The 56214-nt window shown below is 72.7% G+C and carries 55 protein-coding genes and 1 pseudogene (1 of these 56 running past the window's edge); 37 read left to right on the top strand and 19 right to left on the bottom strand.

Annotated elements, in window-relative coordinates:
* Positions 1–57: 57 nt before the first annotated feature.
* Positions 58–702: a CGNR zinc finger domain-containing protein gene (locus AC230_RS16575; RefSeq protein WP_049716932.1), complete on the top strand. Its 645-nt coding sequence runs from the start codon at positions 58–60 to the stop codon at positions 700–702.
* On the opposite strand, the gene sodX is transcribed toward AC230_RS16575, so the two are convergent.
* Positions 594–1058, bottom strand: coding sequence for a nickel-type superoxide dismutase maturation protease (gene sodX / locus AC230_RS16570; protein WP_049716931.1), 465 nt, complete (start codon positions 1056–1058; stop codon positions 594–596). The two genes, AC230_RS16575 and sodX, sit on opposite strands and share 109 nt — an antisense overlap.
* Before the next feature lie 146 nt (positions 1059–1204).
* Between sodX and sodN the strand changes: the two genes are divergently transcribed.
* The gene (gene sodN / locus AC230_RS16565) at positions 1205–1600 is read left to right on the top strand and encodes a superoxide dismutase, Ni (protein WP_049716930.1); all 396 of its coding nucleotides are present in this window, start codon (positions 1205–1207) and stop codon (positions 1598–1600) included.
* Between the two features lie 7 nt (positions 1601–1607).
* Here sodN and AC230_RS16560 read toward each other — a convergent pair whose 3' ends face one another.
* Together AC230_RS16560 and AC230_RS16555 are read right to left on the bottom strand one after the other, a co-directional pair.
* Positions 1608–2762 carry a tyrosine-type recombinase/integrase gene (locus tag AC230_RS16560; RefSeq protein ID WP_049716929.1) on the bottom strand — a complete coding sequence of 385 codons (1155 nt, stop codon included), beginning with the start codon at positions 2760–2762 and terminating at the stop codon, positions 1608–1610.
* 20 nt (positions 2763–2782) lie between these two features.
* The gene (locus tag AC230_RS16555; protein ID WP_049716928.1) at positions 2783–3286 is read right to left on the bottom strand and encodes a helix-turn-helix transcriptional regulator; all 504 of its coding nucleotides are present in this window, start codon (positions 3284–3286) and stop codon (positions 2783–2785) included.
* A gap of 122 nt (positions 3287–3408) precedes the next feature.
* Here AC230_RS16555 and AC230_RS16550 point away from each other — a divergent pair, with 122 nt between their 5' ends.
* From AC230_RS16550 to AC230_RS16535, 4 genes are all read left to right on the top strand, one after another.
* Complete coding sequence (locus AC230_RS16550; RefSeq protein ID WP_049716927.1) at positions 3409–3603, top strand: helix-turn-helix transcriptional regulator; 195 nt, start codon at positions 3409–3411, stop codon at positions 3601–3603.
* 538 nt (positions 3604–4141) lie between these two features.
* Positions 4142–5308, top strand: coding sequence for a DUF3631 domain-containing protein (locus AC230_RS16545; RefSeq protein ID WP_049717069.1), 1167 nt, complete (start codon positions 4142–4144; stop codon positions 5306–5308).
* Positions 5309–5490: 182 nt separating this feature from the next.
* Positions 5491–6186: a hypothetical protein gene (locus tag AC230_RS16540; RefSeq protein ID WP_422125594.1), complete on the top strand. Its 696-nt coding sequence runs from the start codon at positions 5491–5493 to the stop codon at positions 6184–6186.
* Complete coding sequence (locus AC230_RS16535; protein WP_049716925.1) at positions 6176–7885, top strand: relaxase/mobilization nuclease domain-containing protein; 1710 nt, start codon at positions 6176–6178, stop codon at positions 7883–7885. The genes AC230_RS16540 and AC230_RS16535 overlap by 11 nt, the downstream gene beginning before the upstream one ends.
* Here the strand turns inward: AC230_RS16535 and AC230_RS16530 are convergent.
* Positions 7872–8906, bottom strand: a complete 1035-nt coding sequence (locus AC230_RS16530; RefSeq protein ID WP_078871289.1) for an NsdA family TPR-like regulatory protein — start codon at positions 8904–8906, stop codon at positions 7872–7874. The two genes, AC230_RS16535 and AC230_RS16530, sit on opposite strands and share 14 nt — an antisense overlap.
* Before the next feature lie 532 nt (positions 8907–9438).
* Between AC230_RS16530 and AC230_RS32050 the strand changes: the two genes are divergently transcribed.
* From AC230_RS32050 to AC230_RS33775, 6 genes and pseudogenes are all read left to right on the top strand, one after another.
* Entirely contained in the window at positions 9439–9585 is a 147-nt protein-coding gene (locus AC230_RS32050) for a lasso RiPP family leader peptide-containing protein (protein ID WP_157868587.1), read from the top strand.
* An 84-nt stretch (positions 9586–9669) separates the two neighbouring features.
* Entirely contained in the window at positions 9670–11496 is a 1827-nt protein-coding gene (locus AC230_RS16525) for an albusnodin/ikarugamycin family macrolactam cyclase (protein WP_107082145.1), read from the top strand.
* Positions 11480–11767, top strand: a complete 288-nt coding sequence (locus AC230_RS16520; protein ID WP_049716923.1) for a PqqD family peptide modification chaperone — start codon at positions 11480–11482, stop codon at positions 11765–11767. The genes AC230_RS16525 and AC230_RS16520 overlap by 17 nt, the downstream gene beginning before the upstream one ends.
* Before the next feature lie 5 nt (positions 11768–11772).
* Complete coding sequence (locus AC230_RS30350; RefSeq protein ID WP_078871316.1) at positions 11773–12186, top strand: lasso peptide biosynthesis B2 protein; 414 nt, start codon at positions 11773–11775, stop codon at positions 12184–12186.
* Positions 12187–12289: 103 nt separating this feature from the next.
* Positions 12290–13324 carry a protein-L-isoaspartate O-methyltransferase family protein gene (locus AC230_RS16510; RefSeq protein WP_049716922.1) on the top strand — a complete coding sequence of 345 codons (1035 nt, stop codon included), beginning with the start codon at positions 12290–12292 and terminating at the stop codon, positions 13322–13324.
* Between the two features lie 138 nt (positions 13325–13462).
* Positions 13463–13677 (top strand): annotated as a pseudogene (locus AC230_RS33775) (hypothetical protein); the annotation flags it as partial.
* Here the strand turns inward: AC230_RS33775 and AC230_RS32605 are convergent.
* The 3 genes from AC230_RS32605 to AC230_RS16490 form a co-directional block, all read right to left on the bottom strand.
* Complete coding sequence (locus tag AC230_RS32605) at positions 13666–14175, bottom strand: hypothetical protein (RefSeq protein WP_157868586.1); 510 nt, start codon at positions 14173–14175, stop codon at positions 13666–13668. The pseudogene AC230_RS33775 and the gene AC230_RS32605 sit on opposite strands and share 12 nt — an antisense overlap.
* A gap of 861 nt (positions 14176–15036) precedes the next feature.
* Positions 15037–15675 (bottom strand): hypothetical protein, encoded by a 639-nt coding sequence (locus AC230_RS16495; protein WP_049716919.1) that lies wholly within the window; start codon positions 15673–15675, stop codon positions 15037–15039.
* A 160-nt stretch (positions 15676–15835) separates the two neighbouring features.
* Positions 15836–16723: a LysR family transcriptional regulator gene (locus tag AC230_RS16490; RefSeq protein ID WP_053161201.1), complete on the bottom strand. Its 888-nt coding sequence runs from the start codon at positions 16721–16723 to the stop codon at positions 15836–15838.
* 99 nt (positions 16724–16822) lie between these two features.
* Here AC230_RS16490 and AC230_RS16485 point away from each other — a divergent pair, with 99 nt between their 5' ends.
* The 4 genes from AC230_RS16485 to AC230_RS16470 all read left to right on the top strand — a co-directional run bounded on the left by AC230_RS16485 (position 16823) and on the right by AC230_RS16470 (position 21663).
* Complete coding sequence (locus tag AC230_RS16485; RefSeq protein ID WP_198535539.1) at positions 16823–18058, top strand: MFS transporter; 1236 nt, start codon at positions 16823–16825, stop codon at positions 18056–18058.
* 97 nt (positions 18059–18155) lie between these two features.
* Complete coding sequence (locus AC230_RS32600) at positions 18156–18353, top strand: hypothetical protein (RefSeq protein ID WP_157868585.1); 198 nt, start codon at positions 18156–18158, stop codon at positions 18351–18353.
* A gap of 144 nt (positions 18354–18497) precedes the next feature.
* Positions 18498–18905 carry an ArsR/SmtB family transcription factor gene (locus AC230_RS16475; protein ID WP_049716916.1) on the top strand — a complete coding sequence of 136 codons (408 nt, stop codon included), beginning with the start codon at positions 18498–18500 and terminating at the stop codon, positions 18903–18905.
* A complete protein-coding gene (locus AC230_RS16470) occupies positions 18889–21663 on the top strand; it encodes an HAD-IC family P-type ATPase (protein ID WP_049716915.1) in 2775 nt (924 codons plus the stop codon). Before AC230_RS16475 ends, AC230_RS16470 begins: the two co-directional genes overlap by 17 nt.
* A 127-nt stretch (positions 21664–21790) precedes the next feature.
* Here the strand turns inward: AC230_RS16470 and AC230_RS16465 are convergent, their stop codons facing one another.
* The gene (locus AC230_RS16465) at positions 21791–23164 is read right to left on the bottom strand and encodes a hypothetical protein (RefSeq protein ID WP_049716914.1); all 1374 of its coding nucleotides are present in this window, start codon (positions 23162–23164) and stop codon (positions 21791–21793) included.
* A gap of 114 nt (positions 23165–23278) precedes the next feature.
* Positions 23279–24739: an LCP family protein gene (locus tag AC230_RS16460; protein WP_049716913.1), complete on the bottom strand. Its 1461-nt coding sequence runs from the start codon at positions 24737–24739 to the stop codon at positions 23279–23281.
* A gap of 184 nt (positions 24740–24923) precedes the next feature.
* Between AC230_RS16460 and tatA the strand changes: the two genes are divergently transcribed.
* The 4 genes from tatA to AC230_RS16440 all read left to right on the top strand — a co-directional run bounded on the left by tatA (position 24924) and on the right by AC230_RS16440 (position 28212).
* Positions 24924–25169 (top strand): Sec-independent protein translocase subunit TatA, encoded by a 246-nt coding sequence (tatA, locus tag AC230_RS16455; protein WP_049717065.1) that lies wholly within the window; start codon positions 24924–24926, stop codon positions 25167–25169.
* A 94-nt stretch (positions 25170–25263) separates the two neighbouring features.
* Positions 25264–26661 (top strand): alkaline phosphatase, encoded by a 1398-nt coding sequence (locus AC230_RS16450; protein ID WP_049716912.1) that lies wholly within the window; start codon positions 25264–25266, stop codon positions 26659–26661.
* A gap of 172 nt (positions 26662–26833) precedes the next feature.
* Positions 26834–27772 (top strand): beta-ketoacyl-ACP synthase III, encoded by a 939-nt coding sequence (locus AC230_RS16445; protein ID WP_049716911.1) that lies wholly within the window; start codon positions 26834–26836, stop codon positions 27770–27772.
* A gap of 62 nt (positions 27773–27834) precedes the next feature.
* A complete protein-coding gene (locus AC230_RS16440; RefSeq protein ID WP_049716910.1) occupies positions 27835–28212 on the top strand; it encodes a VOC family protein in 378 nt (125 codons plus the stop codon).
* A 31-nt stretch (positions 28213–28243) separates the two neighbouring features.
* Here AC230_RS16440 and AC230_RS16435 read toward each other — a convergent pair whose 3' ends face one another.
* The 3 genes from AC230_RS16435 to AC230_RS16425 all read right to left on the bottom strand — a co-directional run bounded on the left by AC230_RS16435 (position 28244) and on the right by AC230_RS16425 (position 30120).
* Entirely contained in the window at positions 28244–28918 is a 675-nt protein-coding gene (locus tag AC230_RS16435; RefSeq protein WP_049716909.1) for a helix-turn-helix transcriptional regulator, read from the bottom strand.
* Positions 28918–29139: a hypothetical protein gene (locus tag AC230_RS16430; RefSeq protein ID WP_049716908.1), complete on the bottom strand. Its 222-nt coding sequence runs from the start codon at positions 29137–29139 to the stop codon at positions 28918–28920. Before AC230_RS16430 ends, AC230_RS16435 begins: the two co-directional genes overlap by 1 nt.
* Positions 29140–29208: 69 nt before the next feature.
* On the bottom strand, positions 29209–30120 hold the full coding sequence (locus AC230_RS16425; RefSeq protein WP_049716907.1) for a glutaminase: 912 nt from the start codon (positions 30118–30120) through the stop codon (positions 29209–29211).
* Positions 30121–30300: 180 nt separating this feature from the next.
* On the opposite strand from AC230_RS16425, the gene AC230_RS16420 reads away from it, so the two are divergent.
* The gene (locus AC230_RS16420; protein WP_049716906.1) at positions 30301–30879 is read left to right on the top strand and encodes an N-acetylmuramoyl-L-alanine amidase; all 579 of its coding nucleotides are present in this window, start codon (positions 30301–30303) and stop codon (positions 30877–30879) included.
* Between the two features lie 27 nt (positions 30880–30906).
* Positions 30907–31812 (top strand): 1-aminocyclopropane-1-carboxylate deaminase/D-cysteine desulfhydrase, encoded by a 906-nt coding sequence (locus AC230_RS16415; RefSeq protein WP_049716905.1) that lies wholly within the window; start codon positions 30907–30909, stop codon positions 31810–31812.
* Between the two features lie 12 nt (positions 31813–31824).
* Here AC230_RS16415 and AC230_RS16410 read toward each other — a convergent pair whose 3' ends face one another.
* Entirely contained in the window at positions 31825–33405 is a 1581-nt protein-coding gene (locus AC230_RS16410) for a Na+/H+ antiporter (RefSeq protein ID WP_049716904.1), read from the bottom strand.
* 141 nt (positions 33406–33546) lie between these two features.
* Here AC230_RS16410 and AC230_RS16405 point away from each other — a divergent pair, with 141 nt between their 5' ends.
* The 3 genes from AC230_RS16405 to AC230_RS16395 all read left to right on the top strand — a co-directional run bounded on the left by AC230_RS16405 (position 33547) and on the right by AC230_RS16395 (position 35624).
* Positions 33547–34071, top strand: coding sequence for a GNAT family N-acetyltransferase (locus tag AC230_RS16405; protein ID WP_049716903.1), 525 nt, complete (start codon positions 33547–33549; stop codon positions 34069–34071).
* Between the two features lie 199 nt (positions 34072–34270).
* The gene (locus AC230_RS16400; RefSeq protein ID WP_049716902.1) at positions 34271–34687 is read left to right on the top strand and encodes an ATP-binding protein; all 417 of its coding nucleotides are present in this window, start codon (positions 34271–34273) and stop codon (positions 34685–34687) included.
* 16 nt (positions 34688–34703) lie between these two features.
* Positions 34704–35624, top strand: a complete 921-nt coding sequence (locus AC230_RS16395; RefSeq protein ID WP_241833240.1) for an RNA polymerase sigma factor SigF — start codon at positions 34704–34706, stop codon at positions 35622–35624.
* A 28-nt stretch (positions 35625–35652) separates the two neighbouring features.
* Here the strand turns inward: AC230_RS16395 and AC230_RS16390 are convergent, their stop codons facing one another.
* Positions 35653–36168, bottom strand: a complete 516-nt coding sequence (locus tag AC230_RS16390; RefSeq protein WP_049716900.1) for a hypothetical protein — start codon at positions 36166–36168, stop codon at positions 35653–35655.
* Positions 36169–36313: 145 nt separating this feature from the next.
* Here AC230_RS16390 and AC230_RS16385 point away from each other — a divergent pair, with 145 nt between their 5' ends.
* Positions 36314–37282: a diacylglycerol/lipid kinase family protein gene (locus tag AC230_RS16385; protein ID WP_049716899.1), complete on the top strand. Its 969-nt coding sequence runs from the start codon at positions 36314–36316 to the stop codon at positions 37280–37282.
* A gap of 322 nt (positions 37283–37604) precedes the next feature.
* The gene (locus AC230_RS16380; protein WP_004937597.1) at positions 37605–37862 is read left to right on the top strand and encodes a WhiB family transcriptional regulator; all 258 of its coding nucleotides are present in this window, start codon (positions 37605–37607) and stop codon (positions 37860–37862) included.
* A 160-nt stretch (positions 37863–38022) separates the two neighbouring features.
* Here AC230_RS16380 and AC230_RS16375 read toward each other — a convergent pair whose 3' ends face one another.
* The 4 genes from AC230_RS16375 to AC230_RS16360 form a co-directional block, all read right to left on the bottom strand.
* Positions 38023–39489 carry a sensor histidine kinase gene (locus AC230_RS16375; RefSeq protein WP_049716898.1) on the bottom strand — a complete coding sequence of 489 codons (1467 nt, stop codon included), beginning with the start codon at positions 39487–39489 and terminating at the stop codon, positions 38023–38025.
* 116 nt (positions 39490–39605) lie between these two features.
* The gene (locus AC230_RS16370) at positions 39606–41231 is read right to left on the bottom strand and encodes a flavin-containing monooxygenase (protein WP_049716897.1); all 1626 of its coding nucleotides are present in this window, start codon (positions 41229–41231) and stop codon (positions 39606–39608) included.
* A gap of 48 nt (positions 41232–41279) precedes the next feature.
* A complete protein-coding gene (locus AC230_RS16365; RefSeq protein WP_049717064.1) occupies positions 41280–42464 on the bottom strand; it encodes a 3-deoxy-7-phosphoheptulonate synthase in 1185 nt (394 codons plus the stop codon).
* Positions 42465–43164: 700 nt separating this feature from the next.
* The gene (locus AC230_RS16360) at positions 43165–44283 is read right to left on the bottom strand and encodes a ParB/RepB/Spo0J family partition protein (protein ID WP_198535537.1); all 1119 of its coding nucleotides are present in this window, start codon (positions 44281–44283) and stop codon (positions 43165–43167) included.
* A 580-nt stretch (positions 44284–44863) separates the two neighbouring features.
* Here AC230_RS16360 and AC230_RS16355 point away from each other — a divergent pair.
* From AC230_RS16355 to AC230_RS16315, 9 genes are all read left to right on the top strand, one after another.
* Complete coding sequence (locus AC230_RS16355) at positions 44864–45253, top strand: ArsR/SmtB family transcription factor (protein WP_049716896.1); 390 nt, start codon at positions 44864–44866, stop codon at positions 45251–45253.
* A complete protein-coding gene (locus tag AC230_RS16350) occupies positions 45250–45906 on the top strand; it encodes an SRPBCC domain-containing protein (RefSeq protein WP_049716895.1) in 657 nt (218 codons plus the stop codon). Before AC230_RS16355 ends, AC230_RS16350 begins: the two co-directional genes overlap by 4 nt.
* Before the next feature lie 473 nt (positions 45907–46379).
* Positions 46380–46706, top strand: a complete 327-nt coding sequence (locus tag AC230_RS16345; protein ID WP_049716894.1) for an antibiotic biosynthesis monooxygenase family protein — start codon at positions 46380–46382, stop codon at positions 46704–46706.
* A gap of 102 nt (positions 46707–46808) precedes the next feature.
* A complete protein-coding gene (locus tag AC230_RS16340) occupies positions 46809–48026 on the top strand; it encodes an FAD-dependent monooxygenase (RefSeq protein WP_049716893.1) in 1218 nt (405 codons plus the stop codon).
* A gap of 256 nt (positions 48027–48282) precedes the next feature.
* Complete coding sequence (qcrC, locus tag AC230_RS16335) at positions 48283–49092, top strand: cytochrome bc1 complex diheme cytochrome c subunit (RefSeq protein ID WP_049716892.1); 810 nt, start codon at positions 48283–48285, stop codon at positions 49090–49092.
* Positions 49089–50147, top strand: a complete 1059-nt coding sequence (qcrA, locus tag AC230_RS16330; protein ID WP_049716891.1) for a cytochrome bc1 complex Rieske iron-sulfur subunit — start codon at positions 49089–49091, stop codon at positions 50145–50147. The genes qcrC and qcrA overlap by 4 nt, the downstream gene beginning before the upstream one ends.
* Positions 50144–51778, top strand: coding sequence for a cytochrome bc1 complex cytochrome b subunit (gene qcrB / locus AC230_RS16325; RefSeq protein ID WP_049716890.1), 1635 nt, complete (start codon positions 50144–50146; stop codon positions 51776–51778). The genes qcrA and qcrB overlap by 4 nt, the downstream gene beginning before the upstream one ends.
* A 349-nt stretch (positions 51779–52127) precedes the next feature.
* A complete protein-coding gene (locus tag AC230_RS16320) occupies positions 52128–53633 on the top strand; it encodes an NAD(P)/FAD-dependent oxidoreductase (protein WP_049716889.1) in 1506 nt (501 codons plus the stop codon).
* 105 nt (positions 53634–53738) lie between these two features.
* Positions 53739–54134 (top strand): VOC family protein, encoded by a 396-nt coding sequence (locus AC230_RS16315; RefSeq protein ID WP_049716888.1) that lies wholly within the window; start codon positions 53739–53741, stop codon positions 54132–54134.
* A 118-nt stretch (positions 54135–54252) separates the two neighbouring features.
* Here AC230_RS16315 and AC230_RS16310 read toward each other — a convergent pair whose 3' ends face one another.
* Entirely contained in the window at positions 54253–55383 is a 1131-nt protein-coding gene (locus tag AC230_RS16310) for an alkene reductase (RefSeq protein WP_049716887.1), read from the bottom strand.
* 516 nt (positions 55384–55899) lie between these two features.
* On the opposite strand from AC230_RS16310, the gene nagB reads away from it, so the two are divergent.
* Positions 55900–56214, top strand: partial view of a glucosamine-6-phosphate deaminase gene (gene nagB, locus AC230_RS16305; protein ID WP_049716886.1) — the 5' end (the start) only. The gene runs 468 nt beyond the window's last position; 315 of the gene's 783 nt are visible here — the first part of the coding sequence; its start codon is at positions 55900–55902; its stop codon lies beyond the right edge, outside the window.

Below are 56214 nucleotides of genomic sequence, written 5' to 3'. Positions count from 1 at the left end.
CATCCATTACCGCTCGCGCGCCCGGCACCCCAGGGCCGACCTCAGAAAGACCCCATCGTGGAACTGTCCTCCTACTCGGACCACGCCGTCCGCCTGGTCAACAGCGAGGATCCGGTACGCGGCACCGACTCCCTGACCTCGGTGGAGGCGGCCCGGACGGCGCTGTTCGCCCCCGGCTCGCAGCTGGCCCGCCGGCTCACCGACGGCGACGTCGGCCGGCTGCGCGGTGTCCGCACCCGGCTGCGCGCCGTCTTCGAGGCCGCGGCCGAGGGCGACGAGGTGCGGGCCGTGGACCTGCTCAACGCGCTGCTGATGGAGTACCCGGTCAGCCCGCAGATCTCCGGCCACCGCCACCGCGACGAGGACGGCCGCCCCCTGTGGCACATGCACATCGCCGACCACGCCGCCAACTCGGCGGCCGGCTACACGGCGACGGCCTGCATGGGCCTGGCCGTGCACCTCACCGAGCTGGGCGTGGACCGGCTGGGCATCTGCCAGGCCGCGCCGTGCCGCAACGCCTACCTCGACACCTCGACCAACCGCTCGCGCCGCTACTGCTCCGACCGCTGCGCCACCCGGGCCAACGTCGCCGCCTACCGGGCCCGCAAGCGGCGCGAGAGCGCCGGCCCCAGCAGCCCCGGGGAGCGCACCGGCCGCACGGCCGACGCCAGCCAGGACAGCACCGCGGCCGCCGAGCGCTGACCGGCCTGCGGCGGCGGCCGCAGCCGCGCCCAGGCCCGCGCCACGACGAGCTCGTCGGGCACCGCGCCGAACTCCCGGCTGTCGTTCTCGACCAGCGGGTTGTCACCCGTCACCCACCAGCCGCCGTCCCGCCGTTCCACGGCGCGCTTGACGATCAGCAGGTCCTGCCGGAAGGGGTGCCGCAGCACCACCACGTCCCCCGGCCGGACGCTCGCGCCGTACTGGACGACGAGCTGGTCGCCCGGGTTCAAGGTCGGGACCATCGACGGGTTGTAGACCTCGGCCAGCCCGATCCGCAGCAGTCCGCGACGCTCGCGGTCCAGCCCCGTCCCGCGGTCGTCCAGTCGCTCCTGCACCTCGGCACCTCACTCCCGGTCCGTGTTCCCTCTCCAGAGTGACACCCGTCTTTTGTCCTAGGCCCCCCGGGGCGCCCGGGAAAAGCCTTCCCGCACCGAGTAATCTCGCACCTGAGAAGACGATCACGAGGAAGGACAGCACCACTATGCTTTCCCGCCTGTTCGCCCCCAAGGTGAAGGTCAGCGCCCACTGCGACCTCCCCTGCGGCGTGTACGACCCGGCCCAGGCACGCGTCGAGGCCGAGTCGGTCAAGGCCATCCAGGAGAAGTACCAGGCCAACGAGGACCCCCACTTCCGCGCCCGCGCCACCGTCATCAAGGAGCAGCGCGCGGAGCTGGCCAAGCACCACGTCTCGGTGCTGTGGAGCGACTACTTCAAGCCCCCGCACTTCGAGAAGTACCCCCAGCTGCACCAGCTGGTCAATGACACCCTGAAGGCCCTGAGCGCCGCCAAGGCGTCGACCGACCCGAAGACGGGCGAGAAGGCGCTGGAGCTCATCGCCGAGATCGACCGCATCTTCTGGGAGACGAAGAAGGCCTGACCTTGGCTTAAGCCATGTGACCTGCGGTTTCTTTCTCCGCAGGGTCAGCCGGTCCGCACCCGGTCCGCAGGACTCCGAGCACGGAGTCCATGACGGACCGGGTGCGGTCGTCTTCGCCGGGCCACAAGTGCGCATAGATCCGCAGGGTGATGACCGCGGAGGCGTGGCCGAGGACCACCTGCACCTGCTTGACGCTGGCGCCTCCGGCGATGACCGCCGAGGCGAAGAAGTGCCGCAGGTCGTGGGTCACCAGGTGCGGCAGTTCGACGCGTTCGCGCCTCTCCTGCTCGGCCGCCTTGTTCTCGGCCTCTTGGAGCGCCTTCCGTGCGCAGTTCCACTCGTTCTTCCAGCGGCGGTAGGTAAGTGGAGCCCCCTCCTCCATCGTGAAGAGCCACCCCTTGGAGGGCCGCTTGGCCAGGTGGTCGATCAGAGCGTCCGTCACCACCTCACCGATGGGCACGGTACGGCGGGACTTGGCCGTCTTGGGCGGGCAGATTGCCCCGGCCTGGTTGCGCTGCCGCTCCACGCGCACGGTCCCGCGCTTGAAGTCGATGTCGGAGACCTTGAGACCGAGCACCTCCCCGATACGGAGACCGGATCCGGCCAGCAGCACGACGGCCGCCGACAGATACGACGGCATCGTGTCCACCATCTGCTGCACCTGCGCGACCGTGGGCGGCACGATCTCCTCGTCCGGCATTGGCGGCAGCGTGATGCGGCGACAGGGGCTGGCCGGTATGACCTTGTCCTCGACGGCGGCGGTCATCAGCCGCACGAGGACGTCGTAGACGTTGCGGACGCTTCCCGGGCCGAGCTGCTCGGCCAGCTTCTTGAACATCACCTGGATGTCGTGGCGCCGGATCGCCGCCATCGGCCGGGAGCCCAGCGCCGGGATGATGTGGACACGGAGGGCGTTGTCGGTGATCCGCGTGACCGCCTCGCCTGCGATCGCCGCCCCCTGCCACTTCGCGGCGAAGGCTTCGAGGGTTATTCGGCCAGCGCGGGGGTCGACGTACTGGCCGGTGACCATGCTCGTGGTGACCTCGTCGAGCCAGCGCTGGGCATCGAGCTTGCGGTCGAAGTGACGGGCGTGCTCCTTGCCGTCGAGGTCGCGGTAGCGGGCACGCCATTTGCCGTTGGGGCGCTTCTGGATGTTGGCCAAGTGGGGTTCCTCCCGGAGGATCAGTGGTGATAGCCGCCGGCCTCGATGTGCTCGGTGAGGCTGCGGGCGTCGTGCTCGTCGCCCATGAGGCGAAGGCACTGTTCGTGCATGGCCCGTGAACTGTCGGGCTGGGCCTGGATGTGCTCGGCGACTGCGACGACGGCGTGGTGCAGGCGGTCTTCAGCGTCGCGTGTCTCGTAGTACGCCTCGACGGCTTCCTGCACGAGCCGCCGACCATTGACGTCCAGCCCCTCCAGGGGCGGGGACATGAGCTCTTCGAGAGGCAGCTCGAAGACGCGCGCGAAGGCGAGCGCCTCGTCGACGTTGATGCGGCGGCGTGGGGTGCCGTTCTCGATCCGCCAGACAGCGGTCTGGTTCAGCTTGACGCCGGCCTTGGTCACCCGCTCCGCAAGTTCCGTCGTGCTCCACCCTCGGACCTCGCGCTCCAGCGCTACCCGCGCCGCGATGTTGCCCTCGCTGTAGAGCAGCGGCACTTCGCCGCCGCCTGCCTTGTCGTCTGTCATCGCGCTCCCTCATCGACCGTCGCTATCCGGATTGAAACATGACCTACCCGATTTGGCTAACCGGCGATCGCCGAGTACATCTATGCATACCGAAACGTCGTCTAGTCGATTGGGAAGGCCGCATGGGATATCTGACCACCGCTGAGGTTGCCGAGCGCTACCGCACAGCGGAGAGCACGGTCCGCTACTGGCGCCAGGCGGGGAAGGGGCCGCGCGGCGTCAAGATCGGGAAGTGTGTGCTGTACGCCGAAGCCGAGCTGCTGCGCTATGAGCAGACCCTGGCTCAGGGCCAGGACGAGTGGGGCCTTGCCGTATGAGACGCCGACAGCCCCGGACATGGCATCGGCCCCCGGCGCGCCAACGCCGAGGGCCGAGGATTCCTCAACCCATCGCCCTTACCTGAACGATCGAACCGCTGAGGGACGGGACCTTGCCCGTCCTGCCCCTCACCAGAGAGGAACATCTATGGAGGACTCTATGTCCCCGATCCCATCGAACACCTCCCCCGGAGTCGTATGGCCGGAGGTCGCGGTCCCCGGCCAGGGCATCCCTTGGCGCAACGCGGACCAAGCGGGGTCGCGGTCCCCTGCCACACGCGCTACGGACCAGGCGCCGGAGGGGACGGGCCAGCCTGTCGGCGATGCTCGGACGGGGATTCCGGTCGAGGACCAGGCGGAGAGTTCCGGTCAGCCCGTCCCCGGATCCGGTCCCCGAATTCCGGACGCGCCGGCCACGCTCCAAGCAGGTGGCGGGGACCACGGTCCCCACGACTCTGCGGAGACCGCCGCCCCCGGCAGCGGATCGGGGACCGGGGACCGCACCGACGAGAGCGGCGAGGCGGCCGACAAAGGAGCCGTGCTGCTGGACGAGCTACGTGCGGCGATAGGTCGGTACATAGTGCTGCCGAGCGAAGAGGCGTTGACTGCGGTCACGTTGTGGGTGACGGCCAGCCACATCCAGCCTGCCCTCCAGCACGCACCCCGCCTGGCGGTGGTCGGGCCGACCAAGGGGTGCGGAAAGTCCCGTGTCCTGGACGTACTTCACGAGACCGTGTACCAGCCGATGATGACGGTGAACACGTCCCCGGCGGTGGTCTTCCGCGTCATCGGCAAGAACCCGCCGACGCTGCTGGTGGACGAGGCCGACACCATCTTCGGCCCCAAGGCGGGTGAGAAAGAGGACCTGCGCGGGCTGCTGAATGCCGGGCACCAGCGCAACCGGCCCGCCTGGCGGATCTCGGGGCCGGAACACAAGCCGACCGCATTTCCCACCTTCGCGATGGCCGCGCTCGCCGGGATCGGCGACCTGCCGGACACGATCATGGACAGGGCGGTCGTGATCCGCATGCAGAAGCGCAAGCCCGGCGAGCGGATCATCCCGTCTCGCTCGCGGTACTCCGTGCCCGAGTTGAACGCGCTGCGCGACCGGCTGACCGCATGGCTGGGCCCGCTCCGTGGCACCGCCGCTCGCCTGGTGCCCAGGATGCCGGTCGAGGACCGCGCCGCGGACACCTGGGAGCCCCTGATCATCGTCGCCGACCTGGCCGGCGGTCACTGGCCCGCCCAGGCCCGTGCCGCCTGCTTGGCGATGACCCGGCACGAGGTCGTCCAGGACGAGCAGACCACCTTGAAGACGCGGCTGCTGCGCGACATACGCCGCATCTTCGAACAGGAGGGCAACAAAGAGGCCCTGCGTACCCAGGACCTGCTGGCGGCTCTCATCACGGATACCGAATCCCCGTGGCCGGAGTACGGCACCAAGGGCCTGAACGCCTACCACTTGGCCAACCTCCTGCGGGACTTCGACATCAGCCCGGCCAACTACCGCTTCGAAAACGGCAAGCAGGCCAAAGCGTACATGCGCAACAGGTTCCTCGATGTCTGGGCGCGTTATTGCCCCGAACCGTCGCAGGAGGCTCCCGCGCCCGTATGCCCGGCCCGGGGCACGCCGCCCACCACACCGGCAGGGTCGCTTCCCATCGGCCCGCCCGGCGGCACCGCTGGCCCCAAGCGCGCCCGCTGACCCACCCCGGGTCCGTCTCAGTCCGTCGCGTCCGTCCCCGCGCAGGTCAGCGCGGGGACGGACCTCTTGGCCAAGACGGATCTCTCCGTACCCACAGCCGAGTCCGTACCTGCCCTGACCAGCCCTGCGACGGACGCGACGGACGCAACAAAGCCCTGCACGCACCCCGCTGGAGCACCACCATGCACGACAACGACACCTTGTCCCACCGCCGCAGGGGACTGTTCGGCCTGGTCCGTCGATCAGCAGCAAGCTGGAGCGAACGAGCCTCTAACGAGGTTTCGTCCGCGCTTGCCCCCGCCCCAGGGGTGGCGGAGGAGGCCGGGCGCCAGGGGGCGCCCGAGCCGGAAGAGGGCACGGCTGAGGCCGACATCACGCCCATCGTCGACTCCGCCCCGCGCGCCGATCCGCACTCCGACAACCCCGCGTACGCCGAGCAGCCGTCCTGGCGCGACGTCGACGCCCCGACGCTGCCCGCATTGATGAACCGCAAGCGCACCGTCGAGAAACGCGATCAGGAGAAGACCATCCGCTTCACCCCGACCGCGGTCCGCCTGATCACCGCCGCCGCCCAGCAGCGTGGCCAGAAGTTCCCCGGGTTCGTCGGCGACGCCGCGCTCGCCGTAGCCCTCGGCCGTACAAGCCTGCACGGCAGCCCGGAGGACGATCCCATCCGTCCGCTGATCGAGGCCATCGAGGCGCACACCGTCGCGCTGAACCGCATAGGCAACAACCTCAACCAGGTCACCGGAGCCATCCACCGAGGCACTGTTCCCGAGCACGCCGACGCCGTATTGGCCCGCGTCGAGCAGACGACCGAGAGCAGTTACCGGCTGATAGACCAGCTCTTGGCGGAGGGCATCGCGCATGGTGCCTGACGTCTCCACCGGATCCGACACCCGCGGACTGATCGTCTACCTCTTCGGCAAGGGACGACGCGACGAACACACCGACCCTCACATCGTCGCCGCCTGGGACATGGCCGGCGCCCCCGATCCCGGTCGTGACCCCGACGCCACCTACACCCAGCTCGCCCAGCGCCTCGACCACCACGTCGACCTGCGCGCCCGTGAACTGGGAGGCCGGAAACCACCGAAGCACGTGTGGCACTGCCCGGTCCGCACTGCGCCCGGCGACCGCTACCTCACCGACGCCGAGTGGGCCGAGGTCGCCCGCCGCGTCGTGGCCGCCACGGGCATCGCGCCCGAAGGAGACGAGAAGGCATGCCGGTGGATCGCGGTGCGGCACGCGGACGACCACATCCACATCCTCGCCACCACCGTCCGCGCCGACGGCCGCCGCCCCCGCACCCACCGCGACGGGTGGCGGGCCCAGCAGGAATGCCGCAAGATCGAGGCCGAGTTCGGGCTGCGCCGCCTCAAGTCCGGCGACCTCACGGCACCTCGCACACCCACCGGCGCCGAGCGGGCCAAAGCCGACCGCCAAGGCCAGAGCGTCACCGCGCGGCAGTGGCTACGCGAGCAGGCGTACGCGGTCGCTGCCGCGGTACGCACGGAGACCGACTACTTCACCGTGCTGCAGTCTCTCGGCATCAAGGTCAAAACCCGCCTCGGCCCTGAGACCGGCGACGTGATCGGCTACAGCCTGGCCGCCCCAGGCGACACCAACGCGAGCGGCGAACCAGTCTGGTACGGCGGCTCCAAACTCGCCCCCGACCTGTCCATCAACCGCCTCCGCGAACGCCTCGCCACCCAGCATGTGGCCAACCGGCCACAGCACATGGCGGACCCCAACACGTCCTGGCGCCGCGTCGAAAGCGCCGTGCGCGCGGCCCATACGGTTCTCGACTCGGATGATGACGCCGGGGCCCAGGGACATCTGGAAGCCTTCGGCGACGCCCTGCACAACCTGGCCCGCGTCACGCACGGGCCGCACCAATCCGAACTGCAAGCAGCAGCCGCAGCGTTCAACCGGGCCCGCCGTTCAGCGATCCGTGCCGACCACCAAGCCGCCTCCGCCCTGCGCGAAGCCGCCAAGGAACTCGCCTACGCCACCCACGAACCGGGAGGACTCGCCGTCGCCCTGATATTCGCCGCTCTCCAACTGGCCCGCGCAGCCGCCAAGTGGCACGAGCAGCGCGGCCACGAGCAACAGGCCGCAGCGGCCGAGCAGTCCTTCCGTCACCTGGAAGCGGGCTACCGCCAAGCAGCCGAGCCAGTCCTGGCGGACCTCGCCCGACGCGCTCCGCGCGCCACGACTGCCCATCGTTTCGAACAGGACCTTCGCGCCGCTCTCCCCGACCACGCCGACCGTGTCCTGGCCGATCCCGCCTGGGCCGCCCTCACCACCACCCTGGCCCGCGCCGAGACAGCCGGCCACAACCCCCGCCGCCTCCTGGCCGAAGTCGGTTCCCACCGAGAACTCGGCACCGCCGAGCGTCCTGCCGAAGTGCTCAACTGGCGCATCACCACTCGGCCGAGCAGACGCAGTCAGGCAGCGCGTAGGCGAAGCGCTGTCGGCGGCATACCGGCCATGTCCACCGTGCCGCCGCGATCTACGGCCGCAACGGTGGATACAAGGCCCGACGGCCGCGGGCGAACGGTCACCCGCCGGTAAGGTGTGCGGCCCGCTGCCGTAGCTGCTCCGCCTCGGCGACACTCTTGTACCGCTCCAGCCGGACCTGCATGTTCTGGGCGGCGTCGAGGACCTTCACGGAGCGGACGCCTTCCGCGCAGTCGAGGAATTCGGTCCAGGTGGCCAGGGCTCCGTCGAGGTCGCCTTGGCGGAGGTGGATCTCGCCGAGGTGGCCGAGGACGCTGGCGCGGGACCGGCGGCGGTCGAGGCCGTGGATCTCCAGGGCCTGGCGGAGGTGTTCCTCGGCGCCGTCGAGGTCGCCCATCTTGGCGTGGATCATCCCGGCTGTGTAGGCCCACCGGCCGTGGCTGAAGTGCGAGGCCCACGACTCGCCGGGCCCGCTCGTCGCGCGTTCGATGGCGGTCTGGGACGTGGTGAGGGAGCGGGTGGCCAGGCGGCGGTCGCCGTCGAGGGCGGCGGCGTCGGCGAGCGTGATCTCGTAGTAGGCGACCACCCGCGGGTCCGAGATGTCCTTGGCGTACTCCACACATTTCTCGGACAGCCGCAGGGCGACCGCGCGGTGCTTGGGGCCGAGGTCCATGGTCTGAACGGCCAGGCCGCGCAAGGCGGTAGCGGCCAGCTCGGGGTCCTTGGCTTCGGCGGCGAGGCGGTAGGCGTGCGCGTAGTACTGCTGGGCCCGGCCCTGGTGTTCGGGGTCGTTGCCTTCGTCCTGGGCCATCCAGCCGGCGAGGTGGACGAGCTGGGAGGTGGCGGCGAACAGCTCGCGGCCGGTGGCCTCGGTGTACTTCCCGTTCAGCCACGGGGCCACGTCGTCGGTGAGGTACCGGACGGCCAGGTGACGGGCGTGTCCGCCACCGAGCTCCGCGGCGGCGTCGCCGAGGGCCTGGACCATCTGCTTGACGGCCGCGACTTCACCCTTGCCGACCCGTACGGCTCCGGCCGGGGCCGAGCGGACGCGCCGGGTGATGGCGTCGAGGTCGGGCAGCGCGAGCGCGCTGAGAGCGTATCCGCTGGTCGCGGCCAGGAACCTCCGGCGTTGCACGTCTCGCACCCCCAACTGGATGAGTGATCCCACGGTATCCGCGGGTTGTGGGCCTGGGTGATCTGATTCCGTCACTCCGGCCTGGTCTAACCCCAGTTCGAGAAGGCGATCGATGTACGGCAGCCAGTACTCCGGTCGTCGCTTGGCTTCCATCCAGCGCCAAGCGGACTTGCGGTCGAGCCCTTTGGGACCGCGTCCTTCGAGAATGCCCAGTCGGCGGGCCAGCTGAGACGGCCCCCAGCCGCGTTCCTCGCACGCCAGGCGGATGCGTGCGGCCAGTTCCGTGTCACTGAGCGTCAGTGTCCTCACCGTGCCCCTCCTGCCCCGGGCCGGGCCCACACGGGCCCACACAGGGCCCACGCTGGCCCACATCCTGCCCCCTCCCAACGCGCGGTGACTAGCCGTTCACTGTCGATGCACCCACAAGGGGCGGCCTCTTGAAGGGCCCTCATGCCGGGTGCGGCACGGTCCGTCGGCGTGGGCCCATTCGGGCGCCCACGAGGCGGTGATGCAGATGAAGGAGGTGGGCACCATGGAGACGATCAAGGCCCCGGCCTACATCGCGCCGGTGGTTCTGGACGCCGGTTCCGTCGCCAAGGTGACGCTCGGTACCGCGAACTTCGACACCGACGACGACACCCAGTACAAGACGAGCACCAACGCGGGCGGCGGTAGCTGACCGGGTCCCAGGAGCCGGGTGCGGCACCTCGTGCCGCACCCGGCTTCGCCATTTGCACAGCCGAACTTCGGAAAGGGGTGTGTGATGCGGTGGAGTGCGGGATGGGAAGGCGGCCCGACCAGTTGGAGGCCCCGGGCCGGGCGCCTCGTGCCAGGGCTGGGCGAGGCTTGGTCTGCCGGGTGGCCCGGGAGCCAGGTCCGTACGGCCGGGAACGGGGCGGTCGCTCTCGCTGTCATCGGAGCGTGCGGGGCGAGTGGAAACCAGCTGGAAAGCGCGCTGCCGCTGGTGCGGGATCGCCGGTGGCGGGCGCTGACCGAGTGGCCGGGCTCGTACCTGGTGGTGGCCCGCAGCGGCCCCGTGCTCGCGGTCATCGGGGACCTGTCCGGGCAGCACCCGGTGTTCTACCGACGCGAGACGGCCGGCACCCGGTGGGCGACCTCGGCCACGGCCCTGGCCCGGCTCGACGGGGCCCCGGTCGATCCCGTCGCCCTCGCCGCCCACCTGGCACTCGGCCAGCCCGACGTCCTCGCGGACCGCAGCCTGTTCCGCACAGTCCGCCGCGTCCCCACCGGGCACCTGCTGGAGATCAGCCCCGACGGCGCCCGCACAGTCCGCTACGAGAGCGCCGCCTACGAACCCGCAGATCTGCGCGAAGCGGCCCCCATCGTGCGGACCGTGCTGGCCGAGGCCGTCGAAGTCCGCCTCGACGCCCGGCCGGTCAGCTCCGACCTGGCGGGCCTGGACTCCACCACCCTCGCCTGTCTGGCCGCCCGCCGGGGCCCGGTGACGGCCGTGACGTTCGCCGACCAGCGGCTGAAGGACGACGACTTCGCCTATGCGACCCGGACGGCCGCCGCCGTCCCGGGTCTCAGCCACCACGCGGCCCCGGGCAGCCCGGGGACGGTCTACTACGCGGCCGTGGGCGACATCTGCGGCCTGCCGCTGACGGACGCGCCGAACGCCTACACCGTGACCGCCACCATCAAGCGGGCCGTCCTCGAAACCGTCCTCCACCACCAGGGTCCCGGCGTGCACTTCACCGGCTCCGCCGGGGACGGCCTGTTGTCCGCCCCGCCCGTCTACATCGCCGACCTGCTGCGGCGCCGCCAGCACCGCCGGACCTGGCAGCACGCCCAGGGACACGCGCGGCTGCGGAACACCTCCGTGCGGGCCGTCCTCGCCCAGCACCGGCCAGCCGCCCGCATCACGCTCGCCGACGAATGGCGGAACACGGCCGCCGTCCTGCAGGACGCCCCGAGGCCGTGGGTGCCGCAGGCCCAGCGGCCGGTCGCCTGGACGCCGCTGCTGGCCACCGGTGACTGGATGACCGCCGACGCCCGCCACCAGCTCGCCGCCGCCCTCACAGAAGCGGCCGACCGGCTCACCGACGCGCCCACGAGCATCGCGGCCTGGACAGAGGGGCAGGACCTGGCCCGGGTCGGGGCCGATGTCAACGGCTGGCGGGAACTGGCCCTGTCCGAGTACGGCATCGAGCTGGCCGCCCCGTACCTCGACAACGAGGTCCGAAGGGCCTGCCTCACCGTGCCAGCCGAGGTGCGCGGAGCCCCAGGACGGTTCAAGGCCCTGCTTTCCGAAGCCTTCACCGGCACTGGAGTGGTGCCCGGCTTCGTGCTGGACCGGCGGACCAAGGGCGGCTTCAGTGGTGTCTCCTACGCCGGGCTCGTCGAGCACGCTCCAGTCCTCCGCCGCCTGCTCGGCCCCTCCTCGAGGCTGGGGGCCATGGGGCTGATCACCGAGGAGCCGGTGGACGGGATGCTCACACGGGCGGCAGCCGGGCTCCCGCTCGCCAAGGGCGCCCTGCACCTGGCCGTGGCCGCCGAGGTCTGGCTGCGGCAGCTCGAACAGCCCGTGGCCTGGTGGGAGGAGGCACGGCATGTGGCAGCTGCGTGAAGGCGCCCACGCCGTGCTGACAGACGAGGGCGGGGCCATCCTCAGCGAACGCACCGGCCGGTGGACCTACCTCACGCCCACCGCCTCGGCGGCGGTGCTGTTGCTGCTGGCCAACGACGACGAGGACCGGGCCGCCGGGCAGTACGCGGGCCTGTACGAACTGCCCGCGGAGCGGGCGGCGGGCGACGTCCGGGCGGTGTGCGACGCGCTGGCTGGCCAGGGCTTGGTGAGGACGGGCACGGCCCGCCGCCGACGGGGGTGGTGGCGGTGACCACGATGGAGTCGTTCTCCACCGTCCGCACCGGACCGTTCCGCGACCGCCTCGCCGCCGCCTTGGGCCTCGCGCTGGCCCTGGTCCTGCTCGGCCTGCCGTTCCGGCACACCGTCCGCGCGGCCCGGTGGGCCCGCCGGGCCGGGCGGCGCCCCCTCGGCCCGGAGCGGGCCGAGGCCCTGGTCTCGGCGGTGCGGCACACCGGCCGCATGTGGCCCGTCCGGGCCGCCTGCATGGAGACCAGCCTCGGCGCCATGCTCGCCGCCGCCCTCCTCGGCCGCCGCCTCGACTGGTGCCTGGGCGTGCGGTTCTCCCCGCCTCCCACCGCGTACCACGCCTGGGCCGCCCTCTCCGGTCACGGCCCCGTCGGCGAGTACGCCGAGGCCGGATGGCACCACTACGTGGCCCTCACGATCTGAACGCGTCAACCCAAACGTCAACGCAGCGATTCGCGTGTCCCCCAAACACGGCGCCCCGTTGAGGAACGCGTCTTGTCCCCGACTCCCAAGGAGCCAGCCCCCAATGACCATCACCGTCGCCCCCGCTGTCGCTCACGCGGCCAAGCAAGTCCCCGAGCGGCACTACACCCACAACGAGACCAGGGGACAGACGATCCACCGCACGAACCCGACGTTCGTGCACCGCGACCTGAGCTTCCTCGACGTCGAGCCGGGCATGAACGTCCTGGAGATCGGCACCGGCTCCGGCCTGACCGGCGGCCTGCTCGCCGAACTCGTCGGCCGTACCGGCTCCGTCGTCTCCCTCGACATCGACCCGTTCCTGACCCGCTGGGCCAACCACATCCACACCGGACGCGGACTGCACAACATCCGTTGTCACGCGGTTAACGGGATCGCCGGATTCCCCGAGAAGTCGCCCTACCACCGCCTCGGGGCCTGGTGCACGCCGCCCCGGCTGCCGAAGACGTGGGTCGAGCAGGTGATCGACGGCGGACTGATCGTCGCCACCCTGCCGATCGCCCCCGTGCCGAACCTCGTGGTCGAAGCAAAGATCCGCATCACCGACGGCCGCCCCTACGTCGAGGAGGTCTTCCCCGGCGCCTACGTCGAGACCGTTACCTCCCCGCGCAACACCTTCTCCGTGCCGCCCCGGTGGGTGGACTGGGAGAACCGCGTCCCGGCCACCTCGTGGATCTCACTCGCCTGGCGTGACCAGGACGACTGGAAGAACTCCGCCGCCCACGCCACCCTTGGCCGGCTCCTGGACTCCAGTCACACCGAGCAGTACCAGGGCGAGGCCATCGACTGGTCTAGCCTGCGGCTGTGGCTGGCCTCCACTGGGGCACGGCTGACCATGACCGAGCTGGCCGAAGACGTTCCCGCCCTGGGGCACTCCACCCGCCACTCGGTCGCCGTGGTCCAAGAGGACGGCACGATCCTCGCCGACTCCGCCGACTCCGGCTCCCTGACCGTCCTGCGGGGCTGGCTCGCCGCCTGGGACGACGCCGGACGCCCCGGCCTCGACGCCTACACCCCCACCCTCGTACCCGACATGGACACCGACGTCCCCGGCTGGGACCTCCGCCTCAGCCGATAGCAGCCGGCCAGCCCAGAACACCTTCGGCAGCCAGAGAGAAGACCGCGGGTCGCGCCTCCTCACCGCAGATGAGGAGGCGCGACCCGCATTGTCCGCCACCACAAGCCCCGTCCCACTCACCCACGGGCAACTCACTGGATACAGCAATCGGTTGTCGTACCCCCGCTGCGGCATAGCCGGAACCTCTCCCGGGCGGTCGGGGCGGAGGGCGTTGGCGTGGTCCGCCAGATCACCACCGCGTTTCAGCACGGCCGACGAACACCTGGGCGGTGGTCAGGGTTAACCACCGTCACCGCCTACCTCGCCGACACCGCCGCCCCCTGCTCCGCGCCCGCTTCCCCTCAGCCGTCCTGGGGGTGCCCGCTTCGCGGGAGGAAGCGTCCGTCAGGCGCCCGGGCCGGAACGTCATGAGCAGGTTTCATGCCTGCGTCCTCCTGTTCCTCGAAGGTGACGATCTCAACGGTCCGGTTTGCCTTCCACCACTGGTCGAGGGCTTCCTGAGTCCAGTAGTTGCGGCCGCGCCAGCGGTCCGGCTGGGGGAAGTCCTTCACCGATGAGACGGAGTTGGGCTTCATCCTCAGCTGGGCGGCCACCTGCTCGGTGGTGAACCACGGCTGTCCGTCCGGAGACGTCAGCACGTCGTCCACGGCTGTTGGGTCGATCGTGTCGCGCATCACACGCCGTTTCTTCTTCTCCTCCTCCTTCCTCTTCTCTGCTTCCTCCAGTTGAGGCGGTAAGTCGTCACACGCCGGGCAGAAGAGCTGCGCCGCTCGTCCGCAGTGCGAGCACTGCATGACTCGTTGCTCGTGGCAGCGTGAGCATCGCTGGTGCTCGTCCTTGCGCTTGCTCACTGGGCGGCTCCAGCAGTCCGGGAGAGCCGCGGAGTCTGAGCCGCGAGCAGGGCGACGAGCGTCGCCAGTGCGCCCAGGAGCTCAGTGATCGGCCGAGCGCCGTCCCTGAAGCAGAGGATCAGCACAACGACGACGATGAGAGGGCGGACGTTGGGGAACGCGAGCCCAGTGCCGCACGTGCGCGTTGACCTGGGGCTGAGAGCCATGGAGACCTCCACGAATAGGGCTTTGCGGGCTGCGTTCGCGGCCCGTAGGAGATTCCTATCGGCCTTCGTGTCAAGAGGAAAAGGGGCGACCAAGTCCCAGGTTCACTCCCCGATTTCCCGACTTTTTGCGTGGTAAAGGGCATTCTGATTCCGGGGTCCACGAGCACTCGTCGGACCGGTCGTCGATGAACGGTCAGTGATGAGTGCCCGGGACCGAATGACTGCCGCGGTGAGGATCTGCATCGCGTTTGCCGGGATCAGCGACCAGCTGGCCGTGCGTCTTCCATGACACGGAGGACCTCCCGGAGTTCCGTCCGCCGTTGGCTGTCGCCAGTGCTCATGATCCGCTGACAGCGCTCACCGGATTGCGGACCCTACATCGGCCTCGAGATCATCCGCCGATCTACAGGGGCGGGGAGGTGACCCAGAGCAGTCCGCACACAGTCCGCAAGACACCCGATCAAGACCGTCGCACCCCATCGCCAGCAATCAGCAAAAGACCAGGTCAGCGACCCGCAGCACCCATCGCCGCAGGTCGCCGCCTCCGCCCATTACTAGGAGACGAAGAAGGCCTGACGCCTCCGTCCCCAGGAACGGGTGAGGGCCCGCCGGAGTGCCGGCGGGCCCTCACCCGTTGCCGGTCACCCGTTGCCGGTCACTTCTCCAGCGCCCACTTCAGCGGCTCCTTGGAGAAGCCGCGCATGAAGGTGATGTGAGTGACCTTCTTGCCCTGGGGGACGACGAAGGGCTGGCAGAGGGTGCGTTCCTCGCCCTTGTTCCAGGGCTTGGTGTAGTCCTCGTCCCGGCAGTCGGACGGGGTGCCGGGGAGGCTGCCGATGACCATGAGGCGGGTGGCGGGCTGGTCGCCCTCGGTCAGGGCGCCGATGTCCGTGACGATCATCGGCGGCTTCATGGGGGCGGCGCCGCCGGTCAGTCTGGCGCTGAGGTAGACGTAGGCGACGGTCTTGCCCTTGTACTTCTTCTCGTCCTCCTCGGAGCCCTTGAGGTCCTCGGGCCTGCCCATGACGACGCGCTGCCCGGTGACGGTGAACTTGCCCGTCTTCTTGTCCGATTCCAGCTCCTGCTCCTCGGCGGCGGGCCGTCCGGCCCGGAGCGTCTCGGACGTGGTGCCGTCCGCCTTCTCCGCCGGCTTCGCGCTCGCGCCGGACTTCTTCCCGTCCGACGGCTTCGCCGCGTCCGCCGCGTCCGACGAGCCGGACCCGCCGCATGCCGTCAGCGCCAGGGCCGCGACCGCGGCGACGACGCCGAGCGCGGTCTTCTTGGTGGTGCGCAAGGTCTTCCCCCGTACGTTCGGTGGTGCTCTTCCCGCCGTCCTGGCCGGAAGCGGCCATCGAGTGTACGCGGCGGTGTTCATGACAGGCCCACCTGCCCTGCCGGGGGGGCGGGGAGCGGCGGCCGTCCGGCCGCCGAAGTCCGCGCGGGCGGGCCGGAGTTCAGGTGTCTTTCGCGGCTTCCGCCAGGACGTCCGCGAACGCCCGCAGGCGGGCCGTCTCCGTGTTGCGGGGCCAGGTCAGGGCGAGGGCGGAGGGCGGCAGGCCGGAGACGGGGAGGTGGGCGATGTCGTGGCGGCCGTGGTAGTCGGCGGTGGGGCGGCACAGGAGCATGGCGGCGCGGCCGGTGGCGGTGAGGGTGAGGCCCTCCTGGAGGGTGGTGACGGCCGGGCCGGGAGGGATGGGGCGGCCGGCGGGGGTGCTGGAGGGGGACTGGGCCTCGCGCCAGTAGGCGGGGGCGGGGCCGGCGACGGTGACGAGGGGGCAGTCGGCCAGGTCCTCGGCCGGGAGGGAGGCCCGTCGGGCGAAGGGGTGGCGGACGGAGACGGCGAGGGTCTGGGGCCGGCGGGAGAAGACCGGGCCGAGAACGAGGTCCGGCTCGCGGACGGGGAGGAGGACGATCGCCGCGTCGCAACCGCCCCGGCGGAGCGCGCCGAAGGGGTCGGAGAGGGGGAGCTCCACGAGTTCGATGGCGCAGTCCGGGTGGCTGTTCCGGAAGGTGCGGACGGCCCCGGTCACGTACGCGTCCGCCGTGCCCTGGAAGCCGACGCGCAGGACGCCCCGGATGCCGCGCGCCGCGTCGCGGGCGTCCTCGACGGCGGCGCCGAGCGCGGCGTAGGCGGGGCGGAGCCGGGCGAGGAAGCGTTCGCCGAGGGGGGTGAGGGCGACGCGGCGGCTGGTGCGGTCGACGAGGCGGGCGCCGACGCGGCCTTCGAGCCGGCGCAGGAGCTGGCTGACCCGGCTCTGCGACACGTACAGGCGCTCGCCGGCGCGGCCGAAGTGGAGTTCCTCGGCGAGGGCGAGGAAGCATTCCAGTTCTCGCAGGTCCACGGTGCTGCTCGCCCTCCGGCGTCGATCGATGAGCCTCGCTCATAGCAACGTGAGGGATCGGGCGTTGTTCCCGGCCGGGGCGGCGCCGAGGCTGGGCGCATGGTGAAGATCAGAAACGCGGGCGGATGGCCGGCCGTGGTGGCCGTGGCCGGCGGGACGTTCTCGGTGGTGACGACCGAGATGCTGCCGGTCGGGCTGCTGAGTCCGGTCGGGACGGACCTCGGCGTCTCGGACGGGACGGCCGGGCTGACGATGACCGTGCCCGGACTGGTGGCGGCCGCGGCGGCGCCGCTCGTCACGGGGGCGGCGGGCCGGCTGGACCGGCGGTGGCTGCTGGTGGCGCTGATGGGGCTGCTGGCCGCGGCCAACTTCCTTGCGGCGGCGGCCCCTTCGATCGCCGTCCTGGTGGGGCTGCGGGTGCTGGTGGGGGTCTCCATCGGCGGGGTGTGGGCGGTCGCGGCCGGGCTGGGCGCCCGGCTGGTGCCGGCGCGCTCGGCGGGGGCCGCGACGTCGGTGGTGTTCAGCGGGATCGCGGTGGCGTCGGTGCTCGGTGTGCCGGCCGGAACCCTGGTGGGCGGCTGGGGCGGCTGGCGGGCGGCGTTCGCGGTCATGGGGGCGGTGGCGTCGGTGGTGACGGTGGTACTGGCGGTGCTGCTGCCGCCGTTGCCGGCCGGTGAGGCGGCCTCGTTCCGGGCGCTGCCCCGGCTGCTGCGCGGACGGCGGGTGCGGCTGGGGCTCTTGATCGTCCTGCTGCTGGTGAGCGGTCACTTCGCGGGCTACACCTTCGTCCGGCCGGTGCTGGAGCGGCTTCCGGGGGCGGACTCCGGGACGATCGGCGCCCTGATGCTGGCCTATGGAGTGGCCGGGGTGGGCGGCAACTTCCTTGCGGGGACGGCGGTGACGCACCGTCCCCGGGTGGTGCTGGTGACGATCGCGGTGGTGCTGGGGGCGGTGGTGCCGACGGTGTCGTGGGTGTCGTCGGTGTCATCGGTGTCGTCGGTGCGGAACGGCACGGCGGTGGCCGCCGGGCTGCTGGTGGTCTGGGGACTGGCCTACGGGGGCGTGTCGGTGAGCACCCAGACGTGGCTGACGGCGGCGGCCCCGGAGGCCCGCGAGGCGGCCTCGGCGCTGTTCGTCGCGGTGTTCAACGTGGCGATCTCGGTGGGGGCGTTGCTGGGCGGACGGGCGGTGGACGCGGTGTCGCTGTCGGGGGCGCTGTGGCTGGGAGGGCTGCTCGCGCTGGCCGCGGTGGTGCCGCTGGGGCTGGCGGGGCGCGGGCGAGCGAACGGGCGCGCCGCCGAGCGACGACGAGACCCGTCACCTGCCAGGCCGTGAGCATCTGGTCCATGGCCACCACGCCGAGGACGGCCGCGACCGGCGGGCCGACCAGGCCGAGGAGGGAGACGGGGGTCGGGGCGAGGCGGCCGATGCCATGGAGGACGAGCGCCACGGCCGTCACCGAGGCGGCGACGCCGAGCGGGCCGAGGGCGGCGTCGCCGCTGAGCGTCAAGAGGGCCACTCCCCCGGCGCCGGCGAGCGCCGCCAGCAGCACGGGCGGTGCGGTGCACGCCCGCAGGACGAGCAGCGAGAACCCGGCGACGAGCGGCGGCTGGACGGCGCCGGGCGATAAGCCCATCGGATGAGTCCCGCGGGCGCCCCCCGCGGGCGCCCCCCGCGGGCGCCCCCCGCGGCACGCCCCGGGACTTCGCCGCGAGCTTGCCTAGACTGGTCCCCGCGCGGGCACGGTGACGCCCGCCGGGACGGGAGAACGACAGTGGCGGCAGGCGTCGGCAGATTCGAGGGCATCGTCGAACAGGGCGCCGACCCGTCGGCGGACGTGCTCCACGAGGCCGCCGCGGCGTTCGGCCTGCTCGCCTCGCCCGCCCGGCTGCACCTCGTCTGGGCGCTGGCCCAGGGCGAGAGCGACGTGAGCGGGCTGGCCGAGCGGGTCGGCGGCGCGCTGCCCGCGATCAGCCAGCACCTCGCGAAGCTGAAGCTCGCGGGGCTGGTGCGGTCGCGGCGCGAGGGCCGCCGGGTCGTCTACCTCGTGGACGACCCGCACGTGGTGACCATCGTCCGCCTCATGGTCGGCCAGCTCTCCGACCGCCAGGCCGACTCCGTGCCCCGGTCCCGGACCGGTTCCGGTTCCGGTTCCGGACGCCTCCGTGGTCTGGGCGCCTGAGGGCGGCCCGGCCGGCTCCACCCTTCAAACGCTGCGGGAGCTGGGGAGCGGCCCGCGCGGACTGACCGAGGACGAGGCGGAGCGCCGGCTCGTACGACACGGCGCGAACACCCTCCCCGGCCGGCGCCCGGCGGGCCGGCTGCGCCGCTTCGGCCGGGGGCTGCGCGACCCGTTCACCGCCGTGCTGCTGTGCCTGGGGCTCGTCTCGGCGGCCCTGGCGTCCTGGGGCACGGCCTGCGTCATCACCGTCCTCGTCACGGTCAGCTGCGCGCTGCGGACCGCGGGCGAGCACCGCGCCGACCGCGCCGCGGCCGCGCTGCGCGAACTGATCGCGACGACGGCGACGGTCCGCCGCCGCCCCGCGCCGGACGCGCCCGCCGTCCACCGCGAACTCCCCGTGGACGAGCTCGTCCCCGGCGACGTCGTCCTCCTCGGCCCCGGCGACCTCGTCCCCGCGGACCTGCGCCTGCTGCGCGCGACGGGCCTGACCGTCCACGAGGCCGCCCTGACGGGCGAGTCGGCGCCGGTGGACAAGCGGGTGCCCGACCTGGCGGCCGGCGCGGGGGCGCTCCGCGCGGCCGGGGGGACGGGCGGCGCGCCCGCCCTGCGGGTGCTGCCGGGCGGCGGCGGGGACGTCGCCCCCGCGCTCGCGTCCGCCACGCCCACCGCTTCCGCTGTCCCTTCCGGCTCCGGCTCCTACTCCGGTTCCGGTTCCGGTTCCGATTCCGCCTCCACATCGACATCCAGATCCGCACCCGCCTCCGCGCCCGGGCCCGCGCACCTCTGCTACCAGGGCAGCAGCGTCGTCTCCGGCACCGCCACCGGTGTCGTCGTCGCCACCGGCGGCGCCACCCGGCTCTCCGGCGCGCTCCCCGGCGCGGGCCGCGGCGGGCGGGAGCGGCGGACGTCGCCGTTCGACCGCTCGGTCAACGGCATCGCCTGGACGCTCGTCCGCTTCATGCTGCTCACCGCGCCGCTCGTGCTGCTCGCCGGCGCGCTGCTGCGCGGGCGCGGGATGGAGACGCTGCCGTTCGCGGTGGCCGTGGCGGTCGGGCTGACGCCCGAGATGCTGCCCGTCGTCGTCACCGCCGCGCTGGCCCGCGGCGCCGCCGCCCTCGCCCGCGGCGGCGAGGTCATCGTGCGGCGCCTGCCGGCCCTGCACGACCTCGGCGCCGTCGACGTCCTGTGCGTCGACAAGACGGGCACGCTCACCCAGGACCGGCCGGTCCTCGACCGGGCCGTCGACGGCGACGGCGCGGACGCCCCGGACGTCCTGCACTGGGCCGCCGTCAACGCCCTGTGGACGCTCCAGCTCGCCGAACCGCCCGTTCCCGACGCCCTCGACGAGGCGGTGCTCGACGCGGCGGGGGACGCCGTCCTGGACGCCTCCGAGGAGTACGAGGGCGTGGCCGCGCTCCCCTGCGCCCCCGGCCGACCGTTGTCGACCGCCGTCGTCCGGCGGGCCGGGGATCCGCGCTTCGCCCTCGCGGGAACGCACCTCCTCGTCGTCAAGGGCGCGCCCGAGGAGGTGCTGGAGCGCTGCGCACTCGACGCGCCGGAGCGCGAACGGCTGCTCCGGCGCGCGGGGGCCCTCGCGGCGGACGGGCTGCGCGTCCTCGCCGTGGCGCGCGCCGAGCGCCCGGCGCGCGCCCACGGCACGTACGGCCCGGCCGACGAACACGGCCTGGAATTCACCGGCTTCGTGGCGCTCCGCGACGCCGTCGCCCCCACCGCGGCGGAGGCGCTGGCGGTCCTCGCCGACCGGGGCGTCGAGGTGAAGGTGCTCACCGGCGACCACCCGGGCACGGCCGCCCGGGTCTGCCGCGAACTCGGCCTCTCCCCCGGCGAGGTGGTCACCGGCGAGCGCCTCGACGCCCTCGCCGACGAGGAGTTGGCGCCGCTCGCCGCCCGGACGACGGTCTTCGCCCGCTGCGCCCCCGAGCACAAGGCCCGGGTGGTACGGGCGTTGCGGGCCGGCGGCCGCACGGCCGGGTTCCTCGGCGACGGCGTCAACGACCTGGCCGCGCTGCGGGAGGCGGACGTCGGCGTGTGCCCGCTCGCCGGGGTCGATGTCGCGCGCGAGGCGGCGGACGTCGTGCTCGCGTCGAAGGACCTCACCGCCCTGGACCGGGCGGTGGTCGCCGGCCGGCGCAGCACCGGCAACATCTCCGCCTACCTGCGGATCACCCTGTCCTCGAACCTCGGCAACGTCGTCGCCATGCTCGTGGCCGGGCTGCTGCTGCCGTTCCTGCCGATGCTGCCGGCGCAGGTGCTGGTGCAGAACCTCTTCTTCGACGCGGCCCAGCTGGCCCTGGCCTTCGACCGGCCGGCGGACGCGGTGCTGCGGCGCCCGGCGCGGCTGCGGCCGCGCGATCTGCTGCGCTTCGTGACGGTGTTCGGCGTGCTGAACGCGGCGGCGGACGTGGCGACGTTCGCCGTCCTGACGTTGAGCCACGGCGGGGCCGAAGAGGCGTTCCACGCCGGGTGGTTCACGGAGAACCTGCTGACGCAGGCGATGGTGATGCTGCTGTTGCGGGCGCAGGGGCGGCGGGGGGTGCCGGGGCCCGTCCGGCTGGCGACGACGGCCCTCGCGGTCGTCGGCCTGTTGCTGCCGCTGTCGCCGCTGGGGCCGGTGCTGTCGATGGCCGGTCTGCCGGCGCTCTCGTACGGGCTGCTGGCGGGGGTGCTGGCGCTGTACGGGGTGGGGTTGGCGGTGGCGCGGCGGTGTTACGAGGCGAGTGCGGCGGCGGCTGCGTGAGCCGCTCTTCCGGTTGCCCCCGCCCCGCTCTTTCACCGTTTCTTCCGGGGCTCCGCCCCTGGGCCCGGGCCGCGCGGGGCGCGGCACCGCGCCCCGCGCGGAAGGCGGGGCTCCGCCCCCGCCCCCCTCACCAGTCCCCGCCCCCGAAGCCACCCCCGTCCCCGCCGCCGAAGCCGCCACCGTCGTCCCATCCGCCCCCGAAGTCGCCGGAGTTGAAGTCGGAGCCCGAGTAGTCGCCGCCCTCGGGGCCGGAGTCGCCGCCGAAGGAGGAGTGGTCGGCCGCGTAGGCGGGCCCGCTCATCATGCTGCCGAGCATCGTGCCGACGAGCATCGCGGGCAGGATGCCGCCCCCGAAGTAGCCGCCCGCCCACGGCCCGTAGGCCGGGCCGGCGTTCCAGTACGGCTGCGGGCCGGCGTCCGTCTGCACCGTGCGGGACATCGGCTCCAGCCCGTCCGCGATCCGCGTCGCGTCCGCCTGGCACGCGGGCACGGTGCGGACCGCGCCGCCGGGCGGCGCCCACTGCACGTCCGCGACGGACAGCCCGTGCCGCGGGTCGAAGAAGCAGGGCAGCCGGCGCTCGGGCAGCGGCGCGCCGCTGCGCCGGGCGGCCAGGGTGGCCAGCGCGAAGCGGCCGTTGTCGAGCGACTCGGTCACGGCCGTGACGTCCTGCGGCCGCCGGGCCGCCGCGATGCGGGACTTGGCCTCCTCGTACGCGTCGAGCGCCTGCTCGTAGTCCTTGCGCATGGCATCGGTCGCGCCTGGCTCGGCCGGGGAGAAGTCGAGCCGGTCGAGCTCCTCGCCGAAGGCGGTGATGTCCTCGTCCACGACGACGCGCAGCGCGTCCAGCTCGGCGCGCTCGCGCTCCTCGCGCTTCTTCTTGCCGCGCCGGTAGAGCGCGTAGGCACCGCCCGCGCCCGCGACGACGACCGCACCGCCGACGATCAGCCCGGTGGAACCGGGGCCGGAGTCCGAACCGCCGCCCCACGAGCCGGGCGCGTGCCCCTTGGCGTCCTTGATCGCGCCGTCCACGAAGGCGTTCAGCTCGGTCTTGGCGTCGGCGTCGGCGTTGCGCCGGACGTCGTCCACAAGATTGCGGACGGCACTCTTCCGCATGACCCGGCCGTCCGCGCCCGCGTTGAACTTGTCCCCGAGGCGGATGGCGTAGAGGCCGGTGATGCCCACCTCGCGGCGCAGGTCGCGCAGCACCGTGCCCTGCGGGAACTCCGGCGCGTTCGGCAGCACCGCCACGAACACCGGCTTCCCGGCGTCCTTGATCTTCTTCGCCAGTGCGTCCGCGTCCGCCGCCGGCAGCTGGGAGGCGGCCCGGGGATCGACGTAGACCGGGCTCTTCTTCAGCCCCTCGGCCACCGCGTTCAGGCCGGAGGCGGCGTGGGCGGCGGGGGCGAGGGCCGCCGTGCCCGCCAGGGCGAGCAGGGCCGCGAAGAGCGCGGCGAGCAGGGCCGGCAGCGGCCTGGGCAGCGCCCGTGGGATGGCGGACATGGGGGTGCTCCTCGGGGAGGTACGGGCGGTGTCACTCGTCAAGATCATGTACTTACTCTGTGTTTACTACGACAACGGACCATTCGGGCACTCGGTTCCCCGCAAAACCACCTCTCACCCATAGGAGAGGCCGGAACAGGGATTGTCGTCCGCCGCTCGCGTCCCGTCACGCGCGGCATCCCCGCCGCCCCCGCCACCCGCGCCGCTCGCGGCTCCCGCCGGCTCCATGCGCGGGCCCGGTGCCGAGGCGGCGTCCCGGCCCAGTGTGACGGACACCCCCTCGGTGGCGGTGCCCCGGACGAACGCGTCGGGGAAGAGCGCGGCCAGGGCCCGCGCCTGCCGGGCGCGCCCGGGACCGAACTCGATCACGGTGGTGTCCTCGGCGCGCCCCTGCTCGGTACGGACCGCGGCGACGCTCCAGCCCCGCTCCTTCAGCCGGGCGGCCACCCGGCCGGCCAGCCCCGGGACGCCGGAGGCGTCGGTGACGGCGACCCGCCCGCGGCCGCCCCTGGCGTCGGCCAGGGCCGAGGCGGAGGCCGAGGCCGCGGGACGGCCGGGCGGCCGGTCCGCCCGCAGCGCCGCCCACAGCTCGTCCGCGTCCGGCTGGACGACGGCGACGCGGTCGCCCTCGTACCGCCAGGGCATCGTGACGAACGTGATGTCGTGAAGGTCGATGTCCTTGAACGACAGGGCGAACGACAGCAGCTTGTCCACCGAGCCGAGCCCCGGGTCCACGGTCAGCGACCTGGTCGCGGCGTCGGCCAGCGGGAGCAGCGCGGTGGGGTTCAGGCCCTGTGAGCGCACCTTCCTGACCAGGGAGGCGAGGAACGCCTGCTGGCGCCGTATGCGCCCTATGTCGGAGCCGTCCCCGATGCCGTGCCGCACCCGGACGTAGTCCAGCGCCTTCTTCCCGGAGACCGTCTGCCGCCCCTTGTGGAAGATCACCTCGCCCGGGGAGCCGCGGTGCGGGTCGAGGTCGCCCTGGCGGACCTCGTGGGGGAGGCAGACCTCGACGCCGCCCACCGCGTCCGTCATGGAGGCGAAGCCGGCGAAGTCGACGACGACGGTGTGGTCGACGCGCAGCCCGGTGAGCCGCTCCACGGTGTTCTGGGTGCAGGCGGGGTTGCCCCCGGCCGTCCCGCCCACGGTGAAGGCCGAGTTGAACATCGCCCGGCTCCGCGTGCTCGTCCAGCTCCCGTCGGGGAGCCGGCACGGGGGGATCTCCACGAGCGTGTCGCGGGGGATGGAGACGGCGGTGGCGTGCGCGCCGTCCTCGTGGACGTGCAGCAGGAAGGCCGTGTCGGAGCGGCCGACGGCGCCCGTCCCGCCGCCGAGCGAACGGTTGCCGCCCGCGCGCGAGTCGGAGCCGATGACGAGGACGTTCTGTCCGGCGGCGGAGCCCGGGCGGTTACGGGAGAGGCCGCCGGAGTCGAACGTGCTGATGTTGCCGTTGAGTTCGAGGACGGCCCAGCCGGCGACGAGCACGAGCAGCAGCAGGAGCGCGAGGGCCGCGGTGCCGGCCGGCCGCCGGCGCGCCGCCCGCCCGCCCTCCCCCGGGCCGCGCGGGCCGGTCATGCGCGAGCCCCCGTCGTGTACGAGCCCATAAGGCCACCCCGCCCCGTCGACTGCTTCCTTTCTCATCCCCCAAGACGTCAGGACCTCACCCCGGGTTGTCCGGTTGCGCAAATCGGCAAGTATGGTGAGGGGAACGCCGCGGCACGCCGCCGCGGGCACAAGGCAGAGAAAGCAGGTGGACGCCGTGCTGCGCAACGCCCTGGAACCCTGGCACCTCCTCGTCGTCGTGCTCGTCCTGGTGGTCCTCTTCGGGTCGAAGAAGCTGCCGGACATGGCGCGCGCCCTCGGCAAGTCGGCGCGGATCCTCAAGAGCGAGGCCAAGGCGATGAAGGAGGACCCGGCGCCGGCCGCGCCCGCCCCGGCCCCCGGCGCGCAGGCTCCGGGCGCACAGACCCCCCTCGGCCCCACCGCTGTCGAAAGCCCCCGCTGACCCTGCCGTCACCCGGGATTGGCCTTCCGTACACCCTCGCTTGGTGAGCTTCCTCCGGCCGGGCTCCGCCGGCCCACGAGGAAGGAAATCCACCATGGCTTCTCGTCCGTACGGACGTCGCGGGCGCCGTCTCGCCCGGGGCGCCGCCGCCCTGCTCGTCGCCGGGGCCGCGGTGCCGGCCGCGGCCGCCGCCTCCGACGGCGGCGGGGGCACGGACGGCGGCGCCCGGGCGTCCGTCGTCCGGCAGCTGCACGGCCCGGCGAAGGCGAAGAACGTCATCCTGCTCATCGGCGACGGCATGGGCGACTCGGAGATCACCCTGGCCCGCGACTACACCGTGGGCGCCGCCGGCCGGCTGAACATGGACAAGTTCCCGATGACCGGCGCCTACACCACGTACTCCGTGGACAGGAACGGCAAGCCGGACTACGTCACCGACTCCGCGGCCAGCGGCACCGGCTGGGCGACCGGCCGCAAGACGGTCAACGGCCGCATATCGAAGACCCCCGGCACCGACCAGCCGATGACGACGATCCTGGAGCTGGCCCGGCGCAACGGGCTGGCCACCGGCAGCGTCACCACCGCCGAGCTGACCGACGCCACCCCGGCCGTCCTCGCCTCGCACGCCACCGACCGCAGCTGCCAGGGCCCGGCCGACATGAAGGCCTGCCCGAACGACACGATCGGCAGGGGCGGGCCGGGCTCGATCGCCGAGCAGAGCGTGAACCACAAGGTGGACGTGCTGCTGGGCGGCGGGAAGCAGCGCTTCGACCAGAAGATCACCGAGGGCCGGTACAAGGGCCTGACCGTCACCGAGCAGGCCCGCGAGCTGGGGTACGAGGTGGTGACCGACGCCAAGGGCCTCGGCAGGGCGCGCGCCGGCAAGCCCGTCCTCGGCCTCTTCGCCGCCGGGAACATCCCGGTCGAGTGGACCGGGAAGCCCGCCGCCGTCGGCGGCACCGCCCCGCAGCGCTGCACGACGGACAACCCCGAGCGCACGGCCGGCACCCCGAGCCTGGAGGAGCAGACCCGCGCGGCGCTGCGTCTGCTGGAGGGCAAGCAGAAGGCCGCGAAGTCGAAGGCCGGCTTCTTCCTCCAGGTCGAGGGCGCCTCGATCGACAAGCGCGACCACGCCGCCGACCCCTGCGGGCAGATCGGCGAGACCGCGGCCCTGGACCGGGCCGTGAAGGTCGCCCGCGACTACGCCGCGAAGCACCCGGACACCCTGGTCGTCACCACCGCCGACCACGGCCACAGCAGCCAGATCGTGCCGCTGGAGGCCACCCCGCCCGGGCTGTCCTCGACGCTGGTGACCGACGAGGGGCAGCAGCTCAAGGTCAACTACTCGACCAACACCCCGGGCAAGTCCCAGGAGCACACGGGCACCGAGGTGCGCATCGCGGCCCAGGGCCCGCAGGCCGAGCGCGTCCTCGGGGTGACGGACCAGACCGAGCTGTTCACCACCCTGCGGAAGGCGCTCGCCCTGCGCTGATCCCCGCCGAACCGCGCAAGGGCCCGGAGCCGTGGATTCCGTTCCACGGGCCGGGCCCTGTGGGTTGCGCCAGTTATCGCGCCCGAAGATTGGCGGATCTCGCACCGATGATCAGGTGGGGCGGCATCGACACTGGGGGTTCCGGACCGCCCGCTCAGCAGGAGGAACCACCATGTCCGGGTCCCGCGTACTGGCCATGGGCCACTACCAGCCCGCCAGGGTGCTGACCAACGACGAGCTGGCCGGAATGGTCGACACCAGCGACGAGTGGATCCGCTCGCGGGTGGGCATCCGCACGCGGCGCGTGGCCGACGCCGCCGAGACCGTCGACGTCATGGCCGCCGAGGCCGCCACCAAGGCCCTCGCCACCAGCGGGCTGGCCCCCGACGAGATCGACCTCGTCCTCGTCGCCACCTGCACCGCCGTCGACCGCAGCCCCAACACGGCCGCCCGCGTCGCCGCCCGGCTCGGGCTCGGCGCCCCCGCCGTGATGGACGTCAACGTCGTCTGCGCCGGCTTCACCCACGCCCTCGCGACCGCCGACCACGCCATCCGGGCCGGGGCCGCGCGGAACGCCCTGGTCGTCGGCGTCGAGAAGTTCACGGACGTCGTCGACTGGACGGACCGCTCCACCTGCGTGCTCGTCGGCGACGGCGCCGGCGCCGCCGTCGTCACCGCCTCCCCCGAGCCCGGCATCGGCCCGGTCGTCTGGGGCTCGGTGCCGACGATGGGCCACGCCGTCCGCATCGAGGGCACGCCGTCCCGCTTCGCCCAGGAGGGCCAGGCCGTCTACCGCTGGGCCACCACCCAGCTGCCGCCGATCGCCCGCCAGGTATGCGAACGGGCCGGCGTCGCGCCGGAGGAACTGGCGGCGGTCGTCCTCCACCAGGCGAACCTGCGCATCATCGAGCCCGTGGCGCGGCGCATCGGCGCCGTCAACGCGGTGATCGCCACCGATGTGACGGAATCCGGCAACACGTCCGCGGCCAGCATCCCGCTGGCCCTCTCCAAGCTCGTCGAGCGCCGCGAGGTGGCGCCCGGGGCGCCGGTCCTGCTCTTCGGCTTCGGCGGGAACCTGTCGTACGGCGGGCAGGTCATCCGCTGCCCGTAGGCGTCCTCCGGCGTCCGATTCCTTCAAGACCCGGTGATCACCGGCCTCCTACGGTGTCCGGCATGACACCACGCTTCGACTGCATCGGCCTCGTCGTCGCCGACATGCCCGCGTCACTCGCCTTCTACCGCCGGCTGGGTCTCCGACTCCCCGCCTCCGCCGACCGGTCGCCGCACGTGGAACACGTCCTGCCCGGCGGCCTGCGGCTCTTGTGGGACGCCGCCCCCTCCCCCGGCCCGGCGGCGGGACGCGTCGCCCTCGGCTTCGCCTGCGCCACGACGGAGGAAGTGGACCGGGTGTACGGGGAGTTGGTGGCGGCGGGCCACACGGGAAGGTCCGCACCATGGGACGCGGTGTGGGGACAGCGCTACGCCGTCGTCCTCGACCCGGACGGGAACGCGGTGGATCTCTTCGCGCCGCTCGGCGGTACGGCGCGGTAGCTGCCTCCCCCCGCCCCCAGAGGGGGCACGCTCAGCGCGTCAGCGCACCCAGCGGTACCCCCGCCAACGCCCGCACCTCCCGCGCGAGGTGCGCCTGGTCCGCGTAGCCGCACACCGCCGCGACCTCCGCGAACGCGAGCCCGCGGCGGGCCAGCCGTACGGCCCGTCGCATGCGCAGCACGCGCGCGAGGGTCTTCGGGCCGTAGCCGAAGGAGCGCAGGGCCCGGCGGTGGAGCTGGCGTTCGCTGATGGCCAGGCGGGCGGCGAGGGCGGAGACGGGCTCGCCGCGCCCGGCGGAGGCGACGACCTCGGCGGTCCAGGGGTCGGGGGGAGCCGCGCCCACCGCCTCCTCCAGCACCCGCCCCGGAGCACCCGCTTCCGCCATCCGCCGCGCCACCGCCCGCGCACGTCTCCCCGGCCACAGGTCCTCCAGCGGCACCCGCAGATCACGCAGTTCGTGCGCGGGCACGCCGAGCAGCCCCGGGCCGGTGCCGGGCGCGAAGCGCAGGCCGGTGTGGCGCGCGCCGGGGACGGCCGCCGGCACGAGATGGGCCCGGGTGTCCGGGCCGGCGACGACGAGGCGGCCGTCCGTCCAGATCAGGTCGACGCAGCCGTCGGGCAGGACGCGCACGGGATCGCCCCCGTCCGCGCGCGTCCAGACGACGGCCCCGGCGACGGCGCCGGAGGCCCGCTCCCGGTAGGTCACTACGGCGACTCCCGCAGGTAGAGCGCCCCGCAGGAGTGACAGATGGGCACCTTGCCGGTGCCCCAGAGGTCCACGGACCGCACCGCCGAGGCGGGGTCGAGGTCACGGCCGCACATGGCGGTGGAACCGGTGCCGCGGACGACGTGCCAGGTCTTGACCGAGGGGTCGTCGTCCCCGGGTGAGCTGCCGTCCGCGTACTCCGCGCGCAACTCGTGCTCCATTCGGCACACCTCCTCCTCGTCGGTCCGTCCCGACCAACGATGCTCCGGACGGGGCCGGGGCGCCACCGGTCAGAAGACGGACCAGCCGGTCAGCGTGGTGAAGTGGTCCAGCGCCGCGACGCCGGCGACGGAGTTGCCCCGCGAGTCGAGCCCGGGGCTCCAGACGCACAGCGTGCAGCGTCCCGGTATGACGGCGACGATGCCGCCGCCGACCCCGCTTTTGCCCGGCAGGCCCACCCGGTATGCGAAGTCGCCGGCGGCGTCGTAGGTGCCGCAGGTCAGCATGACCGCGTTGACCTGCTTCGCCTCGCGCCGCGGGAGCAGCCGGGTGCCGTCGGCGCGCAGCCCGTGCCGGGCCAGGAAGCCGCCGGCGACGGCCAGGTCGCGGCAGCTCATCTCGACGGAGCACTGCCAGAAGTAGTGCTCCAGGACGGTGGAGACGGGGTTGTCGAGGTTGCCGTAGCTGGCCATGAAGTGGGCGAGGGCCGCGTTGCGGTCGCCGTGCTCGGCCTCGGACTTGGCGACGACCGGGTCGAAGGCGACGTCCGGGTTGCCGCTCTCGGCGCGCAGGAACTCCAGCATCGTCGTGCTGGCGTCACCGGTCAGCGTCTGGAGCCGGTCGGTGACGACGAGCGCGCCGGCGTTGATGAACGGATTGCGCGGAATGCCGTTCTCGTATTCGAGCTGCACCAGGGAGTTGAAGGCGTTTCCGGACGGTTCGGTGCCCACCCGCTCCCAGATCTTGTTGCCGCCCTCGGCGAGGACGAGCGCCAGGGCGAAGGCCTTGGAGATCGACTGGACGGAGAACGGCCGCCGCCAGTCCCCCACGCCGTACACCCCGCCGTCGACGTCGGCGACCGCCATGCCGAACTGCGCGGGATCCACGTCCGCGAGGGCCGGGATGTACTGCGCCGCCTGCCCGCGGCCGACCAGCGGGCGGGCGAACGCGGCGACCTCTTCGAGGACGGCCTGGTAGTCCACGGGCGGTGCGCTTTCTGTTTCCGTACGGACGTGCGTGCTCCGGCCTGCGGCCGAATCGGCTCGCACGATATCCGAACGCCCGGACCACCTGCGAACTTTTCGGTACAACGGGGCCATTCAGGCGTACGCGACAGGGCTTGCGCCACCGGACCGCCAAGGAGCAAGGCCGTGGCCGCACCCATGTCCGCGGACGCCTTCCTCGCCGCCCTGCGCGCGGAGGACGCCGGCGTCGTCGAGGTGCCCGGCTGGCGCACCCACAGCCGGGCCGGGCACGGGCCCTGGGGCCCGGTGCACGGCGTGGTGATCCACCACACCGCCACCTCCGGCACCGAGACCACCGTCAAGCTCTGCTGGAACGGCACACCGGTGCTGCCGGGCCCGCTGTGCCACGCCGTCGTCGCCAAGGACGGCCGCGTCCACCTCGTCGGCTGCGGCCGCGCCAACCACGCCGGCGGCGGGGACGGGGACGTGCTGCGCGCCGTGATCGCGGAGAAGCGGCTGCCGCCCGTGCGGAAGTCCGACACCGACGGCAACACGCACTTCTACGGCTTCGAGTGCGTGAACCTCGGGGACGGCCACGACCCGTGGCCCGCGGCCCAGCTGGCGGCCGTCGAACGGGCGGCGGCCGCGGTCTGCCGGCACCACGGGTGGAGCGAGCGGTCGGTCATCGGACACCACGAGTGGCGGCCGGGGAAGGTGGACCCCCGCGGCTTCGCCATGGACGAGCTGCGGGAACGGATCCGCGCGCGCCTGAAGTGACCCGGCGCGGCACGTGACAATGGGTGCGTGACCAGCGCGCCCGTGCCCGACCTCGCCGCCCTGCGGCCCCGGCTGCCCTCGCCCGTCGAGGAGGTGGCGGACGAGCGGTTCGCCCGGCGCGGCGTACGGCTGCTGCTCAAGCGGGACGATCTGATACATCCCCGGCTGCCCGGCAACAAGTGGCGCAAGCTGGAGCCGAACCTGCTGGCCGCGGCCGCCTCCGGGCGGCGCACCCTGCTCACCTTCGGCGGCGCCTACTCCAACCACCTGCGCGCCACGGCCGCCGCCGGCCGGCTCCTCGGCTTCGCCACGGTCGGGATCGTCCGCGGCGACGAGCTGGCCGACCGGCCGCTCAACTGGTCGCTGGCCCGGTGCGCCGCGGACGGCATGGAGCTGCGCTTCGTGTCCCGCGCGACGTACCGGCGCAAGACGGAGCCCTCCGTCCTCTCCTCGCTCGGCGCCGACGACTGCTTCGTCGTCCCCGAGGGCGGCAGCAACGCGGCCGCCGCCCGCGGGTGCGCGGCCCTCGGCGCGGAACTGCGCGGTGTCGCCGACGTCGTGGGCGTCGCCTGCGGGACGGGGGGCACGCTGGCCGGCCTCGCCGCCGGGCTGGACGGGGGCGGGGGGCGGGCGATCGGCTTCCCCGTCCTGCGCGGGGGCTTCCTCGGCGCCGAGGTCGCCCGCCTCCAGGAGGCGGCCTTCGGCTGCCGCCGGGGCGAGTGGACCCTGGACGACCGCTTCCACGGCGGCGGGTACGCGCGCGTGCCGCCCGGGCTCGCCGCCTTCGCGGACGACTTCGAGGACCGGCACGGGGTGCCGCTGGAGCGGCTGTACGTCGCGAAGGCGCTCTTCGGTCTGACGACGCTGGTGGAGGAGGGCGCGTTCGCGCCCGGGACGAGGGTGGCGGCGGTGATCACGGGCGCGCCGTCGTAGGGGGGCCGGGGCTCAGTCCCCCTCCTCCCGGTACGCGGCCGCCTCCTCCAGATCCAGCCGCCGCAGCAGCGCCCGCAGCATCTCGTCGTCGATCCGCCGCGCGTCCCGCAGGGACACGAAGACGGCCCGCTCCGCCCCGATGACCTCGCGCGTCAGCCGGCGGTACGTGTCGTCGGCGGACTCGCCGGTCGTCCCGTGGACGGCCCCCAGCCGCTCCCACACCGCGTTGCGGCGCCGTTCCAGGACGGCGCGGAGGCGGTCGGCGAGCGGCTGCGGCAGCGCGTTGCGCTCGTCGGCGAGGAGTTCGTCGAGGCGGCGCTCGGCCGCGGCCGAGGCGGCGCTCTGCGCCTGCGCCTCCGCGAGCGTCGCGGCACGCGCGTCCCGCGAGGGCAGCCGCAGCGCCCGGATCAGCGGCGGCAGACTCAGCCCCTGGACGACGAGCGTGCCGATCACCGTGGTGAAGGTGAGGAAGAGGACCACGTTCCGGGCCGGCGCGGTCGCCGGGACCGAGAAGGCGATGGCCAGCGAGACGACGCCCCGCATGCCGGCCCAGGAGACGACGAGCGCGGCCCGCCCCGTCACGTCCGGCTCGCGCTCGCGCAGCCGCGCCGACAGCGCCCGCGGCAGGAACGTGGCGGGATAGACCCAGACGAAGCGGGCGGCCACCACCGCGAGGAAGACCACGACCGCGTACCACGCCGCCTCCCCGGGCCCGTAGGCGTCCAGTCCCCGCAGGACGACGCGGAGTTGGAGGCCGATGAGGGCGAACACGGCGGATTCCAGGAGGAAGGAGACCATCCGCCAGACCGCCGCCTCCTGGAGCCGGGTCGCGAAGTCGACCTGCCAGGACCGGTGTCCGAGGTAGAGGCCGACGACCACGACGGCGAGCACCCCGGACGCGCCGGCCTGTTCGGCGGCGCCGTAGGCGACGAACGGGATGAGCAGCGACAGCGTGTTCTGGAGCAGCGGCTCGCGCAGATGCGTGCGCAGCCAGTGCAGCGGCACCATGAGGACGAGTCCGACGCCGACCCCGCCGACCGCCGCGACCGCGAACTCCCGTACGCCGCCCGCCCAGGTGGCGCCCTCGCCCAGGGCCGCGGCGAGGGCGACCTTGTACGCGGTGATGGCGGTGGCGTCGTTCACGAGCGACTCGCCCTGGAGGATGGTGGTGATGCGGGACGGCAGGCCGAGCCGGCGCGCGACGGCGGTGGCGGCGACCGCGTCCGGCGGCGCGACGACCGCGCCCAGCACGAGCGCGGCCGTCGGCGGCAGTCCCGGCACGAGCAGGAAGGCGACGGCGCCGACGGCGAGCGTGGCGAAGAGGACGTAGCCGACGGAGAGCAGCGCCACCGGCCGCGCGTTGGCGCGCAGATCGAGGTACGAGCTGTCGAGCGCGGCGGTGTGCAGCAGCGGCGGCAGCACCAGCGGCAGGACGACGTGCGGGTCCAGGGTGTAGTCGGGGACGCCGGGCAGGTAGGAGACGGCGAGGCCCGCGGCGACCAGGGCCAGCGGCGCGGACACCGGGGTCCGGCGGGCGGCGCCGGCGACGGCGGCGCTCCCCGCGACCAGCGCCAGCAGCGGCATGACGTCCATCGTGCGGCTCCCTCGGTCCTCCGCCGGGCGTTCCGATGGGGCCATCATGAGCGAGCGTCCGCTCCGGGGCGGGCCGCCGCGCCCCGCGTCCGGGCCGCCGGGCGGGCGCCCGGTGTCGTGGCCGCCCGCTAGCATGCACCCATGATCCGAGCCGCGTCGCCCGCCGACGTCCCCGTCATCCACGCGATGATCCGTGAACTCGCCGCGTACGAACGGGCGGTGGAGGAGGCGCGCGCCTCGGAGGAGCAGCTGCGCGAGGCCCTCTTCGGGGCGCATCCGGCCGTCTTCGCGCTGATAGCGGAGAGTGACGACGCCCCGGGCGAGCCGGTGGGCTTCGCGCTCTGGTTCCGCAACTTCTCCACCTGGACGGGCACGCACGGTATCCATCTGGAGGACCTCTACGTGCGCCCCGAGGCGCGCGGCGGCGGCCACGGGCGGGCGCTCCTCGCGGAGCTGGCGCGGATCTGCGTGGAGCGCGGCTACCAGCGTTTCGAATGGTCAGTGCTGGACTGGAACGAACCCTCGATCCGCTTCTACAAGTCCCTCGGCGCGGAGCCCCTGGACGAGTGGACGGGGCAGAGGCTGTCCGGCGGAGCGCTCCACGCCCTTGCGGCACTCGCGCAGAGTGACGAAAATCCCAACAGGGCGTCTTCTCTTTCGAATTGAGACCGCAGACCCCTAGCCACTTTCCGTGCTCATGGGCTTACCATGAGTGACAGTCATGGGCCTGCGGCGCTGACCGGCGGATCGCGATAGCGTCGCTGCCGGAACAACCGACGCGGCGGCCCGCGCCGTCTCCTCCCGGAGGGGTGCGCGGCCGACGCCCGTAACAGCTCAAGAAGCTTGTGCCACCTTGGAGGTGAGGGTGTCCCCCATCGCAGGCGAGCCTGGGGCGACCCAGGACTTCGTGGAAGTCCGGCTGCCCGCTGCGGGTGCCTACCTGTCGGTGCTGCGGACGGCGACAGCCGGCCTCGCGGCCCGCCTGGACTTCACCCTCGACGAAATCGAGGACCTGCGCATCGCCGTGGACGAGGCGTGCGCGATCCTGCTGCAACAGGCCGTTCCCGGCTCGGTGCTGAGCTGCGTCTTCCGCCTGGTCGGCGACGCTCTGCGGGTGACGGTCTCGGCACCCACCACGGACGGCCGCGCGCCCGAGCGCGACACCTTCGCCTGGACGGTGCTCTCCGCCCTGGCCGGCGAGGTCGAGTCCACCGTCGCGGAGGACCGCACGGTCAGCATCAGCCTGCACAAGAAGCGCGGCGCCGGCCCCGGGCAGCCGTGACGGAAGAGGGGGCTCCGTGAGTACTGCATCGTCGCGGGAAGTGCGTACCCCGGCCATCCCGCAGCAGCCTGCCCGGCAGCGTCCGGGGAGCGCGGCGGCCCTGGAGCCGGACCAGGCGAGTGACCGACCGGAGCGGGCGGACCACATGGATCAGCAGCAGCACCAGCAGCGGCAGGAGCGGCCGCACGACCGCAGCGGAGCACGGGCCCTCTTCGTCCGGCTGCGCTCGCTCCCGGACGGCTCGCCGGAGCGCGCGGAGCTGCGCAACCACCTGGTGCGGATGCACCTCCCGCTGGTGGAGCACCTGGCCCGGCGCTTCCGCAACCGCGGCGAGCCGCTGGACGACCTGACCCAGGTCGCGACGATCGGCCTGATCAAGTCGGTGGACCGGTTCGACCCGGACCGCGGCGTGGAGTTCTCCACCTATGCGACGCCCACCGTGGTCGGCGAGATCAAGCGGCACTTCCGGGACAAGGGCTGGGCCGTGCGCGTGCCGCGCCGCCTCCAGGAGCTGCGGCTGTCGCTCACCACGGCCACCGCCGAGCTCTCGCAGCGGCACGGCCGCGCCCCCACGGTCCACGAGCTGGCCGAGCACCTGGGCATCTCCGAGGAGGAGGTGCTGGAGGGCCTGGAGTCGGCCAACGCCTACAGCACCCTCTCCCTGGACGTCCCGGACACGGACGACGAGTCGCCCGCCGTCGCCGACACCCTCGGCGCGGAGGACGAGGCCCTGGAGGGGGTCGAGTACCGCGAGTCCCTCAAGCCGCTGCTGGAGGATCTGCCGCCGCGCGAGAAGAAGATCCTCCTGCTGCGGTTCTTCGGCAACATGACGCAGTCGCAGATCGCGCAGGAGGTCGGCATCTCCCAGATGCACGTCTCCCGGCTGCTCGCCCGCACCCTCGCCCAGCTCCGCGACCGCCTGCTCGTCGAGGAGTAGGCGGCCGGGGCCGGGTCGGGAGGCGGGGTCAGGAGGCGCGCGGGCCGATGCCCAGGGCCTCGGTCGCCGTCGGGTTCACCAGCAGCACCAGGGTGGCCACGGCCGCCAGGGCGAGCAGCACACCGGCCGCGATCATCGCGCCGCCGGTGCTGAACAGCGTCCAGGCCACGGGGAGCGCCATGAGCTGGGTGATCAGCGCGGGGCCCCGGCTCCAGCGGCGGCGCAGCCACAGGCCGCGGGCGGCGCACAGCGGCAGCAGGGCCAGGACGAGCACGGTGAGCCCGCCCAGCTCGGCCTGCTGGGGGCTGTCCGGCTTCCCCAGCAGCCCCATCACCAGCATGTACACCCCGCCGGCGACCAGGGCCGCGCCCTCCAGGCCGGTGAGCGCCGCGGCGGCGGTCAGCCGGGCGGGCCGCTCCCCCGCGGGCTCGGGAGCGGCAGGGGCCTTGCTCTGCGCGCCGGTCTGCCCGGGGGCCCGCTCCCGGCCGCGCTCGCGGGACGCGCTCTTCCGGGCGGACTTCGACGCGGACTGCTTGCTGCTCATAACGGCAGGGTAGCCCCGCCCCGTCCGGACGCGGCCCCCGGCGGCGGAACCCCGCCGGACCCGCCCACCGGTCGCACGACGCCACCGGGCGGCCGGCGCGGACCTGAGGTGGGTCGTGTACCGACAGGTAGGTAGGCTGGCGCGCATGCGTGCGCTTCTCGTGGTCAACCCTTCGGCCACCACCACCAGTGCCCGTACGCGCGATGTCCTGGTGCACGCGCTGGCCAGCGACCTCAAGCTGGAGGTGGCCACCACCGAGTACCGCGGGCACGCCCGCGACCTGGCCCGGGCGGCCGCCGAGAGCGGGAACACCGAGCTGGTGGTGGCGCTCGGCGGCGACGGCACGGTCAACGAGGTGGTCAACGGGCTGCTGCACCGCGGCCCCGACCCGGAGGGCCTGCCGCGGCTGGCCGTGGTCCCCGGCGGCTCCACCAACGTCTTCGCCCGGGCGCTGGGCCTGCCCAACGACGCCGTCGAGGCGACCGGGGCCCTGCTGGACGCCCTGCGGGAGGACAGCGGCCGCACCATCGGCCTCGGCCACGCCGCCGGCACCCCGGGCACCGAGGACGAGGGGGTGCCCGGCCGCTGGTTCACCTTCTGCGCGGGCTTCGGCTTCGACGCCGGTGTGGTCGGGCGCGTGGAGCAGCAGCGGGAGCGCGGCAAACGTTCGACGCATTCCCTGTACGTGCGACAGTTCATGCGTCAGTTCCTGGGCGAGTCCAACCGCCGGCACGGGACGATCACGCTCGAACGGCCGGGCGAGGAGCCACTCGCGAATCTCGTCTTGTCGATAATCTGCAACACCTCGCCGTGGACGTACTTCGGCAACCGGCCGATCTACGCGCTGCCCAAGGCGTCCTTCGACACCGCTCTTGACGTGCTGGGACTCACCAGGCTCTCGACACTGACGGCCGGCCACTACATCAGCCAGCTGCTGACCTCGTCGCCGGAGCGCGGCCCCGAGGGCAGACACGCTGTGTCACTCCATGACCAGGACTCGTTCACCTTGCATTCGCAGGCGCCCCTGCCGTTTCAGATGGACGGAGACCACCTCGGACTGCGTACGAGCGTGACGTTCACAGGCGTTCGCCGTGCACTGCGTGTGATTGTGTGAGTGCCAGGGCCTAAAGTCCTTCCAGTCGAACGTTTAGCCTGGGTTCCACCCCCTGGAAGTACGGCTGTGACCTAGCCGACACCGAGGAATCAAAAAAAACTTTCCAGAAGGGGTTGTATCCACCGCCGAGGTTTGCGAGTCTCTTCATGGCGATCGGGACGGCCACTCATCTCGGCTTCCCGGATTGCCCGAACCCCCTCTCTCTTTCCTGGACCGCTGCCAGTCGTGCGACTCTGCGTCGGCCCTTCCCTTGCGGGGGGATTCGTGAAAGCGTTCACATTCACAAGCCACGTAGCCGCAACAACGAGGAGATGGAGCAGCCATGGACTGGCGTCACAACGCCGTTTGCCGCGAGGAAGACCCCGAGCTGTTCTTCCCCATCGGCAACACCGGTCCTGCGCTGCTGCAGATCGAGGAAGCCAAGGCCGTCTGCCGCCGCTGCCCCGTGATGGAGCAGTGCCTGCAGTGGGCGCTCGAGTCCGGCCAGGACTCCGGCGTCTGGGGTGGCCTCAGCGAGGACGAGCGCCGCGCGATGAAGCGCCGCGCCGCCCGCAACCGGGCGCGCAACGCGACGGCCTGACGCCGCCGCGACGCGACGCATCCCGGCGAGCCCCCTCGGCCCCCGAGCCGCAGCGCGCAGTGTCCCCTCCCCCGGGGACGCCCCCGAGCATCGCACCGTGAAGCGTACGAGCCCCCGGACTCCTGGAGTCCGGGGGCTCGTCGCCGTGCGCGCGCCCGCGCTACTTCTCCGGGCGGACCGGGAGGTCCAGGACCACGCGGGTGCCGCGGCCGGAGGCGGGGAGCATGTCGAAGCGGCCGCCGAGCTCGCCCTCGACGAGGGTGCGGACGATCTGGAGGCCGAGGTTGCCGGCGCGGTGCGGGTCGAAGTCGGCGGGCAGGCCGCGGCCGTCGTCCTGGACGGAGATGAGGAGGCGGGTGTCGGCGCGGGTGCCGCCGCGGACGGCGGTGACCTCGACGGTGCCCTGCTCGCCGGGGCCGAAGCCGTGTTCCAGGGCGTTCTGGAGCAACTCGGTCAGCACCATGGACAGCGGCGTGGCCACCTCCGCGTCCAGGATGCCGAAGCGGCCGGTGCGGCGGGTGCCGACCCGGCCCGGGGAGATCTCGGCGACCATGGCGAGCACCCGGTCGGCGATCTCGTCGAACTCGACCCGTTCGTCCAGGTTCTGGGAGAGCGTCTCGTGGACGATGGCGATCGAGCCGACCCGGCGGACGGCCTCCTCCAGCGCCTCGCGGCCCTCCGGGGAACCGATCCTGCGGGCCTGCAGGCGCAACAGCGCGGCCACGGTCTGGAGGTTGTTCTTCACCCGGTGGTGGATCTCCCGGATGGTCGCGTCCTTGGTGATCAATTCGCGCTCGCGCCGCCGCAGTTCGGTGACGTCGCGCAGCAGCACGAGTGAACCGATGTGGCTGCCCTTGGGTTTGAGGGGGATGACCCGCAGCTGGATGACCCCGCCGTTGGCCTCGACCTCGAACTCGCGCGGCGCCCAGCCGCTGGCCAGCTTGGCCAGGCCCTCGTCCACCGGTGCCCGTGAGGGCGCCAACTGAGCGGTGGTCTCGCCCAGATGATGCCCGACGAGGTCGGCGGCGAGGCCGAGCCGGTGGTAGGCGGAGAGCGCGTTGGGGCTGGCGTACTGGACGACGCCGTCCGCGTCGAGGCGGACCATGCCGTCGCCGGCGCGCGGCGAGGCGTCCATGTCGACTTGTTGCCCCGGGAAGGGGAACGCGCCGTTGGCGATCATCTGCGCGAGGTCGGAGGCGCTCTGGAGGTAGGTGAGCTCCAGGCGGCTGGGGGTGCGGACGGTGAGCAGATTGGTGTTGCGGGCGATCACGCCGAGCACCCGCCCGTCGCGGCGGACCGGGATCGACTCGACGCGGACGGGCACCTCCTCGCGCCACTCCGGGTCGCCCTCGCGCACGATCCGGCCCTCGTCGAGCGCCGCGTCGAGCATGGGCCGCCGGCCGCGCGGGACCAGGTGGCCGACCATGTCGTTCTGGTACGAGGTGGGGCCGGTGTTGGGCCGCATCTGGGCGACGGAGACGTAGCGGGTGCCGTCCCGGGTGGGGATCCACAGCACCAGGTCGGCGAAGGAGAGGTCGGAGAGCAGCTGCCACTCCGAGACCAGCAGGTGCAGCCACTCGAGGTCGGAGTCGTCGAGCGCGGTGTGCTGGCGTACGAGGTCGTTCATGGAGGGCACGTGGTGAGCCTAGTTCCTTCCCCGGGGCCACGGCGACGGCCCCGGCCCCGGCCCGGAGCGGGACGCTCCGTGTGCCGGGGCCGGGACGTGCGGTCCGCGGGCGCGCGCTACGCCGCGGCCAGCGCCATGCTGCCCCGCAGCAGGAAGCCGTCGTAGTTCGCGGCGGCGACCTCGCGCAGCTTCTGGCGGTAGGCGCCGAGGCCGCCGAAGTAGAAGAGGACGCGCTTCTCCTTGCCGGGGATGTTCGCCCCGAAGATCCAGGAGTCGATCTTCGAGAAGAGCGTCTGCTCAGCGATCTCCCGGCAGGTCTCCGTCCAGCCGTCCTCCGCCTCGCGGGTGGCCTCGATGGTGGAGTGGCGGCCGTTCTCCACCGCCTTGACCAGCTCCGCGATCCACTCGACGTGGGTCTCGATGCCGGGCGGCAGGTTGGTGAAGGCGCTGTTGGGGCCGAGCACCATGAAGAGGTTGGGGAAGCCGGAGGTGGCGACGCCCAGGTAGGTGCTGGGGCCGTCCGCCCAGTGCTCCCGGATGCTCTCGCCGCCGCGGCCGCGGATGTCGATCTGGTTGTAGCTGCCCTCGACGGCCTCGAAGCCGGTCGCGAAGACCAGGATGTCCAGCTCGTGCTCCACGCCGTCCGCGGTCAGCACGCCCTTGGGCGTGATCTCGACGATCGGGTTCTCCTTGACGCTGACCAGCGAGACGTTGGGGCGGTTGTAGGACTCGTAGTAACCGGCGTTGCAGATGGGGCGCTTGGCGTAGTAGTCGGTGGGGGTGAGCTTCCGGGCCGTCTCCGGGTCCTTCACGATCTCGTGGATCTTGGAGCGGATGAACTCGGCCGCGGCCTTGTTGGCGGACGGGTCCACCGCGATGTCGCAGAAGGTGCCGAACATGAAGCGGAAGCCGTTGCCCTCGTCCCACGCCTCCTGGAAGATCCGCCGGCGCTCCTCCGGGGAGACGCTCATCGTCGGGATCGTGCTCTCCTCGAAGCCGCAGGCGACCATCGAGTTGCGCACCTGGTCCCAGATCCGGTCGTAGTCGGCCTTGGTCGCGGCCACCTGCTCCGGGGTCACCGGGGCGTTGCCGGACGGGACGACGTACTGCGGCGAGCGCTGGAAGACGGTCAGGTGCGCGGCGTTCCGGGACGCCTCGCAGATGAACTGGGTGCCGGTCGAACCGGTGCCGATGACGCCGACCCGCTTGCCGTGCACGGTGACGTCCTCGGGCCAGGCACCGGTGTGGATCAGCCGGCCCTCGAAGGTGTCACGGCCCTTGATGTCCGGGAAGTTGGTCTTCGACAGCGGACCCAGCGCGGTGACGACGTAGCGCGCCGTGTGCGTGGCACCGTCGCTCGTGGTCACCGACCATATGGCGCGCTCCTCGTCGAACACGGCCGACTCCACGGCGGTGTCGAGCTGGATGTCGCGGGCGAGGTCGTGGCGCTCCACCACCTTCTCCAGATAGGCCAGGATGTCGGCCTGCGGCGTGTAGCGGCTCGTCCAGTTCCACTCCTGGAGCATCTCCTTGTCGAAGGAGTAGCGGTAGACGAAGCCCTCGACGTCCGACATGGCGCCGGGGTAGCGGTTCCAGTGCCAGGTGCCGCCGACGCCGCTGCCCTTCTCGAAGGCCCGCACGGTCAGCCCGAGTTCGTTGCGGAGCTTGTGGACCATGTAGATGCCGGCGAACCCCGCGCCGACGACGATGGCGTCGAAATCGGTCTTCACGTTGTCGTTCATCGTGCAACTCCAGTGCGTTGGTATGCGAAGGGGTGTCAGGAGCGGGTGTCAGGACGAAAGGGCCTCGCCCCAGGCCGAGATGACGGCCGTGGCCTGGCGGACGGTGAGCCGGGGGTCGCAGGCGGAGGTGTAGCGGTCGCCCACCCGGGCGAAGCCGCTCTCCCCCACGACGCATTCGGTGACGTCGTCGGGGGTGGTCTCCAGGTGGAGTCCCCCGAGGACGCCGCCGGCGGCCCGCACCGCCGCCACGCAGGCGCGGACCTCCCGGCGCACCGTCCCGACGACCCGGGTCTTGTGGCCGTCCGGGGTGACGACCGTGTTGCCGTGCATGGGGTCGCACAGCCAGATCGCCGGGTGTCCGGCGGCACGGACGGCCTCGACCAGCGGCGGCAGCAGGGCCGCCACCCGGTCCGCGCCCATCCGTGCGATCAGGGTGAGCCGGCCCGGCAGGCGCTCGGGGTCGAGCCGCGCGGCCAGGGCCAGCAGCTCCTCCCGGGTCGTCCGCGGGCCGACCTTGCAGGCCACCGGGTTGGCGACCCGGGCGAGCAGGGCGGCGTGCGGGCCGTCCGGCTGCCGGGTGCGCTCGCCGATCCAGGGCCAGTGGGTCGAGCCGAGGTAGGCGGTGCCGGCCGCGTCGTGCCGCACCATCGGGAGCTCGTAGTCCAGCAGCAGCGCCTCGTGGCTGGTCCACACCCGGGTCTCGCCGTCCGCGCCGCCGGCCGGGCGGTGCCGGTCCAGGTGTCCCACGATGTCGCGCGCCGCCATGTAGCCGGTGAGCAGGCGCAGCGGGTCGGGCCGCCGGGCCTCCTCGGTCGGCTCGGGGCCGTTGACCAGGTGGCCGCGGAAGACCGGGAGGTCGACGCCGCCGACGCGTTCGGTGTCGGCGGAGCGGGGCTTGGCGAACTGGCCGCCGATGCGCCCCACGCGGATCACCGGCCGGCCGGCGACCATCCGGAGGGTGCCGGCCATGACGTCGAGCGCGGCCGCCTTCCGCCCGACGTGGGCGGCGGTGCTCTCCTCCGGGTCCTCCGCGCAGTCCCCGGCCTGGACGACCAGGTACTCGCCCGCCGCCACCCGGGCGAGCAGTCCGCGCAGGGCGTGGACGTCGCGCGCGCCGACCAGCGGCGGACGGGCGGCGAGCGCCTCGCCGGCGCGTACGGCCTGCGCCGGGTCGTCCCACAACGGCTGCTGCAGTGCCGTGTGCGTTCCGGATGCGGGCAGGACGGGATGCATGAGGTTCACGGCTCTCCATCGGTTCGGTGGCTCCCGGTGCGGGCTCCCTCCGCGCGGGACAGCCGAGAGGCTCCGGAAAAAGGGATCGGGCTGCGCTTTTCCTGGTACGGGAATTCCCGGGCACGCGCCGCCCCGGCGGCGGGCCCCGGTGGCCCGTCCGCCCGACGATGCTATTCCCCGGCCCGACCGAAAGAGAAGGACGCGCATTCGCACCACTTCGCAAGACACCCCAGCACAGAAGACGTGTACATGACAAGCCAAAATGCCTTTGCGGAATTCCTCAGGGACTTTCAAAAAAAGCGAATGCGGACCGCCCGGCGGGAATTACCGGACGCGTCGGGACACTACTGCCCTGCGCAAGGAGAGAGACGTCGCTCGACGGAACGTCGTTCACCGGGCGGCCCGCGGCCGGCATCCGGTCAGAGGCCGGGAGCTCCGGCCCGAAGAAGACGGAGCCGAGGACAGACCCCGGCCGTGCACATATCCAGATCGCCGTTCGACGACATCACGGATCCCCCGATCCCCGTTTTTTCGAGCCCACTTCCGGCTCGGCGCCGTGAAGGCGCGGACAAGCCGTTTCGGCTCACTGTTCAACCATGCTGGCAACCGCTCAGGACAGTGTCAAGGGAAAGCGTTCCCCGCCGCACCCCGTCCCCGCGGCGACCGGATTTCGCCCGGTGTCCGACCGGAAAACTTCCGATCAACCGGTTCCGCCGGGATCCTTGAGCGCCATGTTCACCAGGTTTTCCCAGTCGTCGCACCGCTTGAGCACCACCGCGCGGATCAGCGGCACACAGTGCGCGGGAATCGCCTCGGCGATCTTCTCCCACTGGGGCTGGGCCATTTCCGTGGCGAGCAGCATCCGCAGCAGCCACCGGCCGGACTCCGTCGCCCGCAGGGACGGGTCGCGGGCCAGCTTGCGCACGGCGGTCACCGGGTCGAAGGCCGCGGCGCGCGCCTCGTCGCGCGGCTCGAGCGCCTCCACCCGCGAGCGGGGCGGCTCCGGCTGCACCCGGACCTCCTCCACCGGCACGGCGCCGGGGGTCCACTGGGGCAGCGGCGCCGTGGCGAACGCCGGGGTGACGACGGCGGGCACCGCCCGCTCCCCCAACAGCCGCTCGGGGACGGGGTCCTGGCCCCGCCGGACGCGCTCGCGCACGTCCCGCACGGTGCCCACCGACAGCCCCGTGCGCCGGGACAGCTCGCGCAGCGAGATCTCCGCGTCGGCCGCGAGTAACGCCGCGGCGCTGCGCCGGCCCTCGACGGTGCTGATCGGGCGCACCCGCCCGTCCTGCCCCAGCCGGCTGCCGACGATCTCCGGCAGGTCCTTGGCCGAGCGCCGGCGCAGCTTGCCCACGGTCTTCGAACTCAGGCCCGTGCGCTGCGCGATGACCCGGTCCGACCAGTGCGGGTGGCTGATGATGATGCGCTGCGCGGCGGCCCTGCGCTCGTCCAGGGTGAGCGGCAGCCCGTGCCGCACGTTGAGCTGGACGGAGAGGACGAAGGCGTCCGCCTCGCTGCCGTCGAAGAACCGGACGGGGACTTCGGTGCGCCCTCTCATCACGGCGGCCCGCAACCGGTGCATGCCGTCGATGACCCGCATGGTGGGCCGGTGCACCAGCAGCGGGTCGGGGCTGGCGTCGGTCTCGGCGAGCAGACGGACGTGCGCGGGGTCCTCGCGCTGCTCCCGGGGGGAGAGCGAGGGCATGAGATCGGCGATGGGAACGGTCTTCCGCGGAAGGTCGTGAAGGAGCTCCGGCGCCTCCAACAGGGCTTCCGTGGGGATCTGGTCAGCGTCGACTGCGGTGTGGAGTGTCAACGGCCGCAACTTCCTACGTGAGTCCTCGATGATTGCCCAGGCGTACCAGAGAGTAATTCGATTCCCTGTTCCCCGTGCGCAATGTGACGCGATTGACGATCGGACGGCAAAAGTGAACAGCCCCCGTCCGTTTGGGGCGGGGCCGGTAAACCGGGACAGGGAAGCGGAATATCGAATTCGGTGCCGGGCGCCGGGGCCGCACCCCTGCGCCGGACCGGCCGGCCCGCACGGCACACGCTAGGCAAGGACGGGGGTGGTCACCATCCTTGCGACGGCTCTGGCGCGAACCGGCCCCCGGGCGACGGGCCCGGGCACAGCACCCGCGCGGCCCGTCGCGCGGCACCCGGACGGCGCCCGGCGGGCGGGAGGACAGAGACGGGGCGCTCCGCCGGAACCGTTCCGGGGGCCGTGACCAGCACGTCAACTCCCCTGCCCGGCACCGCCGCCGCTCCTCCCGGCTCCCCAACTCTACGACGGCGCCCGCCCGATGGGGAGCCGCGCGCCCCGCCCTCCCGGCCGGCCGCCGGGGTGGCCAGTTTCAACCTTGCTTTAAATAAGCCGAGTTCGATAGATTCACGCCGTGCACGCATTCGATGTCCTCGGTGCACCCGTCCGGCGCCGGATCCTGGAGCTGCTCGCCGACCGTGAGCAGACCGCCGGCGAGGTGAGCGGGGTCATCCAGGAGGAGTTCGGTATCTCCCAACCCGCGGTCTCCCACCATCTGCGCGTCCTCCGCGAGGCCGGCTTCACCACGGTGAGCGCGGAGGGCACCCGCCGCCTCTACGCGGTCGGCTCGCCCCCTCTCCAGGAGATCGACACCTGGCTGGAGCACTTCCGCCGGTTCTGGAACCAGCGCCTGGACGCGCTCGGCACCGAACTCGCGCGCGGCAGGCGCGAGACACGCAACAGGGGCGGCCCGGAACCGACGGAGGGGAGTCCGCCGCACACGAAGGACAGGGAAGAGACTTGAGCTACGTTCTCGGCCAGATCAACGCTGCCCACCGGGAGATCAACTCCTACCCGGTCAGCTCGGGCGAAGGACGCTCGCTGCTGATCCGCCGCACCTACGACGCCCCCGTCGAGGACGTCTGGGACGCCTGCACCCGTCCGTCCCGGATCGGCCGCTGGCTGGCCCCGGTCCGCGGGGACTTCCGCATCGGCGGCGCGTTCGAGGTCGAAGGCAACGCCAGCGGGCAGGTACTGCGCTGCGAACGGCCCGAGCTCCTCAAGGTCACCTGGGAGTACGGCCGGGGCGCGGCCACCGAGGTCGAGGTCCGGCTCGCCCGCAACCCCGCGGGCGGCACGGTCTTCGAGCTGCGGCACGCCTCGGCCGCCGAGCTCGTGGACGAACTGGTGCGCACCGAGGGCCTGGTGGGCGCCGTCCGCAACGGGGCCGGCTGGGACCTCGTCCTGCTGGGCCTGGACCTCTTCCTGCACGGCGACGTCCCGGACCGCGCGGCGTGGAAGGACACCCCGCAGGTCCGCGAGTTCACCATCCACAGCTTCCGCGCCTGGGGCGACGCCAGCCGCGCCGCCTGGGGCGTCAGCGCGGACGACATGGCCACGGTCGTCGAGTCCGCCGTCCGCCATGTCACCCGCGCCCCCGAAGGGGGTGACCGCTGACCGTCCCTCCGGAACACCCCCGCAGACGCCCGGCACTCCGGTGCCACCCACACCGCGGTGCGGCCGCGCCCCCTTGCGTCCGGTACGTCCGGAGCGGCGCGCCCACCGTGCCGGGGAGCCGGGCCGGGCGCCGGCGATCGCCTTCCCCCGGGGCGCGCCGGCGCCCCTTCCGGCGTGCGCCCGGCCGGCTCCGGCCGCGTTCTGCCGCGTTCGACCGCGGCGTGTTCAACTGCGGACTTTCCCCGGTCGCACACCCCGGCCGGAGGCATGACGGAGTCGCCCGGCGGCACGGCCCTCCCCGGCCGGTGCCGTCGGTTCCCCGCTCCCCCGGGAGCGTCGACGCGCGCTTTTGGCAAGCCCGCTCCGCACTGTCACACGGAACCCCGGCGTCATCAACTGGTCGGCCGGAACAGACGTGTTGGGCATTGCTGTGCAGGTGTCACGGGACCCCCTCCTGCACTAGCGTGGAATTCATGAGTGAGACTGTGATTCGCGTAGGCGACGAGATTGCGACCCTGATCAACATCTTCGACGTGGAGCCGTCGAAGCAGCAGGAGCTCATTGCTGTCCTCAACGAGGGCACCGAAAAGGTGATGCGGAACCGTCCTGGCTTCATCTCCGTGAATCTGCTCGCGAGCGCCGACGGTACGCGGGTCGTGAACTACGCGCAGTGGCGCAGCGCGGACGACATCAAGGCGACCCTGGCGGACCCGGAGGCCGGTGCGTACGCGAAGAAGGCCGGCGAGCTGGCGAAGGCCGCCCCGCTCGTCTACAAGGTCGTCGCCGTCCACCACGCCTGATCCCCGCACGTTCCTGGGTACGCCCCGCTGATCCGCATCAGCGGGGCGTACCCATACGCACCCGCGCTCCGACTCCCGCGCCGAGACACTCCGGAGACAGCATTGACCACCGCCGACACCGCCGAGTTCGTGATCGCCGGCGCGGGCATCGGGGGGCTGACCACGGCCCTCGCCCTGCACGCGCGCGGCATCGGGGCCACCGTGCTGGAGGCCGCCGAGGAGATCCTGCCCCTGGGGGTGGGCATCAACATCCAGCCCGCGGCCATCGCCGAGCTGACGGCGCTCGGCTTCGCCGACGCGCTGGCGGCGGCCGGGATCCCCACCCGTGAGCACCGCTATGTGGACCACCGCGGCGCCACGCTGTGGACGGAGCCGCGCGGGCTGGGCGCCGGGCACGACCACCCCCAGTACTCCATCCACCGCGGCGAGCTGCAGATGATGCTGCTGGAGGCGGTGCGCGAGCGGCTCGGCCCCGGCGCGATCCGCACGGGGCTGCGCCTGCACTCCTTCGAACGGACCGCCGGCGGCGTCCGCGTGGAGGCCCGGGACGCGTCGGACGCCCCGGTCCGTCTGGACGCCGCCGCCCTGGTCGGCGCCGACGGGGTGCGCTCGGCCGTGCGCGACCTGCTGCACCCCGGGCGCCGGGAGCTGTCCACGGGCGAGGTGCGGATGTGGCGCGGGCTGACGGAGACGGACGGCTTCCTCGACGGGCGCACGATGATCGTGGCGGCGGACGACCGCGCCACCCGGCTGATCGCCTACCCCGTCTCCGCGCGCGCCGCGGCCCGGGGCCGTGCGCTGCTCAACTGGGTCTGCCTGGTGTCCGATCCGGCGGCGGGGGCGGCCGGCGACGCGGCCGCCGACCGCCCGGGGAGCGCCGGGGAGGTGCTGCCGCACCTGGAGCACTGGTCGTTCGACTGGCTCGACCTGCGGGCGATGGTCCTGGGCAGCCCGCGGATCCTGCGCTATCCGATGGTGGACCGCGAGCCGCTGGAGCGCTGGGGCGACGGCCCCGTGACCCTGCTCGGGGACGCCGCCCACCTCATGTATCCGATCGGGGCCAACGGGGCCTCGCAGGCGATCCTCGACGCGGCGTCCCTCGCCGCCCAGTGCGCCGGACACCCGGATCCCGCGGTCGCGCTGGAGCGCTACGAGGCCGTCCGGCGGCCCGCGACCACGGCGATCGTCCTGGCCAACCGGGAGATGGACCGCGCCGAGCGGGCCATGGCCGCGTGTCCTGGTGAGGACCGGGGCGCCGCGCTGGAGCGGGTGGCCGCCGACTACCGGAGCGCGGTGGAGGGCCGCCGCTCCGCCGGATAGGACGAATTCGGCGGGGAAAAGCGAGACTTCTCCATCCACCTGCCTACCGCACGGCGAACTCCGCTGTCCATAAACGCCCCTGAACGCCCCGCCGAACGGCCTTTCCGGATGATCCCAACCGGCGTACGGCACTCCGCTTTTGGCCGTGCGGCTGTACAAACTCGCTGTTCGTGACGGTCATTTGGCGCGTCGGCATAATGCTGGACGTGGCTACAGCAACGGTATGGGCAGCGGAGTCCGCGCACCGGGGTAATCCGTGAAAATACGCTCCGCACGACGGCGTCACCCGCTGGCGGCGGTGGTCGTCCTCCTCTTCGCGCTCGCGGTGACGGGAGGGCTGTACGCCGCGCTCGCGCCGGCGGATTCCGCCCGGGCCGACGGCCCGGCGCAGTCGCTCGCGATCGAGGAGGGCAGGAAGCTCTACGCGGTGGGCTGCGCGAGCTGTCACGGCACCGGCGCGCAGGGCACCTCCGACGGGCCGAGCCTGGTGGGCACGGGCCCGGCGGCGGTCGACTTCCAGGTCGCCACCGGCCGCATGCCGCTCCAGCAGCACGGCGCCCAGGCGCCGCGGAAGAAGGCCGTCTACAGCCGGGCCCAGATCGACCAACTCGCGGCGTACGTCGCGTCGCTGGGCGCCGGGCCCGCCGTTCCCGCGCCGGGGCAGTACTCCCCGGAGGGCGCGGACGTCGCCAAGGGCGGCGAGCTGTTCCGGCTCAACTGCTCGCAGTGCCACAACTTCACCGGCAAGGGCGGCGCCCTCTCCGACGGGAAGTTCGCCCCGAACCTGCACGGCGTCGACCCCCGGCACATCTACGAGGCCATGCAGACGGGGCCGCAGAACATGCCGTCCTTCCCCGACACCGTGCTGTCGCCGAAGAACAAGAAGGACATCGTCGCCTATCTCGGAACGGTCAACAGCAGCACGTCGGAGAACCCGGGCGGTTTCGGTCTCGGCGGGTTCGGCCCGGTCAGCGAGGGTCTGTTCGCGTGGATCTTCGGACTGGGCGCGCTGATCGCCGTCGCCGTCTGGGTCGCCGCCCGGACCGCAAAGGCCAAGAGGTCATGAGCAGCCAAGAGCATTCCGAAGCAGCCCTGCCGAGCGGGCGGGGCGACGCGCACGAGGGCACCGTCGCGGCCCGGTCCGATCCGTTCGCCGATCCCGGACTGCCGCCGCACGAGCCCCGTGTGCAGGACATCGACGAGCGGGCGGCCAAGCGCTCCGAGCGCGTGGTGGCCTTCCTCTTCACGCTGTCGATGCTGGCGACCGTCGCCTTCATCGTCGCCTACGTCGCCATCCCGGTGGACCGCAGCGTCTACCTCTTCCCCATCGGCCGGGTCAGCGCCACCAACATCACGCTGGGGACGACCCTCGGCGTGGCGCTGTTCTGCCTGGGCGCGGCGGCGATCCACTGGGCGCGGACGCTGATGTCCGACGTCGAACTCGTCGACCAGCGCCACCCCGTCGAGAGCACCCCGGAGATCAGGTCCAAGGTCCTGGCCGACTTCAAGGAGGGCGCCGCCGAATCCGGTCTCGGCCGCCGCACGTTGATCCGCAAGACCATGCTCGGCGCACTGACCCTGATCCCGCTGTCCGGGCTGGTGCTGCTGGGCGGCCTCAGCAAGGCGGCCCCGGGCACCAAGCTGCGCAGGACGGCCTGGGCGCGCGGCAAGACGCTGATCAACCAGAACACCCTGCAGCCACTGCGTCCCGAGGACATCGAGGTCGGCTCCCTCACCTTCGCCATGCCGAAGGGCATGAAGGAGGAGGACCACGACTTCCAGAACCAGATCGCCAAGGCCGCCGTGATGCTCGTCCGGCTCCGTCCGGAGGACATCAAGGACAAGAAGGAACTGGACTGGTCCGCCGACGGCATCGTCGCCTACTCCCGGATCTGCACGCATGTCGGCTGCCCCATCACCCTCTACGAGCAGCAGACGCACCACGTGCTGTGCCCGTGCCACCAGTCGACCTTCGACCTGTCGGACGGCGCGCGCGTGGTCTTCGGCCCCGCCGGTCACGCACTGCCCCAGTTGCGGATCGGTATCAACAAGGACGGTCACCTCGAAGCGCTCGGCGACTTCGCGGCACCCGTCGGTCCTTCCTTCTGGGAGCGCGGATGAGTACAACCACCACCACACAGCCGGGCGCCCGGCGGGCGCCCGCCGGCGAGCGGGTCGCCGACTGGGCCGACGGCCGGCTGGGGATCTACAGCCTGGCCAAGGCCAACATGCGGAAGATCTTCCCGGACCACTGGTCCTTCATGCTCGGTGAAGTCTGCATGTACAGCTTCATCATCATCATTCTCACGGGCATCTACCTGACGCTCTTCTTCCACCCGAGCATGAACGAGGTCGTCTACCACGGCTCCTTCGTCCCCCTCCAGGGCGTGCGGATGTCGGAGGCGTTCAAGTCGACCGTGGACATCAGCTTCGACGTGCGCGGCGGTCTGCTGATACGGCAGATCCACCACTGGGCGGCGCTGATCTTCCTCGCGGGCATGTTCGTCCACATGATGCGGGTCTTCTTCACCGGCGCCTTCCGCAAGCCGCGCGAGATCAACTGGATGTTCGGCTTCCTGCTGTTCGTCTGCGGCATGCTGACCGGCTTCACCGGTTACTCGCTCCCGGACGACCTGCTGTCCGGCACCGGCGTCCGCATCGCCGACAGCATGATCCTGGCCGTCCCGCTGGTCGGCACCTACCTGTCGTTCTACGTCTTCGGCGGGGAGTTCCCGGGCACGGACTTCGTCAGCCGGTTCTTCCCGGTCCACATCCTGCTGCTGCCGGGCATCATGCTCGCGCTGATGGTGGGTCACCTGATCCTGGTCTTCCACCACAAGCACACGCAGTTCGCGGGCCCGGGCCGCACCAACAAGAACGTGGTCGGCATGCCCTTCATGCCGGTCTACATGGCCAAGGCCGGAGGCTTCTTCTTCCTGGTCTTCGGCGCCATCGCGGCGATCTCCGCGATCGCCACCATCAACCCCGTCTGGGACGCGGGCCCGTACCGCCCCGACCACGTCTCCAACGGCTCCCAGCCCGACTGGTACATGGGCTACACCGAGGGCGCCGTCCGGGCCATGCCCGGCTGGGAGTGGAACGTCCTGGGACACACGATCAACTTCGGCGTCCTGGTGCCGGTGGTGCTGCTGGTCGCGGTGCCGGCGGTGCTCGCCATGTATCCGTTCGTCGAGGCGTGGATCACCGGCGACCAGCGCGAGCACCACATCCTGGACCGGCCGCGCAACGCCCCGACGCGCACGGCCTTCGGCGTGGCCTGGCTCAGCTGGTACGGCGTGCTGCTGCTGGCCGGCGGCAACGACCTGCTGGGGCTGCTGTTCCACCTGTCGGCCAACGGCGTCACCTGGTTCGCCCGCATCGGGTTCTTCGTGATCCCACCGCTGGCGTTCGTCGTCACCCGCCGCATCTGCCTCGGCCTGCAGCGCCGGGACCGGGACAAGGTGCTGCACGGACGCGAGTCCGGCATCATCAAGCGGCTGCCGCACGGTGAGTTCGTCGAGGTCCACGAGCCGCTCACGCAGGAGCAGCTGCACGTGCTCACCGCGCACGAGCAGGCCCGGCCCATCGCGCTGGAGGCCGCGGTCGACGAGAACGGCGTGGAGCGCAAGCTGACCCGCAAGGAGAAGCTGCGCGCCCGGCTCTCGCAGGGCTACTTCGGCGAGCACAGCCAGATCGCCAAGCCCACCGCCGAGGAGTACCTGGAGATCACCAGCGGCCACGGCCACCACTGAGCCCGGCCCGAACCGGCCCGGCGTTCCGCAGCGGAGCGCCGGGCCGTTCCCAACTCCGCGGCCCCGCACGGCACTTGCCGACGGGGGCGTGCATCCGGCCGCATTGGACCGGGCCGCGCCGGGCCACGATCATAGGGACGTCGACGCACCACCGGCCCGGCCTCCGCCGCACGGACCGCGCCGCCACGCCCGGCACCGCCACGGCCGCACCCTCCCCTCACCCCCGCACCGCCGGCCGGAGCCGCGGGACGCCTTCCCCCACCGCGGCTCCGACCCCCCGCGCACACCGCCGGCCCCCCGGCCAGGACCTGCGCTCTCACCTGCACAACGCGATCAGAAGGGCGAGAAGATGAGCCTGCGCTCGGGCACCGGCGGCCGTGACGCCGGGGACGGCCACGCCGTCGTGATCGGGTCGGGCCTCGCGGGCCTCACCGCGGCCCAGGCCCTGGTCGACCACATGGACCGGGTCACCGTCGTCGAACGCGACCGGCTCCCCCGCGGTCCGGGCCGGCGCCGCGGCGTCCCGCAGGCCCGGCACGTGCACCACCTGATGCCGCCCGGCCTCCAGGGCCTCGAACAGCTCTTCCCCGGGATCACCCGGGAGCTGCACGCGGCCGGCATGGTCGACGTCCGCGTCCCGCGGGACACCCTGCTGCTCGGGCCCGGCGGCTGGATACCCCGCTTCGAGGGCGATCTGGCCATGACCACCGGCTCCCGCGACGTCCTCGACGCGGTCGTGCGCGACCGGCTGCGCGCCGACCCCAAGGTGACCTTCCTCCAGGAGCACGAGGCCGTGGGCCTGCGGGCGGGCCGCCACGACACCGTGACGGGCCTGTGGGTCCGCGGCCGCGACCGCGGCGCGCCCGACGGCTGGGGCGAACCGCGGGTCCTCGACGCCGAGTTCGTCGTGGACGCCTCGGGCGACGCCTCGCGCGCCCCGCGGTGGCTGGCCGAACTCGGCTACGGCACACCGCGGGAGTCCGTCTCCGGCGCCGGGACCGGCTGCGCCTCCGCCCTCTTCGCCCCGCCCGTCGGCCATGTCGCCGACTGGACGTACCTGCGGCTGATGGCCTCTCCGGAGGTGCCGCGCGAGGGCGTCCTCGCCCCCGTCGCCGGCGGCAAGTGGATGGTGACGCTGTCGGGGAGCACCGGTCCGGAGGGCCTGCCCGCCGACCACGGGCAATTCCTCCGGGCGGCCGGGGGGTTGCGCCACCCGCTGCTGCGGGAGGTCCTGGAGGGCGCCGCCCCGCTCGGCCCCGTCTACCGCTCGCGGCTCGCGGAGAACCGCTGGCGCCACTACGAGAAGATGCGCCGCTGGCCGGACCAGTTCCTCGTCATCGGGGACGCCCTGGCCACCTTCAACCCCGTCCACGGGCAGGGCATGTCGGTGGCCGTGCACTGCGCGCTGCTGCTCGACTCGCTGCTGCGCAGCCACGGCAGCCCGGTCGGGGTCACCTACCGGCTGCGGCAGCAGCTGGCCCGGCAGGTCGCGGCCGCGTGGCGGACCGCCGCCACCGCCGACCTCGCCTTCCCGTGGGCGGGGAGCGCGGAGCCGCCGGCCCTGGGCACCCGCCTCCGCCGCCGCTACGCCGACCGGCTCGCGGCGGCCGCGCCGGGCAGCCGGCGGGCGGCCGGGGCGCTGCTGGACGGCCAGTTGCTCGTGGCGCCGACGCCGTCGATGCGGCCGGGCGTCCTCGCCGCGGCCCTGCGCGGCCCGCGCCGGGACGCGCCGGCGGATCCGCCGAGCACGACCCATGGCACGCCGCGGCGCAAGGGCGTGCCGGTGAGGCGCGCGGCCGGGGTGCCGTCGGCCGGGGTGCCCGGTGCCCGTCCGGTCGGTTCGCCGGTCCGCTGAATCACAGTAATCCCTCAACCGGGTGTTCCACCACGGCAATTGAATATCGCGCACGATTGCTCTCACTATTCTCCCCGGGCACCCCGACGACCCGAGAGGGAATCAGTGATAACCAATCCGCGGCTCTCCGCGCTCTATGTCAGCGACCGGAACAGAACGCTCGAGTTCCTGACCAAGGTCCTCGGTTTCGAACTCATGGCGGACGTGCCCCTCAACGACGGGGGACGCTGGGTCGAAGTCCGCCCCAAGGGGTCGCAGACCTGTGTGGTGCTCGCCGCCGTCGAGCCGGACGTCCTGGCCCGGCTGCGCTCCACCGTCGGGCGGATGACGCACGGCTGGTTCGACTGCGACGACCTGGACGCCACCGTGGGCGACCTGCGGGCGCGCGGCGTCACGATCGTCGTGGAGCCGCAGGTGGCGCCGTGGCGGGAGAACGCGCGCTGGGCGCAGATCGCCGGGGACGACGGCAATCTCTACGGGCTGACCGAGCGCGGCCACTGAGCCCGGTGGCGCCGGGCCCGGCGGCCGGCGGCCGGCGTGGGAGGGGCCGGCGCGGGAGGGGCCGGGAACTCCGCCGGCCCCTCGGTATTCCGCCCCTGTGCGGAATTCCTCGTGCCGTTTATCCGGCCCGCCCGTCCGCCCAGCCGCAGAGGGGGTAATCGACATATCCCTCGGCCTCGCCCGCGTAGTACGTGGCCTGGTCGCCGCAGGCCAGTTCGCGGCCCATGGCGAAACGGGCGACGAGGTCGGGGTTGGCGATGAAGTGCGTGGCGTACGAGACGGCGTCGGCGATGCCCGCCTCGACCACGGCGTTGCCCGTCTCCCGGTCGAAGCCGTTGTTGGCGATCAACGGGCCGTCGAACAGCCGCCGGTAGCGGGCGATGGCGTCGAAGTCCGGGCGGTCGCCCGGGGCGGCGACGTCCCGCCCGCGCAGGTGGAGGTAGGCCACGGGGTGGTGATTGAGTTCGCTCACCAGCTCGTCGTAGTCGGCGAGGGTCCGTTCGTCCGGGGCGAAGCGGTCACCGGAGGTCCAGTACGGCGACAGCCGGACGCCGACGCACCGCCCGCCCCAGGGCTCGGCCACGGCCCCGACGATCTCCAGCAGCAGGCGCCTGCGGCGGGCGGCGTCCCCGCCGTAGGCGTCGGTGCGGTGGTTGAGGCGCGGGTTGAGGAACTGGGGGATCAGGTACGGGCCGATGCCGTGGATCTCGACGCCGTCGAAACCGGCCTCGCGGGCGTTCCGCGCGGCGGCCCGGTAGTCGGCGACGGTGGCCGCGATGTCCTCGGCGGTCATCTCGCGGGGGGTGACGGTGGCGGTGAACCCCCGGCGGGTGAACGTCATTTCATGGGGGTTGACCGCCGACGGGCCGGCGGGCAGCTCGCCGCCGAGGTGGTCGGGGTGGGAGGCGGCGCCCACGTGCCACAGCTGCTGGACGATCCGGCCGCCGAGGGCGTGCACGACGTCGGTGACCCGCCGCCACGCGGCCACCTGCTGCTCGCTGTAGACGCCGGGGACGTTGATGAAACCGATCGCCCGCTCGCTGACCCAGGTGCCCTCGGTGACGATCAGTCCCGCGCTGGCCCGCTGGCCGTAGTAGGCCACGTGCAGATCGGTCGGCACCAGGCCGTCGTTGGCGGCGCGGGCGCGGGTGGTCGGGGCCATCACCACCCGGTTGGGCAGCTCCAGGTCGCCGAGTCCCACCGGGCGCAGCAGCGGTTGCGCCAGGGTGGTCGGCCGGGTCGTACTCATCGTGTGTTCCCCTCATGGTTCAGGGCCGGCGAGGGCCGGCATAAGGCCGCGCGCGAGGGGGCGGACAGCGCCCTGGGTTCCGGCACGTCGTTCACCGCCTGTTCCGTCGCCTCGACTCCATGCATTGACCATGAAACCAAACGAACTTGACACCGAAAGGTGACCCCCCGCCCCGGGCGCACGGACCTTCGAACCGAAGGTTGCCGCGCGGGCATGGACAGCGAGGAATGGTCTAGTCCACAATGGGGGCACTCACAGCATCCACGGCTCCGCCCGCCCCGCACAGGCGGGCGGCACGAGGCCGCCTCGCGGCCTCCGGCCGGCCGACCCCGGGTGCGGGGCCCGCACACCCCGTGGGCCCGGACCGGCCGGCATGAGCTCCGGGCTGCGGTGCCGGCCGGGTCGAGGGTCCCTGCCAGCGCCGCGGCCCGTGGCGCGCCCTCTTTCCGGCTCTTCCCTGGACACCTCTGTTAGATTGGTCTATACCACCCCCAGACCAAGATCGGCAGGCCCAGCGTGGAAGTTGTCATCGTCCCGGACGCCAAGGCAGGCGGCGCACTCATCGCGGAGGCCATCGCCGCCCTGCTGAGCCGCAAGCCCGACGCCCTGCTCGGCGTTGCCACCGGTTCGACGCCGCTGCCCGTCTACGAGGCGCTGGCCGCCCGGGTGCGCTCCGGCGCCCTGGACGCCTCGCGCGCCCGCATCTGCCAGCTCGACGAGTACGTCGGCCTGCCGGCCGACCACCCCGAGTCCTACCGCTCCACGGTCCTGCGGCAGGTCGTGGAGCCGCTCGGGCTGACCGAGTCCTCCTTCATGGGCCCCGACGGGAAC

This window comes from Streptomyces caatingaensis (genome assembly GCF_001187435.1).
In the GTDB taxonomy this organism is placed as follows: Bacteria; Actinomycetota; Actinomycetes; order Streptomycetales; family Streptomycetaceae; genus Streptomyces; species Streptomyces caatingaensis.
This window is presented reverse-complemented; position numbering and strand designations above follow the sequence as displayed.

Coding starts and splice junctions, on each gene's coding strand:
- AC230_RS30350 (WP_078871316.1), top strand. CDS start 11,773: ATGGAGTCGTTCTCCACCGTCCGCACCGGACCGTTCCGCGACCGCCTC.
- AC230_RS16405 (WP_049716903.1), top strand. CDS start 33,547: ATGATCCGAGCCGCGTCGCCCGCCGACGTCCCCGTCATCCACGCGATG.
- AC230_RS16420 (WP_049716906.1), top strand. CDS start 30,301: ATGTCCGCGGACGCCTTCCTCGCCGCCCTGCGCGCGGAGGACGCCGGC.
- AC230_RS16370 (WP_049716897.1), bottom strand. CDS start 41,231: ATGAACGACAACGTGAAGACCGATTTCGACGCCATCGTCGTCGGCGCG.
- qcrB (WP_049716890.1), top strand. CDS start 50,144: ATGAGTACAACCACCACCACACAGCCGGGCGCCCGGCGGGCGCCCGCC.
- AC230_RS16390 (WP_049716900.1), bottom strand. CDS start 36,168: ATGAGCAGCAAGCAGTCCGCGTCGAAGTCCGCCCGGAAGAGCGCGTCC.
- AC230_RS16450 (WP_049716912.1), top strand. CDS start 25,264: ATGGCTTCTCGTCCGTACGGACGTCGCGGGCGCCGTCTCGCCCGGGGC.
- sodN (WP_049716930.1), top strand. CDS start 1,205: ATGCTTTCCCGCCTGTTCGCCCCCAAGGTGAAGGTCAGCGCCCACTGC.
- AC230_RS16345 (WP_049716894.1), top strand. CDS start 46,380: ATGAGTGAGACTGTGATTCGCGTAGGCGACGAGATTGCGACCCTGATC.
- AC230_RS16310 (WP_049716887.1), bottom strand. CDS start 55,383: ATGAGTACGACCCGGCCGACCACCCTGGCGCAACCGCTGCTGCGCCCG.
- AC230_RS16380 (WP_004937597.1), top strand. CDS start 37,605: ATGGACTGGCGTCACAACGCCGTTTGCCGCGAGGAAGACCCCGAGCTG.
- AC230_RS16465 (WP_049716914.1), bottom strand. CDS start 23,164: ATGTCCGCCATCCCACGGGCGCTGCCCAGGCCGCTGCCGGCCCTGCTC.
- AC230_RS16485 (WP_198535539.1), top strand. CDS start 16,823: ATGGTGAAGATCAGAAACGCGGGCGGATGGCCGGCCGTGGTGGCCGTG.
- AC230_RS16440 (WP_049716910.1), top strand. CDS start 27,835: ATGACACCACGCTTCGACTGCATCGGCCTCGTCGTCGCCGACATGCCC.
- AC230_RS16540 (WP_422125594.1), top strand. CDS start 5,491: ATGCACGACAACGACACCTTGTCCCACCGCCGCAGGGGACTGTTCGGC.
- AC230_RS16520 (WP_049716923.1), top strand. CDS start 11,480: ATGTGGCAGCTGCGTGAAGGCGCCCACGCCGTGCTGACAGACGAGGGC.
- AC230_RS16410 (WP_049716904.1), bottom strand. CDS start 33,405: ATGGACGTCATGCCGCTGCTGGCGCTGGTCGCGGGGAGCGCCGCCGTC.
- AC230_RS32600 (WP_157868585.1), top strand. CDS start 18,156: ATGGAGGACGAGCGCCACGGCCGTCACCGAGGCGGCGACGCCGAGCGG.
- AC230_RS16460 (WP_049716913.1), bottom strand. CDS start 24,739: ATGACCGGCCCGCGCGGCCCGGGGGAGGGCGGGCGGGCGGCGCGCCGG.
- AC230_RS16365 (WP_049717064.1), bottom strand. CDS start 42,464: ATGCATCCCGTCCTGCCCGCATCCGGAACGCACACGGCACTGCAGCAG.
- AC230_RS16385 (WP_049716899.1), top strand. CDS start 36,314: ATGCGTGCGCTTCTCGTGGTCAACCCTTCGGCCACCACCACCAGTGCC.
- AC230_RS16535 (WP_049716925.1), top strand. CDS start 6,176: ATGGTGCCTGACGTCTCCACCGGATCCGACACCCGCGGACTGATCGTC.
- AC230_RS16375 (WP_049716898.1), bottom strand. CDS start 39,489: ATGAACGACCTCGTACGCCAGCACACCGCGCTCGACGACTCCGACCTC.
- AC230_RS16510 (WP_049716922.1), top strand. CDS start 12,290: ATGACCATCACCGTCGCCCCCGCTGTCGCTCACGCGGCCAAGCAAGTC.
- AC230_RS16430 (WP_049716908.1), bottom strand. CDS start 29,139: ATGGAGCACGAGTTGCGCGCGGAGTACGCGGACGGCAGCTCACCCGGG.
- AC230_RS16555 (WP_049716928.1), bottom strand. CDS start 3,286: ATGACAGACGACAAGGCAGGCGGCGGCGAAGTGCCGCTGCTCTACAGC.
- AC230_RS32050 (WP_157868587.1), top strand. CDS start 9,439: ATGGAGACGATCAAGGCCCCGGCCTACATCGCGCCGGTGGTTCTGGAC.
- AC230_RS16320 (WP_049716889.1), top strand. CDS start 52,128: ATGAGCCTGCGCTCGGGCACCGGCGGCCGTGACGCCGGGGACGGCCAC.
- AC230_RS16550 (WP_049716927.1), top strand. CDS start 3,409: ATGGGATATCTGACCACCGCTGAGGTTGCCGAGCGCTACCGCACAGCG.
- AC230_RS16445 (WP_049716911.1), top strand. CDS start 26,834: ATGTCCGGGTCCCGCGTACTGGCCATGGGCCACTACCAGCCCGCCAGG.
- AC230_RS16525 (WP_107082145.1), top strand. CDS start 9,670: ATGCGGTGGAGTGCGGGATGGGAAGGCGGCCCGACCAGTTGGAGGCCC.
- qcrA (WP_049716891.1), top strand. CDS start 49,089: ATGAGCAGCCAAGAGCATTCCGAAGCAGCCCTGCCGAGCGGGCGGGGC.